Consider the following 55,997-nt stretch of genomic DNA (forward strand, 5'->3'; position numbering starts at 1 on the left):
TCTGCGGAATCGATCGCGACCAGCGCTGAAGCCGATCCGCATCCGCAAGAGCAAGTACCTCAACAATCGGATCGAGCAGGACCATCGGCGCACCAAGCGCCGCAATCGGTCGATGCTCGGCTTCAAGTCGATGGCGAGTGCCGATGCCGTCCTTTCCGGCATCGAGATGGTTCACATGATGCGTAACGGCAGGCGAGGTTCGCCATAATCCACGTCCCTCGATCGCCGAGCGGTTCGAAATCCTTGCAGCATGATCATCGGCGCGAAAGCGTCCCGTTGTGACCAAAAGCACGATTTGCGACAGAACCGCATAGACCCGATGGCATGAACAGGTTGTGGCAGGCCATCGACCAGGACGGCTATGTGCTCGACGAGATCGTCCAGAACCGCCGTAATACCAAGGCGGCCAAGCGCTTGCTGACACGGCTGTTGAAGAAGCAAGGCATCGCGCCGAAGCGCATGATCACCGATAAGCTGCGCTCCTATGGAGCAGCCAGGCGACAGGTGATGCCGCACGTCGAGCACCGGTCGCACAAGGGATTGAACAACCGGGCGGAGAATGCACATGTGCCGCTGCGAAAACGGGAGCGGACCACGCAAGGCTTCCGATCACCAGGAGCACTGCAACGCTTCGTTTCGATCTTCTCGGCTCTGCGCAATCTCTTCGTCCCGCCCTACTCAAAACGCTCCGCTCTCGCCACACATGTTGACCGGCTGCAGGCCATGGCGGAATGGAAAGCCGTGACCGTGGTCAGCTGACATCAGCGGCCGCAGGTCTCAACGCGTTTATATGCAGACAACGTGACATCACCGCTTCAATGCGTCTCGATAAGCATGTCAGCATGACATCGCCCGCCGCATAGAGCAGGGTTACGCACCCGCCGGCGCTGCATTTCGACATTCTGTCATGTAGTCGACCTCGCCCGACTGGAAGCGGCGTGGCACCAGGCCAAGATAGGCGCCCAGATCGCGGGAGCGCCTAAAGCGTCCACCACCGCGGAGAACGCGAGCGCGGTCAGGTTGTCGACGCCTGGGACTATCATTAGCCGGCGGCATGCCGTGGAACGTTTCGCGACGTTCTTGATGTTGCCATCGATTGCCGACGGCCGAGTGCATCGCGGCACGCGCTGCAATGAGGTTCTGCACGGCGGCGGATAGCCCGGCTATTCCCTCGCCGGCCTGCAGCTCCTGTTTGATTAAGCGGGACTGAAACACCCACGACAACACCGCGGATCTGGTTTGCATGACGCCTTGCCCGACCAGCTTCTTGCGGGCGATGATCAGCGCGCGAACGGCAAACGCCAGAAGTCACTTCACATGCGCCGGCTTGAAGAAGCCGATGCGGGCAAATCCGTACGTCGGCAACGGCGCCGAAGGGCTCAGCGGCAGCCTCAAAAGACCAAATCAGAGCGGCGTCCTGTATCCACAGCGCCGATAAGATTCATACAAACAATCGATTTTATCAATCTTGCCCGATGCTGCATAAGGACAGCGCCTAACGGCGCATCGATCTTTCGATCGCGAGGTGGGACCAAGCGCGGTCTCTGGCGGTCATTGAGAAGTTCAATTGAGCGGCGGCGGCTCCGGTCAAGGACGCCGCGCGCCTCATCAGGCCAACTCGTTTGGAAGGTCGTCTGCACGAGAGTGCCGTCCCTCAGCCATTAAATTGGAGAAGCCGTTGAAACTTACAGGTAAAATCATCGTCATAACCGGTGTCTCCTCCGGAGTCGGCAGCGAAGTCGCCCGTCTTGCCCGGTGCGAAGGCGCGCGCGTCATCGGCTCGCTCGAGGTGATCCCACTGTCACGCTGGACGGCTTCATTCAGATCGACCAGAGTGCGCCCGAAGAGATTGATGCAGCGCTTACCAAATTCCCGGAACGCATCGACGGTCTTGTGAATGCCGCCGGCGTCCCCCGCATACTGGACCGCGATATTGTTGCACGCGTGAATTATCTCGGGACACGCCATCTCTCATATGAACTTCTTTGCCGTATGCCCAAGGGCGCTTCGATCGTGAATTTCGCCTCCCTCTCGGACACCGAATGGCCCAAGCGCGTTGATCTGCATAAGGAGCTCGCCGACACTCAGAGCTTTGCGGATGGACTCACTTGGCTCGCCGCCCATCCAGTGCCACAGGAAACCTGCTACCAGTATTTCCAGGCGCTGATTGTTTGGTCGGCCAGTGCGAGCTTCGACCTATACATGCGGCGGGGCGTCCGCATGAACACGGTGGCGCCTGAACCTGACTGGACCATTCTCGGGGATTTCTTCGCTATGCGCGGCCGTGGCTACGAACGGCGAGTTGAGGGGCGTCCGGTTGAGACCCACGCTAGAGCGCCGCGCGTCCAATTGGACGCGCAAAGGACGCTCTAGCATTTCTAGACTGCGCATGATGCTTTCCGGAAACCGATTTCCGGTTTCCGGGGTCATACGCTAAGGACGGCCCATGCTGGAAAACAGGACTACAGTTACAGATGATGCGGCGATCGTCGACGAGGCGATCACGTCGCGCCGTTCGGTGCGGGCCTTCCTGCCCGACATGGTCGATGACGAGACGATCCGCGCCATTCTCTCTGTTGCCGCGCGTGCACCTTCGGGCACCAACATGCAGCCCTGGCGAGTCTACGTCACCAAGGGCGAGGTCAAGCAGCAGATCACCGACGCCATCCTCAACTCCGGCGTCCGCGCCGAAAAGGCCGAGTGGGACGAGTATCGCTACTATCCCGACCAGTTCTTCGAACCGTATCTCAGCCGGCGGCGGGCCAACGGCTTCGGACTCTACAGTGCGCTCGGCATCGGCCGGCGTGAGGTGGATAGGATGCGCGCGCAGCACGACCGCAACTTCGTCTTCTTCGACGCTCCGGTCGGCATGATTTTCACCGTCGACCGGCGGCTCAACAAGGGCTCGTGGATCGACTACGGCATGTTCCTGCAGAACATCATGGTGGCGGCGCGGGGCATGGGCCTGCACACCTGTCCGCAGGCGGCGTTCGCGCCTTATCACCGGCAAATCAGGTCAGTGCTCAACATTCCCGACGAGGAGATCGTCGTCTGCGGCATGGCGCTCGGTTACGAGGATACGTCCAAGCCGGAAAACGAGTTCCGCACCGATCGCGCGCCGCTGGAAGAGTGGGTGACGTTCGCCAAGTGAGGAAGTGAGGTGACGACCGGCCGCCTCGGTCTACTGCACTTCGTAGCCGACTTCTTCGCTGGCGTGACAGAGCGCCTTCCAGAACGACCGCGCAAACGAGCGGAACACATAAATGGGGTCAGAACAAGAGCAGTGCGAAATCGTACGCTTAGATCGAACAGAACATGAACTGCATCGGATTTTGGATACGGGGGCTCCGATCTCTGTGGATTGGCACCGTCAGGCACCAGTTTTGGTTTCTTCGCCCGTCCGACTCAACAACGCTCCCGGCAGATTGGGCATGGGGAGCGGGCGATGGCAAAACGGAGACTTCTCAAAGCTCATGATCGACTCGCGCGGCCCGGGGTCGGCGATTGGCCAGATGCGGGAACAAATCCTTGACCGTTTCGGTCGACTCGTCGATAGCGATACGCGCTTGGGCAGGCGTTTTGCGATCGAGCGCGATGGCGTAGACGTCGAGCCGACCGGAAGCGACGATGCCGAGATATGGCGCGTCGCCTCGCATTGCCAGCAAGCGTCGCAGTTGGTGGATTTTTTCGTTGCCGTCGATCTGATCAGCGTCGACTAGGAAGACGAGCGGTGCATCCTGCCATTCATAGACGGCGCCGACGACACCCAGGATCGAATTCCTGTCACGTCGTGCGCTGGTCAGCGTGGCATAGGGCAGAAGCTCAGGCCCGTCGGCATCGAGCGAGTGCAGCGCCTGCGGTCGGCGCCGAAGGGCTCGAGCCGGGCCAGCCAGTCAGTCATGGTTATGGCCGTTTGCCAGTGGTGCGCTCACGAACGTAAATCCAGACTTGCCTGGCGATCGCCGCCGAAACGGCCGCGACGAGTAGCGCCGCGCGGCTTCTTCGTCGGCGCAACCTTGGCAATCGCGGTGCGATAGTCGACCCCGCTAGCGGCCATTTCCGCGACGAGCACGGCAACAAGGGCGATGTGCTGCGGCAGGGCTCTCCGTTTTGCATAGTTCGTGATCGAATTGGGGTTCATACCAATCAACTCGGCAAAGGTGCGCACACTGAGGCCGGCGCGCTCAAGTTCGGCAAGGAAGTCAGCGTAAGGCACCGCACCGCTTCGTCTCAGCACACTGTTTGATGTGTCATAGCACACAATACGATGGTACAATGGCACTCGCTCGACCTTCCATGCAACCGGTAAAAGCCGAAGAAGCAGAATGTTCGCATCTGCAGTCTTTGGGACGTGTGCTGTCAGTCCGGTTTTGGCTGACAAAGCGGAAAACCAGCCCTTCGTTCCTCATAGAACCATGATGCTTATCCTAGTGGCATGGCAGCTCTGGTGCGCGTCGACGGGACATTTTGAAGCTGCCCATCGCTTCCCGAAACAATCGTGTCAATCACGAGTGGGGGGATCGCTGCGCGTTCATCCCCCAGCTTCGGTATTCCACGCCTCGGGGAGGGCGTCCGCCGCAGTGTGCATCAGGCATGCCAGCACACGGACTGCCGCGCCAAAAAGAGCGGGACGAGGCATGAATTCGAGGTGGATGCCTGGAAACTCAACCCAGGGAACGCCAATCCGCCGCGCAATTTCGACGGATGGCCGGGCATAGAACAGCCCGCGGTCAGCTGAACCCGCGCCGAGAATTATAGGGAATTTGGCGCTGCGCAGTGCTGCCTCGTCGGGAACAAAGCGTCCCCAAGCCGCCCATTCATTCCCAAACAGGTGGTCGGCATTCCCAAGGAACCTCGCCTGGAGATCTTCCGGCCAGATATATGTGCTTTCGCTGCCCTCGCCCCGGACGGCCTGGAGGAACTCGAAGACAGTAGCTTGAGCGCCCGCTTCACGGTAGCGCGCGCCGATGCGGTCGAAAAAACCCCGCAACGGGTCCCCGTCAGCGAGCATCCCGATGACGGGCGGCTCATGCGCGATCACGCCGCGCAGGACATCGGGGTGACGGGCTGCAATATCAAGCGCGACGATCGCTCCGGCGCTGTTTCCAAAAACCAGGGCCTTGCCGCCGGCAAGCTGGTCGATCAGCGCGCGCGCATCATCCGACTGCTGCGCGACCGTGATCGGCGTCTCAGAGCGGCCCGTACTGCGTGAGTTGCCCCGCCTGTCGTAATTTATGACTGTGAAGGCGCTGGCAAGATCCTCAGCCAGACCTGAGAAATACCCGGCGTCACCGCCGGCGCCCGAAATCAGCAGAAGATGTGGACCGCTTCCACGGACTTCATAATATATCTGAGCGTCGCCACGGTCGGCCATTCCACTGAGCATCGTTTACTCCTCAAGATTACTTCTGAGAACGAGGGAAAAAGGAAAGGTTGACAACCGGGAAGTCGAGCCCATTTTTCCGTCTCGCCCTTGCCCGCATCACCCGGTGGGACAACGCACGTCGGCCCGCCGGCATCGTGACCGGCGGCCAGGTGATCTCCCAAGACCTCGGCATCAAGCTCGAGAATGTCGGCATCAACATGCTCGGCCGCGCCAGGAAGGTGTCGATCCGTCTTCTCCTTGGTCGGGCACGTGTTTTCGAATGACGGGCGAGGCTGGGCTGGACCCCTTGTAGCTCGCCAGGGCCTGCAGCAAATCCGTTAGAAGGTGCTGTTTCAGTCCGTCCTCTCAAAGACGGGCACACGGGTTCACGGAAGAGATCATGCTCGTCTTGCCGGTCCGCGTGCAGTCACCCTGATTCAGTGTCGCACTTCTATGTGCAAAGCCCGTGCCAGCGCGCTCAGCGCGCAGTAAGCGCATGGATATGTTTTGAAAAACCTCCACAGTGCCCAGATGGCGGGTTGTAAGAACCTGACATTTCGCCAATGTTTGTTTTGAACCTGGCATTTTGTGTGCCGCTGTCAGGTTGTGGACACGCATCACGCGCCTCGCGGCGCCAGAACAGCGTGGCCCGCCCGCGCGGTCGCGAAGCGCCAAGACCATGAGGGCGCGTGCGGCACGCAGCCTCTGCCCGTCTTCCCGAAGCCGTTCGTTGCGCGATACCGGGCTTGGGTCGCGTGGCTCAGGGGTTTCGCCGCCAATGTTGATCGCGGAAGGGCTGGCGCAGCAGGAACGGGATCGTATCGTCCATCGCGCCAACATGGTGGCCGCGCTGCGTAGCCGCGAACCTAACGGCACGAACAAGCCGCCGTGAAGTATGAGCCAGCGCAAAAGATTCTGGCTAAGCACGGCCTGTCTTTTCAGCCAGGTCGAAAGCCGGTTCCACCGCAGGCCTATCACGAGCTCGACCATGACCTCACAGGTGGTGACGAATAATGTTCGTCGATGCATGTGCGATCGTCTCGATAATGGCGGGGAGGACACGGCCGACGCCTATGAAGCGGCGCTGCTCGATGCGGCATCGCCGCTCACATCGACACTTGCTCCCTGGGAAGCCATCATCGTCCTTTCACGGCCGGATCAGTTGAATTGCGCCTACAAAGCGGCTGAGGCGGTTGTCGTCGAATGGCTCGAAGCACGAAAGATTCGGCTCCGCGAGCCCGGTTCGCCCCGACGCGTCCTGTCCTACGCGGTCGCCGTCGCCGAACAGCACGGCATAGGAAAGCGGCGCCTCAGCAATTTCGGTCGCTTCCACTACGCCTATGCCAAGGCGATGCGCTCGCCGCTGCTCACCCTGCACCAGCTTTTAGGTCGAACAGACGTGGCAACCTTGCCGAAAGGATCCGATGACTGAGCGTCGTCGAAAAGTTGACTGAACTGCCGGAATTGACCGGGGCTCGTTGCCGAGCAGGTAAGCGAGGACATGGCCTGCCGAACGGCCCGGGCAAGCTGTCGAGGTCCGACCGGGCTACATAGCCGAGCTCCGGCCATCCCATGCCAAGGTCGCAAACACCGACGGCGACTCCGGGTTCGCGGTCGAACTTGGTCAAGAGCCAAGTCGCGCGCCCGGTTGGCAGGAGAAGCTTCACGACGGGCTCGTGATCAAGCTCGGGCTGTTCGACCTCGCGGGCAACGCAATTCGCTTGGTGATGGCGCTCCAGGCGGGCGTCATTTCTGCAGGAAGGTGAAAGAGGATCTCGTTTCGTCTCGATGACGGGAGGGGCGTATTTCGCGCGCGACAGGGGGAAGTACGATCCGATGTCATTGAGATGGGCAACCAAGGCCGCGACCAGCCTGATCGAGAGCTGGCCACCGCGCCTCCATCGCTAGCCCGCTCGCAATCGTCCGGTTGGCGGCGTGGTGCTTACCTCAACGTAACGAATTCGGACCGGCCCGGCATCTGGCGAGTCATGCTTTGTGCGCGATGTTGCAACCAAGTTCGAATGTCGCGGCGCCAGCAAAGTAGAATGTCGCATGGCGGTGGGGACGGCCACAACGGGAGCGCGCGACTCGCGGCCGACCTGCATCTCGGCAACCATCTCCAGGGCGGCGTCCAGCCGCTTGTTCTCGACGATCGCCGAACGGTGAACCGAGCGCAGCTCATCGAAGGCTCTGTAGGGCAGGGCGACACCCTCATGCATGATCTCGAGACGGCCATCAGCATAGTCGCAGACGACCACCTTCTTGCAGGCAAGCTTCTTCGCCAATTCGGTCGGGTGGAGAATGAACATCACCTTATCGTAACGCAGCGTCAGAGCCTGCGTCAGCGTGCGGACCTCCTTGCGGCACAGGGCCATCAAGAATGCGGTTCTTGGAGGGACGGCCACGCGCCTTGTGGCGAAGAGCCGGCGCGCCTTCAGATTGAAACGTCTTCATTAGCCGCTGGACTTGCCTGGCCGAGACGCCGAGCAAAGGCGCTCGCGCAATGCGGCGAGCGTGGCGATCTCATAGAGCCGGCGATCAGGCTTCTGCTACCTAAAGATCAGTTTCCGATCGGTTGGACTGAGATGGGTGGTCGGAACACGCTCGGGCGGTGCACGCCGTCCCTCCGAATGAAGCCTTCGGAGCATCGCAATGGCTGTGAGCAAGGAGTCGTGGCGGCGCGCTGAACGGAACGTAAAGGTCGCTAGGAACGCCGTCGCGTATTTGATGACGCCACTATGCTGCTCGGCCGCCAGGACCAGCGGGGATGCCTCATTTTCCTCGACCATTGCTGCAAGCTCCGGCTTCATCCGAAGCAGCCGGTGCCAACCGAGCTTCTGGTCGACCACCTCAAGTGCGTCCTGACCCCTATCGTTGGCCGATTGCAGCGCCGATATCGTATCGAGGAAAAGACGCAGGGCCTTGGAGGTATCTGTCCGATGGTCCATGTGCCGCCGTTTCTTGCGGCTGTGCGCCTGGGAGAACAGCCGTCCGATCAGCTTGATGAACATCGTCACGGCGTCATCGGTTAGCTTCTCGCCGAGCTTGATCACCTGCGCGACGATCAGGGCGTGACGACGGCTCGCGTTGAAGTCGTTGGCCAGCCACGCTGGCGTGGAATTGCCCTCACGGACCATCTGGTCCCACCGCCCGGGAGCCACGCGCGCCCGTAAACCGGGATCGATTCCAAGCGTGCGCAGGAATGCAATCCGCTCGGTCAGTCCTATCAGATTTGAAGCCGCGGGCGCTTCCGGCGCCGACCGCAACCAATGGAAGCGGGTCTGACTGATCGCCGCATCAACCTCGAGCAGCTTGTCGAGCGCCTGCAGCTTCTCAGGGGCCAGACCTTCGATAAGCGCTTCCTCCGCGCGGCGGCGAGCTATGGCACGAGCCGCAAGCCCCATTCGCTCGATGATCTCTGCCGCGGGCAACAGTGCTCCGCGTTCTCGAAGCGTGGCAACGACGGCATTCACAATCGAAGCGCCGCTGTCGGACGTTGCGGCCGCCTCCATTGCCGACAACAGCGCGGCGCGACGATCCTGAGCTGTCGCGCTTCTGACGCCGAGACAGATCATCAGACGCGCAATGTGATCGCGACGCGTCTCTTCGCGGCGGGCATAGGTTGTGAACACACTGGGATCGGCGCCGATCTGGTCGGCGACATATTTCAGCATCTCGCGGGACGGAATTTCGCCTGCCGCCAACACCCGACCTGGATGTCGCATCACGCAAAGCTGAACAGCGAAGCCGAGCTTATTGTGCTCGCGCCTGCGCAGGTCAATCTCGAGGCGATCAGCCGCGGACAATGAATAATGTCGGATCAGGCTGTCCTCATCAGCCGGAATATCGAAAAGCTCCCGTCGATCCTGAGCCCCGAGAATCTTGCGCCTGGCCACTGCTCAAACTCCGCACACAACACCAACTGCCGCTGAATGTTGCCGAGCAGACTGGATGTGGAAACAGCAGCTATCCTGCTTCCACGGTTTTCCACTGGGATCAGACGGCGCGCCCCGGAAATCGCGAGACATAAGCAAACCCGCTTCACGCTTCGTTCGTTCTTAGCGTACGATTCTGCACGGCTCTTGTTCTGACCCCAACTTCAAATCACGTAACTCGGTGCAGTCGCACCCGATGCGCCTGAACATCGCACTTTCATCTTTTGGTTGCGTGTTTCGCAAACTCTGGACAGGGATTCCGCTAAATTGCGGACGGCTGTTTCGCTAAGTCCACGCACAGCTTGCCGGCGTCTGTCCTCGGGAGAGCTGGCTTCGATTTGTCTCGACGCTGCGACACATCGCCGGCGTGCCCGTCTCGCGCATAGGCAGTCTCGCCAGGAGATATTCGAGATGCTCCACGCCTTACGCCAGGAGGCTCTATCCTACAGCGAGATCGCCCGACGGACCGGCTATGAGCGTCGCAGCGTAGCGAAGTGGCTGAAGTTCAAGGCTCCGCCAGATAGGCGGCGAGCAGCATTGAACCCCACATCACCATGGTGCTTTGAAACGTTCCTTGCCCAATGCTGGAAGGAAGGGAACCGCTGCGGACGGCATCTTTTTCATGATGTCAAGCAGCGCGGCTACACCTGCAGCTTCTCCAATCTGGAGCGACTGCTGGGAGCTTGGCGGCGGGCCGAAAGAGTGCGCGCCGATGATGTTCCTTCGATGGCGATCAGCTTGGGACCCGTTCGAGATCCGGATACCGGCCACGCGATTTCGCCAGTTGTTGCCGCGGCGCTGTGCATAAGGCCAAGAGGTCTGCTGACGCCTCGACAAGCAAGGAAAGTCGATGCCCTGAAGCAGGGATCTGACGCATTCGCCGAGATGCGACGCCTGGCAATGCGCTTCAACGGTATCCTTCGGAGCAGGAGGTCGGAAACACTGGACCCCTGGATCGACGATGCAATCGACTCCGACATCATTCCGATCATGCGATTCGCCCGTGTTTTGCGCAGAGACATCGATGCGGTCAACAACGCCATCGAGCTGCCCTGGAGCAACGGACAGGCCGAAGGTCAGATCAACCGCCTCAAGACCCTCAAGCGCGCAATATACGGCAGGGCAGGCCCCGAACTGCTGAGAGCACGAATGCTGCCACCGCGCCACAGCAGGCGGTGAATATGTGTAGCGAGAGCGGAGCGTTTTGAGCGGGGCAGGTACGAAGAGATTGCGCAGAGCCGAGAAGATCGAAACGAAGCGTTGCAGTGCGAACTGGCGGTTGACCTGATCGAGCGGACAGGGAGCGGCCTTGTCGCTGATCGTGGTCTTCACCGGCTTGCCGCGGATCGCCCCTTCGAGACCCATTTGGCGCATCAGCCGCGAGACGGCGCAGCGGGCGACGTCGAAGCCTTCCCGCCTCAGCTGCCGCCAGACCTTGCGCACCCCATAGACCCGGAAGTTCTCCTCGAACACGCGCCGCACTTCGACCTTGAGTTCCTCATCGCGCTTCGCCCGCGCCGACAGCCGGGAGGGATCGCGCCGCTTGGCGACTTGGTCGTGGTAGGTCGACGGGGCGATCGGCAGCACCTTGCAGATCGGCTCGACCCCATGCGCCTCCCGGTGATCGTCGATGAACGCGATCATGGCTTGAACGGGCGGCCGAGCTCCGCCTGGGCAAAATATGCCGACGCCTTGCGCAGGATCTCGTTGGCCTGCCGAAGCTCCCGGTTCTCCCGCTCCAGAGCCTTCAGCTTCTCGGCAACCTCGGTGGGAAGGCCGGCGCGCACGCCGCTGTCCACCTCAGCCTTCTTCACCCACTCATTGAGCGACTGCGCCGTGCAGCCGATCTTTGCCGCGATCGAGGACACCGTCGCCCAGCGCGAACCATGCTCGCTTTCGTGATCCAAAACCATGCGCACCGCGCGGGCGCGCACCTCGGGAGAAAACCTGTTAGTCGTCTTGCTCATGATGGCTCCACCTTCTCAAGGTTTGGAGCCTCCGGCAAACCCGGCGCGGTTCAAGTATTTGATTGCAAATCTCCTCGAGTGTGGACGTTGCAAACATTTAAGAAGCCTTTTCTAAAGAACGCTAAATTTACCGGTTCTCAATATCGATAAGCGGAATTCATCGAATCAATAGGGTTACCGCTCAAGAGCTGGCCGCCACTGCTGCGGATAACAGCACATGCGGCATTCAAGCCCGTTTGTACCGCGCCCTCGACCCACCCGCCGGTAAAGGAGCATCCACATCCTGCGAGATACAAGCCCGTGTCTTCTTCCGGTCTTTTTGCGGTAGCGAATTGGAAAAATAACCGTTCTGAATAGATGTCTTCACCAGGATAATTGAGCTTGAAGGCACCTACTGAATATGGATCCATCAGCCAATCGTGCTGCAGGACATGACGTTCATAGTCACCGTTAGCCGGGACTAGATGACGGGCGAAATCAGGGGAAATGGTGGCCAGATCATCGACCAGACGCTGGCACCGTTCCTTTTTGTCCAGAATGGAAAGCATTTTGTTAGCATCATCTTCCCATGTATAACTTAACAGCACCACGCCCTTACCATCCGGATCATCTGGCTGATAGTCTAGGCAGTAAACCCCTCTGGCAAGGCCATCTGACAAGATGGTTGTCGGCGAGCCCTTTTTTAACCAGAACTTGTTTTCCGTCAGCATAAACAGCTTGGAAGAGCCGGTAAGGTGAGTTTCTCTGATCGCTCGCAAAACTTCGTTAGTAAGAAAGGTTCCATCCGCCGTGAGACGATGGGCCAGCTCCATAGCTCGATTGCTGGTAGTGACGATGACGCGGTCAAAAGGCACGACCTGCCCTCCTGCACATGTCACGAGAATCTGACCGCCCTGTTTGTAAATACGGCTTACATGACCGTAGCGGACACGCTGCCGCAAACTCACACCGTTAAGCTCCTGTTCAGCCAACCGTTTCACCAACAGGGAGATCCCTCCCATAATCAGGCGCTGATCGTCCTCGTACCCGTTAATTACTAGACGCAGCATCTCAGTAAACGCGGCTTGGTACACAGGTAAAAAGCCTCCAGATCCAATCCCCAGCGATCCGAAAAGCTCAAAATCTTCCGGCCTTTTCCAAGGTACGCGCCCTGGTGGCTGCGGTCCGGTAAAGATGGTGACGAGGGCCGAATAGAAGGAGATGTCGCGAAACGAATCTAGCCAGGCCTGCCATGCGTCACGAGCTTGGTCAAAGCGATGCGACCGAAGCAAAGTTGTGATCTTCGCCGGTGCGGGCAGTTGAATCCCTTCGTGCACGTAACCGTCGCTTATCAAAGCCTGCCATCCTTGATGAACGCGTCTGAACAGTGGCGGCGGAGACTCGCCGGCCTGCCATAAATGACGCGCACCTCGATAGTGCACCTCGGTATCCACGATGCCCGGATCGGGGAAGGAAGCTGCGGTATCTATCCTCAATTTGTCCAGATAATGGAACAGGCAGGTTGCGCTGGAAGGAAAGCGCATAGCGCCCATCTCGGCAATGAGATGCGGTTCGCGCGGGTCGAAGATTTGTGACCAAGCCCGCCCACCCATACGATCCCGCGCCTCAAATAGCACGATGTCCGTTATTCCGGCGCGCAAAAGTTCAGTCGCCGCCACCAAGCCACTGATGCCGGCGCCCACAATGCCAACCCGCGGGCGCCGGCTGTTTTGAGCAAAGCTCCCAATACCACCTTCAGACTCGCTCAATCGCAAGAACGGTCCATAATCATACAGAAGATCGATACTCGGCAATGAATTTCTTGCGATGGTATTGTTCAGCATACCGCTCTCCGATGATAGCTATATTTCTTGAGATCTAGTGTGGCCGCCCTCAGAATGCCTCCCCCGTTAAATTGGAACGCTGGCCACAGCATAACAATTGCTGCTCACCGGAGGCGAAATTGACGGTGTGTATTAGAAGAGAGCTTGCCAGCTTCTGTACTTAGTAATAATAATTACTGCAAACGCATCTCGCTAATCGACGATTGACGCAATATTTATTTGGATGAGAATGGATTTATCAGCCGAAATACATCGCGCTCCTCTCATATATGGGGAAGTCGCTCTCCTGCCACCGAGCATGTTCCAAATACTCGCGCGCGATATCTTCTATTAGTGCTTGCTAACGATCAATATTATCTATTTCTTTCTATCACTCAATTCCAACTCATTGAATTAATATTACGTTTCATATGTAATATAATACGCTTCCTTACTGATCAGAACCCATTTGTCCATTCTCTTCGGCCGATGGACATGATGCGCCAAGGCTGGTTTTCGAGCTTGCGCCAAGCATCGCAGCAACGGGCGACGATATCGTCATAGGATTTGAAGATGCGGTTCGACAGCCAGTTTTCGCGCATGACGAGCCAGAGGTTTTCGACCGGGTTGAGCTCCGGTGATTTCGGCGGCAGTGGCAGGATGGTGATATTCGTGGGCACGACGCCTGGCGTCCTTTCCGGCAAGCAGCCTTTGGTTGCTTCCATCGACGGCTATATCACTTTGGGGGGCGAGGATGAGGCAGCTGACTACGTCGACGAAAACGGCCAGGCCTGGCAGGCCACGCCCGGTGCAGTCGCGTGGGTGGCGGAGGTTACCAGAAAGCTGAAACCACGACGACGGCGTAACTGACCGCCGGAACCGATGGGCGTGTTCTAATTTGGGTATACCCGGCCTGAACACCCGCCATGAACACGTCGCAACCGGAAAGCCTGTTTTGGGCTCAATCGTCGTTATGAACAGAGCATCGCGCCGGCACACCCAAAATGAACAGCTTGCATGACCCGCATTGGATACGCCCGCACCTCCACCACCGACCAGAACCTCGCCGGGCAGATCGCCGCGCTCAAGGCCGCCGGCTGCGAGGTCATTCGCGAGGAGCAGAAGAGCGGCTCTACCCTGGAAGGCCGTCCGCAACTCAACACCATTCTCGACTTCATTCATGCTGGCGAGACGCTTGTCGTCACCCGGATTGACCGCCTGGCCAGATCGCTGCGCGACCTGCAGATGATCGTGGACAAGCTCAAGACGAAGGGCGCGCATCTCTCCGCGACAGAACAACCTGTCGATACGTCGACCGCCGCTTAGCGCCCGGATTGTTCACGGTCGACTCATCAAGGACATCGGCCGCGCGCTAGCCGCCCTGGGTCAGCTCAAACCCTTCGGGTTCAAATTGCCATGGACGACTTCGGTTTCAAGGATGGCACGCAGGCGCTCGCCCTGCGCATCGTCGTCAATTCAGGCGAGATCGAACGCTTGCAGCACGGGGGTTTACGCCGGCGGCATACTCGGCCGGTCACGAGCGCTGGCGGTACGGCGCGCCCATTTCATGAAGCCTTCCGATCCCGTGATCTGAACAGCGAGAACGTCACACGGCCGTTCAAGCGCCTACCCAACCTGTTTCACCACGGGTTTGACGTTTTGACCGCTTGAGATGTTGAAGGATGGCAGAGAGCAGTCATAGGTCAAACCTCAAACCCACTGGTATAACGTAGATGGCGAAACTCAAATGGGGACGCGCCTTCGGGCATGCAGGAACCTCACAGGACATGGATTGATTGCTCCATCCGCGCTTCCCCTTCCGCAAGTCCGCTTACCGCAGGAAACGTTTTTCATCGGCCTTCGTCTTCTCCATGCCCTGAAGCCGGAAGACCTCCTCGACGGCAACGATGTCCTTATGCACGTTCTGCACGCCACCGTCGGCGACGATGCGGCGGAAGGTGTCCTGCATGGCGGTCGTGGCGGCGCGGATGCCGTAGTTGCCGTAGATCACCATGCGGATGTTGCCGAGTGCCTTGATGCAGGTAGCGTTGAACTCCGGATAGGCATTCGGCACGATGGTGAGCGGCACATCGCCTTCCCAGGCCCGCGCGAAGCTCTCGATTTCGGACGAGTCCTTTTTCTTGGAATGGATCATGACCATGTCGGCCCCGGCTTCAGTATAGGCCTTGGCACGCTTCAGTGCCTCTTCCTCGCCGAGACCGGCGATCAGCGCTTCGGTGCGGGCGATCACCAGAAAGTCCGGATCGGTTCGGGCTTCGATGGCCGCCTCGATCTTGCCCTGGAACTCCTCGACCCGAAGCAGTTCCTGCCGGCCACCAGCGGCGAGGCTGGTGACTTTCGGGAAGGTCTTGTCCTCGATAACGACCGCCGAGGCGCCGGCACGCTCATATTCGGCAATCGCATGGATGACATTGATTGCATTGCCATAACCGGTGTCGATATCGGCGACGATTGGCAGCCAAGACCGCCCGGCGATCGCCCGCAGCATGTCGAGATGCTGCGTCATCGAGATCAGGCTCATGTCCGGCAGGCCGTAAAGGGCAGAGAGCTCGAAGCCTGAGGCCCAGAGTCCGTCAAAGCCGGCTTCCTCGGCCAGCACAGCCGAAAGCGGGCTGTGGACGGCCATGATATGGACGAGGCCGCGCTCAGTCATGCGGTCACGCAGTTGCTTCGCTTTGCTCAAGGGTCTTCTCGCTTTCGGAAAGGGCTGCGCAGGCAGCAAGGATGCGGCCGCAGGCGCGTTTCAGCTCGCCCGCTGATGCAGCATAGGAAATGCGGATATAGGGCGAGGCCATGAAGCCGCTGCCCGGCACGACGGCGACGCCGAATTCCTCCAGCAGATACATGGCGAAATCTATGTCGCTCTCGATCACCTTGCCCTTGCCAGTCGTCTTGCCGATGACACCAGCGCAGGAGACGAAGATGTAGAAGGCGCCGTCAGGCACGCGGCAGCGCAGGCCCTCGGCCTGGTTGATCTGCTCGACGACGAGATCGCGTCGCTTGCGGAAGGCGGACACGAACTCGGCGATGTAGTCCTGGTTGCCGCCGATGGCCTCGATCGCCGCATATTGGGAGATCGAGCTGGTATGCGACGAGGTCTGGCCCTCAATCGTGTTCATCGCCTTGATGAGGTCTTTGGGGCCGGCGCCATAACCGAGGCGCCAGCCGGTCATGGCGCTGGACTTGGATACGCCGTTAACCGTCAGCACCCGGTCGATGAGGTCCGGCGCGGCCTCTGCCATCGTCGCGAAGGGCATTTCATAGACGAGTTTTTCGTAGATGTCGTCGGACAGGACGTGGACTTCGGGATGCCGGCGCAGGACTTCGGCAAGGCCGGCCAGATCGGTCTTGGAATAGACAGTGCCCGTTGGATTGTTAGGCGAATTCAGCATCAGCCATTTGGTGCGCGGCGTGATTGCCGCCTCCACGTCTTCGGGCTTCAGCTTGAAACCCAACCGCTCGAGGCAGGGGACCAGGACCGGCTGGCCGCCGGCGAGCCGCACTATATCAGGGTAGGAGACCCAGCAGGGCGTGGGGATGATGACTTCGTCCCCCGCGTCCAGGCTGGCGAAGAGCGCGTTGAAGACCACCTGCTTGGCGCCACAGCCGACGGTGATCTGGTCGATGTCGTAATCGAGGCCGTTGTCGCGCGAGAGTTTCTCCCGGATTGCCTCGCGTAGCGGCTTGACACCGGCGACCGGAGTATAGCGCGTCTTTCCCTCGAGGATGGCGGCGACGCCGGCTTTCTGGACAGCCTCGGGCGTGTCGAAATCCGGTTCACCCTGGCTTAGCGTGACGATATCGACACCTTGTTCGCGCAAGGCGGTCGCCTTGGCAGTCATCGCTTTTGTCTGGGAGGGACGGACGGCCTGCAGTCTTTTGGCGAGCAAGGGCAATGGACTTTCCTCAACGCAAGGGAGTTTATGCCCAGACCTAGATGAGGCGTCCTTCGCTCGCCAGTTTTGGCATCGCGGAAAGCCGCCGAAATGATCGCGTTTTGCGATGCACCATTGCGGCCAGCACCTATTTCCCGGTGTTCTCCTCCTCGGTCTTTTTCCGGCAGAGCCGGGTAAGCCAACGGCAGAAGGCTCGGGCGAGATCCGGATTGCCGCTGCGGTCGACCGCATAGGCCCGGTATTGCATGCCGCTCGGCGCACGCGAGCTGGGAAACACTTCCAGGAGGCCTTGCCTGATCAGATCCGCAACGACGATATGGGGCGTCACCAGCAAGGTCTGGCCGGTCGTGACCGCCGGCAAGGCCAGATAATGGTGGTCGTAGCGTGCCCCCGAGATGATGTCCGACGTCTTCAGATCCATGCCGCGAAGCCAAGTCGGCAGGATGTCCGGCCGCGAGGTGACGGCAATCACCGGTGTGGTGCGCAGCGCCTCTAAGCCGCGACCGGCGACACAGTCCGGCGCGCCGACGCAAACGAGTTGCTCGTCGTAGAAATCCCAGCGATCTCCAGGTTCGGTCAGCGTCAGGTCCCGGGTCAGAAGCACGTCGAAGCTGTCGGTTGAGGCGGGGGCCGACAGGGTGCTGATGACGTCGACCGTGACGCCGCCCATTTCCTTCGAGAAGTCGCGCAGATTGGGGATAAGCAGCGTATAGGCGAAGGTCGAGAGCGACGTCCTCACGACAAGCCGGTTGGCATCTTTCCCGTCACCGCGGCGCATTCGCTTTGCCGTAAAGAAGATCGTGTCGAGCGGCTCGGCAACGGCATCGGCGAATAGCCGCCCGAAATCCGTCAATTGACTCTGGCGTCCGTACCGTTCGAGCAGCTTGGCGCCGAGATACTTTTCCAATACCGCGAGGTGGCGGCTCACCGAGCTCTGGGTGATGCCAAGGGTTTTGGAGGCCCGGGTAACGCTGTTGTCTCGTGCGACCTGCACGAAAGCCCGAACAGCGTTGAGCGAAAGGTCCTTTTCCTCGGTCAAGTCTCACCCCTTGCGCACGCGCGGCAACCATCCGGATTGGCCGGTTTCCCATCGCAATATTCGATATATGTCACGCACCTGTAACAAAAGGCTTTGATCATCCGCCGCGATAACAGTTCAGTAAGGTGGTGGTTTTCCGCCGCGCTCGGCTGAAAGAGGTAAAGCACCATGGCGTCCATCACCATCGAAAAGATAGAAAAATTATTCGGCGTCACGCCTGTGCTGTGTGACGTGTCGCTCGAGATCGCTGACGGCGAGTTCCTGACGCTTCTTGGTCCCTCGGGCTGCGGGAAATCGACGCTGCTGCGAATCCTCGCCGGGCTCGAGGTGCAGACTGGCGGCTCGATCGCAATCGGTGAGCGCGTGGTCGACGGCGTTCAGCCGAAGCGGCGCGACGTGGCGATGGTGTTCCAGTCCTATGCGCTCTACCCGCATATGACGGTGCAAGAGAACATGGCCGTACCGCTCCGGATGCGCCGGCTGTCGGCTTGGCAGCGCCTGCCGGTGGTCGGGCGTATCCTGCCGGGAACCAAGGCGGTGGTCGCGGAAATCGAAAAGGACGTGATGCGCACCGCCAAGGCGCTCGGCATCGGGCACCTTCTGGCGCGCAAGCCGGGCCAGCTTTCCGGTGGCCAGCGGCAGCGGGTCGCCGTCGGCCGCGCCATGGTACGCCAGCCAGCCGTCTTCCTAATGGATGAGCCGCTCTCCAATCTCGACGCCAAGCTTCGAGTGCAGATGCGCGCCGAGATCAAGGAATTGCACGACCGCCTAGGCGTCACGTTCGTCTATGTGACCCATGATCAGTCCGAGGCCATGACCATGTCTGACCGGGTCGCGGTCATGCTCGACGGCGAGCTTCTGCAGGTCGCCCCGCCGCAGGAGATCTATGCCAATCCCGATGATCGGCGTGTCGCCGAGTTCATCGGCTCGCCGAAGATCAACATACTCGAGGCACGGGTGCGCGATGGCGGGCTGGCCGAAACGGCAGCCACGAGCTTCTCCGTTACTGGCGATATCGCGCCGGGGACCAGCCTCGCGCTCGGGATCCGGCCCGAAGCCTTCCACCTCGTCGAGGCGGGCGGACATAACGTCCTGACCGGTGCCGTCCGGATGGTTGAGCACATGGGCTCCGACCTTTATGTGCATCTCGACGTTCCGGGGACGGACTATCCCGTAATCGCACGCCTGCTTGCCGAGCGTGCGCCGCAGATCAGTTCCGGCCAGACGCTGCATCTTGGCGTGAAACCGGAACGGCTGCTGCTCTTTGGTGCCCACGGACAGCGCCTGCGTCCTCTTGGCCAGACGAGCGCGACCGTGCTGCGGATGAAGGAGCGCGCTTAATGAGCATTGCCTCTTCATGTACAGGGGATGCGGTCACATCCTCAGCTGATCGCCGCGCTTCCCAAAAGGCGCTGCGCCGTCACCGGACCACTGAGATGTTCGCCGCTTGGTCGCTCGCCGGCCCGGCGCTCTTTCTGCTCATCGTTTTGTTTTTCCTGCCGGTCTTCGCGGTCTTTACCATCGCGCTCACCGACTGGCAGTTCGGGGCGAGCTCGCTTTCCTTTGTCGGCCTTGGAAACTTCGAGGAAGTCTTCGCTGACCAGGGGTTCCGTACCTCGCTGGTCAACACGATCGTCTACGTCGCGATCGTCGTGCCCGGAACGATCGTCCTCGGTCTTGCGATCGCGCTCCTGATCGAAAGCGGCAAGTCGTACCGGGCCTTCTACCGTGCTATCCATTTCCTGCCCTACATGGCGACGCTGACCGCCATGGCGATTGCCTGGGAGGCGCTGCTTCACCCGACCATCGGCCTCGTCAACCAGACGCTCGCTGGCCTCGGGCTGCCGACGGCCAACTGGCTGCGCGATGACAACACGGTACTGCCAGTGCTTGCGGTCATCGGCATCTGGCAGAACCTCGGCTTCGCCATGGTGCTCTTCATGGCGGGGTTGAAATCGATCCCACAGGACCTCTATGACGCGGCCGACATTGACGGCGCCGACCTCTGGCTCGACCGGCTGCGCACCGTTACCCTGCCGATGCTCGGGCCGGTCTTCATGTTCGTCTTCATCGTCGTGGTGCTCAAGGCGTTCGAGACCTTCGACACTGTGCAGATCCTGACCCAGGGCGGGCCGGGGCACGCCTCCGAGATGCTGCTCTTCACTCTCTACCGCGAGAGCTTCGAATATCTGCGCGCCGGCTATGGCGCCTCGGTGGCCGTCGTCTTCCTCTTCATCGTTGTCGCGCTGACGCTGATCCAGGCCCGCGTCATGGACAAAAGGGTTCACTACCAATGAGCGCCCATCGCCTTGCACGCCCGTCAGCCATTTTGCGCCATGCTGCGCTGCTGGTCACCGGCGCGCTGATCCTCATTCCCTTTGTCTGGATGGTCTCGCTCTCGATCAAGCCCCCGGGCGAGATCTTCTTCAGCTTTTGGCCGGAGCAGTTCTACGGGATCGAGAACTACACCAAGGCGCTGACGAACTCGCCGCTGCCGCGCTACATGCTCAACGGCGTTATCGTCTGTGCGCTGATCCTGGCGCTGCAGATAATCGTCTGCGCTCCGGCCGCCTATGCACTGGCCAAGCTCGACTTCCTGGGCCGCAAGCTGCTGTTCGCAATGGTCCTGATCGCGCTGATCCTGCCGCATGAGGTTCTGTCCCTGCCCCTGTTCGTCTTGGGCTATCAGGTCGGCATTCTCAACAGCTATACGGCGCTGATCTTTCCGTACGTCGTCTCGCCCTTCGGCATCTTCCTGTTCCGGCAGTTCTTCAAGACTATTCCCGACGACGTCATCCACGCCGCTCGCCTCGACGGTCTGTCGGAACTGGCGATCGTCTGGCGGATCATGGTGCCGATGGCGCTGCCTGCAATCATCGCCTTCGGCATCTTTTCCATCGTTTCGCATTGGAACAGCCTGTTCTGGCCGCTGATCGCGGTGCGCGACGAGTCTCTCATGCCGCCGCCGCTCGGCATCATGGTCTTCAAGAACGAGGAGGCCGGCAACGACTACGGCCCGCTCATGGCCGCCTCTACCCTCGTGGTCGCCCCCCTCATCATCGCGTTCCTCTCCGCCCAGCGCTGGTTCGTCGAAGGGCTGACCGGAGGGGCCGTCAAGTGAGACGCGCAAAGCGCTCTCAATACATGTTCAACCTCCACGAAGGGCTGTCAAACTGTGAACACTCTTACTCGTCGTTCCGACAGGCATTGACGCTCAAGGCGCAGCCGGATTCAACCTAAAAGTGATCAGCAAAGATGTTCGGTTGCTCCCTCCCAAGGCTTAATCGTCGTAGGTGCAGAATTAGCCCGCGGCGCAGAACGAGCCACGGAACAAACATCACATCATCGCAAGTTTCGTGGTCGGCTGCTCGTCGATCGCCAACGAGAATTGGAGCATTCAAATGGAAATACAGCGTCTTGCTGGTAAGGCCCTCGGCCGAACTGCCGGCTCGGCTTTCGGATCTCTTGTCTTCATCGCAACAGTTGCTCATGATCGAAACGCTGATCTGGTTCTTCAAAGCTCGGATTTGCTTTCTCGCCTCGAGGAACAGCTTGGCGCGCTTGGCAGCGACAAGAGCTGCATACTTTCGGCGACCGTCTACCTCGCCGATATGTCGCGCAAAAGCGAATTCGATCAGATTTGGATTGAATGGGTAGGCGAGGATCAGCGCCATTGGCCGCAACGCGCCTGCGTCGGTGCAGTCCTGGCAGAGCAGACGGCGGTGGAGATCTCCGTCATAGCGGTGCGTCGCGACGAGATCTCATCCTGAAAGCGATAATGAGGTAATCCGTGTCTGATGTATTTGCCAGAGGCGGGCCTTCGACCGAAAAATTGCGGAACACCCAATGCGGGGCACAGGCTTTTCGACGAACCGGTTTGTCGGAAAGCCATGACATCTGCCAGCGCTGCCTAGAGATTAGAAAATGCCTCATGTAGCGGTAATCGGTGCCGGCGTAATCGGCGTTATGTCTGCGTATTCGCTCCTTCAATCAGGGTACACCGTCACCGTCATTGATCCTGCTGAACCGGGAAGTACCAGAGCATCGAGCTTCGGGAACGGCGGATGGCTCAGTTCAAGTCTGGTTTTGCCGGGCGCCATGCCTGGGCTTTGGAAACAGGTCCCGAAGTTCCTTCTCGATCCAAAGGGCCCTTTGACAATCGACAAGTGGCGGCTTCCGAAGCTCGCGCCATGGCTGTTACGCTTTCTTTGGAATGGCGCGACCGAAAGCCGTGTACGACCCACAGCTGTTGCGCTAAGCTCCATGGTTGGGACCTGCCCGAACCTTCATCAAGAAGTTGCCCGGCAGATCGGCGCACCGCATCTTGTTGAGGCGAGTGGGCTCCTGTACCTCTACCGCGGTCGAGAAGCATATACGCGCGAGATACTCCCCTGGGCGCTTCGTCGAGAGATGGGAGCAACATGGACAGAGCTTGACGAGCAGGAGCTGCGGCTCAGGGAACCGAATGCGCCGGACGAATATCGGTTTGGCGTGCTGGTTGACGGAGGTCATGCGCTTGATCCTGGCCTGTTCGTCGCGGAAGTGGCAAAATTCCTGTTCGCCAACGGCGTTCGCTACCTGAAAGCCAATGCACTCGATTTCGTCTTCGATGGCGGCCGGTTTGCGGCCGTGAAGACTGACCATGATCGCGTTGAATGCGATAAGGTCGTGATTTCGGCGGGTGCATGGTCCTCCAATCTGGCGGGTTTAGTTGGTGACAGGATTCCGCTGGAAGCGGAGCGCGGTCATCACATCATCATTTCTGGCAAAGGCCCAGACCTTCGACACCCGCTCCTGCTTACGGATCGGAAGATCACCGTGAGGAAGGTTGCTTCCGGCACCAAGAGCACAGGACAAGTGGATTTTTCCGGCTTGGATGCGCCAGCAAACCCCTTGCGCTTTAAGGTCCTTCACGAGTTGGTGACCGAGGCGTTTCCGCTGTTGTGTGAAGGACCGGGACGGCATGTATCAACATGGATGGGGCAACGCCCGTCTTTGCCTGACGGGAAACCCGCTATTGGGCGAAGCAGACGTTCGGCGGATGTTATTCATGCATTCGGCCACGGCCACATGGGGTTTGCCTCTGCTCCCGAGACGGCTCGTCTCGTGACGCGCCTGATACGCGAACCTTCCGAAGAGGAAAACACAGCATTCTCGCCACAGCGCTTCGCCCGATAGGGATTGTTGCCGATGGAGTTCCAGCCGCGTGGAGGCAAGAGCGTGCCGGCCTACGGCCAGGAACAAGCCATTCCATACTGCGTTGAGCCGTTCAGCCAGGCAGCCAGGCGACATTGCGGATAACTTCAGGCGTCCGTCCAGATCGTCGCCGAGACCAGTCTGGACTTATCTGTTCCGACCTGGGCAAGCCGGCGCTTGAATTCCGTCAAATAAGTCTTTGTCTGTTCGGCCACGGAAGCGCTAGAAGACGCAATATACACTACGGCTTCCGAGCAGGGGAGAAACTTGCCGCTATCGAGATTGACCCGGTTCTTGACCTTGAGTTTGCGGGCTCCTTCTTTCAAGATAATAGGCATCCTGGCTAGGGACTGATGCCCCTTCCCGGATCGTCATCCGCAAGCTTTCTAAATCCGTTGGCGCACGAGATTGGTTCCAGTGACCAGGGCGCTGATCTTTCCAAATGCAACCTGGCGCGGCAAGTACCACATGCCGCAATCCGAACATGGATGAAGGCGCTCGGGAGGAACGATCGAGAGCACATCTTGCAGTCTCGCTGCAACATGCTCTGGGGTCTCGATCTCCCGGTTAGCCAGATCTAGCAATCCGAGTACGATGTGCTTTGACCCACAACAGCGCAGGATGTCGGGATTGTGTTTCGGTTGCTCATATTCGAGGCTGATGCCCTGGATCGGGCAGTCGGCCAGAATTTCCAGCGCTTCCGGATAGGTCGGGCTGGTGCTCTTCACCTTGTGAGCAAGGGCATAGCCATAGCAGACGTGGAGGATCACCGGGATCTCGATGCCCTCGACTAGAATTTCAATCGCCTCTTTTCCGAACTGCCGCGCAGCGCTTAAGCGTGTATGGAAATAGGGCTCATCGATCTGAAGAACGTCGGCACCGGCCCGCTGGAGCGCGAGCAGCTCCTGATTGAGCGCCCTTGCAATTGCGACCACCAGCGCTTTCTCACCGCCATAGGCATGATCGCTGACCTGCCCGGCAAGCGTTATCGGGCCGATAAGGTTCGCCTTTACCGGGCGACTTGCGTGGGCTTTTGTAAATTTGAGCTCGTCCACCGTCAAAGGGCCGGCCCAGGAAATTTCCGAGACAACACGGGCCTTGGTTGCGCTGTGGTTGAAATATTCGTCTAGGCCGGTCGAGTCAGTCTTATTGCTCCTCACTTCGGAGGTCGTGTTAATTTTGTCTGGATGGTCATAGTCGATGCCGGTCAGGCATTTGAGAAAGTGTCGGTCGTAAGAGGCGCGTTGCGCCTCTCCGTCGTTGACTAGATCGAGACCAGCTCGTTCCTGTTCGTATAAGGCTAGCAGCGCGGCATCGTGCTTCGCATCCGCCAAAACTTCAGGGTCGGGGCGCCACCAGCTTCCATCGAGCGCCCGCATTTTCAAGTGACGCGCAAGCCAATGCGGCTTGGTATAGCTTCCGACGATCTGGGTGGTGAGCGGTTGAATAGGCATAGTGAGAACCCATAAAAAAAGTGGTGACTGGCGGCGCAACTTCTCAGGGAAGAAGCTTCTTCACGTCCGCAGACATTGCCGATAGCTCCTCGTTCACGTCGCCCCGATTGATTGCGACGTTCCGAAGGTGATCGCGGATGACATCTACAATTCTGGCGGCATTATCTCCCGGAAAGGTATACCAGCCGGTGACGAACGGAAGCGCCTCGATTAATGCGCGCTGGTTCGGGTTGTTCGCGTAGAGCGAGCCCAAGAACTCCGGCTTCTCCACCGCGATGGTGTTGACTGGTGACGTGCCCGTTATCTCTACCAGACGGGTCTGCACCGCAGGGCTGACCATCAGTTTCATGAAATCCCATGCAAGCTTCTGCTTCTTCGGGTCTTTCGTCAGCATCATAATGCTGCGGCCACCGATAGGAATGCGAGAATCCTCCGAGGAAAGAGGCCAGCGCATGGCCTTGATTTCGAAATGCCCTGCAGACTTTTTCTCAAAAGTTGCGAGATAGCTGTTTGCCTGGGTGAGGATGCCGATCTGACCGGCTCCAAACGCCTGAAAGGCCTGATCCTGAGACATGTCCACCATTCCAGTTTCGCCGAGCCGACGAATAATGGTGAAGGCTTTCCGTCCCTCGGAACCATCAAACGCGATGGTGCGATCGTCTTCGCTCATCAAGCGGCCGCCCTGGCCTGTCATCAGTGCCTGAAACGTCCAGTTGCCGGCCGTGTTGTAGTCGAAGAACGCGCCGGTAATGGTGTCTCCGAGTCCATGAATTTTGTTGGCAAGCGCGATGATGTCTTCCCAGTCCCGAGGCAAATTATTCGGGTCGCCACCGGCGCGGCGTACCAGATCGAGATTGAAGAACAACGTTGGCGTGCCGCTTTCAAACGGCAAAGCGTAAGTCTTGCCGCCCACTTTCCCTGCATTCATCGAAGCCGAGGTCAGTCCATTAGACTTCCAGTCGTCTTCTGCAGCAATGAACTCGTCGAGCGAGGTGGCAATGCCTTTTCGAGCCAATGTGGCAATCTGATCGTATGCTTGGAAAGATACATCCTGAAGGCCCCCGGTAACCGCCAGGCGCAACGTACGGGCAAGATGCTCGCCGTGGCTGGCCACGGGCGTCATGAACGAAATCTTCACGCTCGGGTGATCCTTTTCAAACTGACGACCGGCTTCCTCGAGAATGGGCTGATACGCCGGGTTGGAAAAGGACACGCTGAGCGTTTGGTCATCGGCGCTATATGCGGATCCGACGGCCATAAACCCAGGTACGAGAATACCCGCGAGCGCGAGCAACGGAACTGCAAGTTTCATGTAAAATGTCCTAAGTTAGGGTTGTCGAGATTCCATCGGCCGTGTCGCGTGGCCTCGATGTCCAGATTGGATGCAACAGCAAGCTCAGTCCTCACGGCAGCATTCACCGTCTGGCTCTCCCAAGGAGATGTAACACCTGAATGACAAACATCGCAAAAAACGATCATATTGATGTCATTGTGCGATGTTTATCGGGTGATCTTGGGCTTTGGGAGTGCCTTAAGGGCTCTAGAGGCAAAATCATCCCGTCGCAAAGAGTCGAAGTTAAGTGTTTTCCATCGCAAAATTCGATGTCCTTCGTATATTTGCAATACTTTGTTGGCCGAATGGTCTATCTATGACGAAGTAGGATTCGTGAGTTCCCGTGACTCAGTGGCATTTTCTAGGACCTGCTTAATAACGCGATCAGGAGACTACCAAGAATGAGGCTCGTCGCCATTTTCAAAGACGCCACCGGGGCTGAGTGGATCCGAGAGCGCCACTGCGATGATCACCTTGCGTTTCTCGAAACGAACAAGGACAAGATTGCGATAGGCGGTTCGCTGCGGCAGTATCCAGGCGCGACACCCTATGGCGGACTGTGGGTTTTCAACGTAAGTGCAAAAGACGAAGCCGTCGCCCTTATCGAAGCCGATCCATACTATCGCCTCGGACTACGCGCCGGATACGAACTGTTACTGTGGGGAAAGCCAGAATTCTTTGGCGTTGTGGAGCTCTAGGTCCATGTTGATAAGGTGTGGGATAGCCCCTTACTGTCGGGACAGTTGCGAAGGCTACACATGATCTCTTTGTCTTGTCGCTGCGTGCGCAATTTAGCAAAACTGTAGAACCCCGTTGAGCATGCGCTCGAGGTGACTACGATCTTTGTAGGCGCGGTAATCGCGGGTCGGTAGGTTTTTTTGATTCAGCGCGGCCAGACAGCCGTGCACTTCCATGGAACGGAAGCTCGTTGTCTCGACTGGAACGCCTATCAAAGGCTACGCTAGGGAGATACCAGTTGCCCAAACTGCTCTTCTAGATACCGCGAAATTCTTCATAAAGCTGGCGGTCAAACACTAAACTTGGATCTTTCGACTTGAGCGTCAACTGTCTCGAGACAATGTCCGTGTGGCATGTCGCAGGCCATTCGTAAGCTATGTTAAGGATAACAGCCCATGAGCACGTGCGATTCGCTGACTAAGGGGCTCATCGTCAGCTTCGATGGCCTTCGCCCTGACCTTATCTCTCCGGAATTGACGCCGAACCTCTGCCGCCTGCAGTCGCTCGGCGTGACGCTGTCAAATCATCGAACGGTCTATCCTAGCGAAACTCGTTCGGCCTTCCCGAGTTTTGTGACTGGCGCGACAACCGGTCGGCACGGCATGGTCGGCAACAAATATGTCGACCGATCGGTCTCGCCATCGCGTTATATCGATACGGCAGACGCCGTGCTCCTGCGCAGGCTCGACCTGGAAAGCGGTGGCCGCTTGATGTCGGCGCCGACACTTGGCGAAATCCTCGCTTCGGCCGGACGCAGTCTTGCCGTGCTGGCGACCAACACGCCGGGCACAACGCGCTTCTTTCATCACAAGGCGGAGGATTTCGGGCACGTCCGCCTCTCGGGCCATTTTCGCGAAGCCTGCACACCGGATGAAGTGCTGGCGGAAGCCGAAGCCCGCGTCGGTGCCCTGCCACCGGAGCCGCCGAAGGTTGAACCTGATACGGCCGGGCAGGACTGGATCACCTCCGCGTTCCTCGAGGTGGTCTGGCCGAAATATCGGCCGGATGTCACGATCCTCTCCTACGGCGAGCCGGACGTCACCTCGCATTTTCATGGCACGGGCGCCTTGCCGACCCGCGGCATCATCGCCCATTGCGACCGGCAGTTTGGTCGCTTGCTCGATTGGTGGGAAGTAGAGGGCCACGCCGCGGGCGTGCAGATCGTTGCCATCTCTGATCACGGTCATATTACCGGCCACACCCGCGTCTACGTGGCTGACAACCTGCGGGACGCCGGCTTCCGGCCAGGCACTACGCCTGCATCCGATGTTGATGTCGTGGTGGTCCCCGGACAAGTCGGCGCGCTTTATCTCGCCGATCGGAGTGAGAAGCAGATCGCCCGGCTCGTGGCGGCGATCACGCGCGCGCCATGGTGCGGGCCGGTCTTTACACGCGCAAAGAACGAGACCGAGGGCGTCGCCCCGGGAAGTCTCGGCAATCATCTCGTGTTCGCCGATCATGTCCGCGCGCCGGATGTCTCCTTTTGCTTCCGAGCGGACGACCGTGTCGATCCTTCCGGCCTTGTCGGTGGCACTTTTTACGACAACAACCGCCGTACAGGCCTCGGCGTCCATGGCGGTCTGCACCCGAAAGAACTTGCCGCCCTCGGTATCATTGCCGGCTCGGCCGTTTCCGCGCAGGGATCCGTGTCCGCGATCCCCTCCGGTATTTGCGACTTTGCTCCGACTATTCTGCACCTTCTCGGGATTGCGCAGCCGGAAACTATGACTGGGCGCATCCTGCACGAAGTTCTGAAAACTGGAAACAAGGGCGTCATCGATATTTGCAGCGAAGCTTTCGCTGCGAGGCTCGGCAGTTTCAAGCAGGTTTTGCACCGTGTTCACGTTGGAGCCGTAACCTATGTCGGGGGCGGAACGGCGGAGGGATAGTGTGGTAATCTTGCACCGAGGGCGGAAGGCAACCAGCGACTGGGGTTAGCTACAATAATCGTCGTACGTGCTCGACCAGATCGTGGACCGCACTGGTAAGAGCCTCCTTCGGAGCACCTCCGGCGTGCAACTCCGAAGCTAAAACGGAGTATAGTCGAATAGGAAGGTTCGAGTGTTGAATGCTTGGTTCCAGAAGCTGTCCAGGCGATGTTGAAGGACGGGCTCGCCGATGCCGGCCATGAGCTGGGCTTCGATTGCTACGCCTACCTGCACGTCCAGCCAGTGCGGACCTACGCGGTATCGAACTATCCGCCTGAGCGGCAGGACCGTTATCTGGTACGATGTATCCAGGTATGGCGGAGGCCCAGTGACGCCATCGAAGATTTCGATGATGATCATCTTGCCCTTGATGACAGGCCGCGTGCATCGTCATACCATTCGTCGTGCGATCGGTCTTCTTCGCAACAAAGAGCTTGTGCGCGTGACGCGAAAGGAGATCTATGTGCGTGAACCGCAAATATCGTATCGAGTTGGCCGAGAGATCGTGTAACCGATGCTACGCAACAGAACCAAATCTTTGGCTCCCATGAGCTGAAATATGCGCTGCCGTTTTGGCGACGACAGCATAAGTCGATATACTGATGGACCATTATTTGCGGCGCGCGGTAATGACTTCGGCCTCATACGGCATACGAACCATCCCGTTGGAGTTGCGGTGCAGTTCGAATGCATTGAGAAGTTCAGAAAGGACCTCCGCTTCGCCCTTGATATGAATTGCTTTCTGGATAATAGTGAAAGACAGCGCCCGGTTTTTGAATGTCTCCCAATCGATCGGTTCGCTAAAGATGAAACTAACGCGGCCGACGTTTTCAAAAGCGGGGAGTTCGGTCAGCTCGCCCATGATGTTCAGGTCGAAGTACCCACCCTCAGGCCTTGAGCTTCGCCGTCGCTGATAACTTGGCAGGGCCCGTTCAATCACTGAAAGAAAATTGTCCACAAATGGACTTGTTTTGTCATCGGGTTCATAGTGAACGAATGCCAGCAACCCGTCCCGCGTAAGCATTCGCTCGGCCTCTTTATAAAATAAAGGTCTGTCGAAACGGTGAACGGCGCTTGCCGCTGCAATCAGACGCGCGGACGAGTCCTCCGCTGGCAGTTGCTCAGCGACGCCGTCCAAATATACAATCGGTGCCCCAATTGGGGTCTGGAGCTGAGCATGCTGTCGCATATCTTCGTTGGGTTCGAGCGCTAAAATCGTGAACCTGGGACCAAAAACCTTCGCAAGACTTTTGGTAAAGAGCCCTGTTCCGGCTCCCACCTCGACTATGCGTCCGCCCTCGGCGCTGGAAAGCATAGCTCGAAGTTGTTGGGCTATGCGGGGCGGATATTCCGGTCGGAATCGATAATAATGTCCCAGGCCATCAAAGTCGTCCCAGGGACTGTTTTGTTGAGCTGAGCCTACCTCGTTCATTTGTTCTTCCCTTTTGCGAACCATGCCTTAGAAATGCGACCGGCATTGGTTCGCCTATGGTGCAGCGTGCAGCAACGTTTCGGGTTCGTACGAAAGTGATCGCATCCTGGTATTTGGTCGGCCCCCGCCACTAGCATCCAAGACGGACGCCGTTCCATGAGCCTTTTCCGAATTGGCTGCACAAGTCTGAACCGATGTGTTCCTCCATCGCTGCGCCAGTTGTAACCACTCCTTTGACCGCCCCCTCCGATAGAGCACCACTGAATTCGAAAAATAGCTGGAGGGGGCCGCAGGAAATCTGGGAATGGAGTGTTATCGCGTTCCCAATTACAGCCCCAGCAACAGTCCCGCTCCCGAAGCGGCCGTGATGAACGCCTGCAACAAGCCCGTCGCATTGTTGCTTGAGCTTAAGCTCATGGAATGACCGCCGGTGCAAATAATCGACAACCAAGCGCCACTCTCCCGTCGCGTCCCATCGCGGTGCGGCCTTCTCTGGTGTCGATTGTGATGCATTCAATTCCGCGTCGAACGCTTCAGCTAGCGCATAGCCGACAGTTTCAGCCTCTGCAGGAGACTGGATGCTAAGAGGATCAATAATTATGGAAGTGCCGGCCACCCAGAAATCCTGCAATTTTACGCGGTGGCGCTCGAGAATAGATTTACAGAGTGCGGCGCCAGAGACGATGGACTCGCTGGGCCAAGACAGGCGAAGGCGAGGTGCGATCTGGCCAAAGCTTTGATTGGCGGGAAGCACCTCTCTGACGATCGAAAATTTGCTCAAAGGTTTAGCAATTGTATCGAGGAGGGAGAGCCAATAATCTCCGTCAACCCTCGTCCTGCCGGACAGCCAGTCTTCCAGCGCCGTCACAGCACCAACGATCTCCTCCTTCCCGACTTTCATCCCGCGGCCGATGCTGTAGTGCGGCGGTCCATTTAGCCAAGCCGCCTGGCATAAGTCTTTACGCCCGATCAGGAAGCCACTCGATTGTGGGCCTCGAAGGCATTTTCCGCCGGAATAGATAACCAAATCGGCGCCGCGTGCGATCCATGGATCGGGAGATTTCGGCGCACAACTCGCTGCATCGACTACGATCGGAATCCCGCTCGCTTGTTCTTTGAGATTTTCAAGCTGAACGAAGCCCTCATTCTCAGCGCGGGCTAACAGACAAATCATGACGGGTTCGCGGGAAAGTGCGTCGTTGAGCTCACGTTGATTAGATACCTCAATCAACTTTGCGCCGACCTGCCGCATTACCATGTCATATGCGAATCGATGCGTTTTAAACACGATAATGCCATTTGGGAGATCGGTCGTGTCGGGTAGCCTCAGCATGATTTCGGGATCACCACCTGCGATGCACGCTGCGGCCGCAAGCGCGAGTGCTGCCGTACTCCCCGCAGTAACGATACCCCATTGTGCATTGGCAAGCCTTCCGATCTGCGCTCCCACTGCCTCTGCGAGCTCGTCGAGATCGACAAATGCACGCGCGGCGGCCGACATTGCATCCAACACGTTTTGCGTAGGATTGCTGCCGCCAAAACTAGTTCGTGTAGCGGTACAGTTGATAATTGGACGCACTCCGAGGTTCTGATAAACCGCATCCGTGGTGCTTCCCGGGAATTTATCGATACTCGGATTTGTTAGAGGATCGGACGAAGGCACCGGCAATCTCCAAGAGTTTTGGTCTGATAGATCTCTGACCCGCGATCGCACAGAACCGGGCATTGTTTATTTGCGGGCGGACCGGCGCTAAACGGAATGGTCAATTGCTAATCATCAGATGCCTCCGCCAGGCCGGGCACGCCGAGAGCGAACAAACAATCTCCGATCCTCGCTCGAGCGGGAGCTCGTTTTGCTAAAATTACCCCTCCTGTCGGGAAGAACATCGTCTCGGGAGCTCGCCAGGGTATTTCGGGAAAGTGGATCTGCCCCGCCAAATCCCCTTCGTTGACTGCGTCCCCGAGCTTCACGTACGCTTCGAAGACGCCACTGTCGGTCGCGAAGATCAATTCTCGCGCCGGTTGCCGAAGATAAAATCTTGTCGAGGGTGCGGGTTCTGTATGGTCGTTCGGAGCTAAAACGCCAACGTGACGCAACAGCCGAGGGAGCCCTCGTTCAGCTGCTCGAAATGCGTCGACAGAGAAGGCCGCTGCGCCGCCCAATTCCGTCGACATATGCCCAACGCCCCGCCGACGACACGAGCCGAGAAGAAGTTGATCGTCATTCGCCAAACCTTCAATGAGGATGCTGTTCGGCATGCCGAACGCGTTGAGGAATCCGAGTGCCTCTTTCCTGAGGGATAGTTCCGACGGCGCTACCAGGTGGGCAGATGGGATGTATTCCAAAGAATAGCCACCCGAGTGGAAATCGAAGCAATAACGAACGAGCGGAAGCAAGACGCTGTCTATATAGTGCGCGATCATTTGGGTAGGTGTGCCATCTGCATCGCCCGGGAAGAGGCGGTTCAGGTTTCCGCCATCAATAGGAGAGACTCTCTGGCCCGCTGCCACGGCGGGAGAGTTGACGCCCGGTAGAATAATAAGGCGTCCTGTAACTTGGTCAGCAGAAAGGCCGCGTAAAAGTTTCATGAGCAAAATTTGGCCTTCATATTCGTCGCCGTGATTACCGGCCATCAGCAGGACGCTGGGACCATAGCCGTTCTTGATAACGGTGACGGGGACCGGGATCCAGCCATAGGCAGAGTCGGTCGTCGAATGGGGAACCTGTAGGTAACCATGCGAGATACCGTCAGCGTCGAAGTTGATGTTTGTACTAACCCGGCTCTTTTCGTTCATTGGGACCCTCCTGAGCACCACGACGCTCTATCCTGCTACCAGCGTTGGCAGGGTGCTTGCCTTCGGGGTTTACTAGGTACGAAGGGGCAAACGCTTCGCCATCGTCACTTCCGTCACGTACGGGACGTCAAGGTGCCCTTCCGTGCCCGAAAAGAGATCGAGGAGATCGTCCAAGGCCTTCATCACCACGCTCTCACCGTTGCCGGCCAATGCTCGTCTTGTGTGACTTGTGGAAAGGCTCAGCGTCTTGAAATCAGCCTTCGACAAGCTCCTGTTCCAATCCCATGATGATTGGCGAACGCCACGAAACTGATCGTGCTTCGTGAGATCATTTACGAAGGTCTCCGCGGCAAACCCGCCGAACCGATCCGGGAACGTGCCTCTGCGATAGCCAGGGACAAACCGCTCGTGGAACTGTTCGTAAGCGTCGAGGAATGGGCTGTCCCACCAGCGCCGTTTGTTTTGGACAATGGCGACGGCGCCGTCGGAGCGGAGGACTCTCGCAGCCTCACTATAAAACTTCGGCAGATCGAACCAATGGGCTGCCGACGCGGCAGTCACTAGAATCGCCGACTTTGCATCGACCGGCAATGCTTCGGATGAACCTGGTATATATGTGATATTTGAGGGTGTTTCTGATGCGAGCATCGCTTGAGCGCGCATATCATCATTCGGCTCGATCCCTAAGATCCTATCGGCTTTGTCGAAGGCGTCAGCGATACGCCGGGTGAAGATGCCGGTGCCGCAGCCAACATCAACGGCGAGCCTTGTTTCGGCTGAAGGAGGGAGTTCCTCCAAAATCCACTCAGGGCATGCAGTAGGATAATCCGGTCTCGTGGCTTGATAGTGGCCAGCCGCACCCGTGTAGATCGACCAGTTCGGGGCTGCCGCAGTCGGTTTCAATGAAAGTTGGTTCATCTATCAATTTCCTATAATTCTTGTCTTCACCAGCGGTTTGACGGACCAGGCTCGCCGCCGTGTTAAATCATGTGCTTCGAGGTTGGCGGCTGTACTTGCCGCTGAAGCTGATTGGCTCGATGTGTCGAACAAGCAGGGAATGGAGACCGGCATCGGGTATGTCGAAGACATCGCCAAACGGTTGAAAGCCATGCCTCCGGTAGAATCGTCCGGCGGTTGTTCTGCCGTAACACCAAACGATTGAACCGTTCCGCCTGCTGACTTCCAAGACTCCCTCTTCGAGCAGAATTCCACCGATCCCGTGGCTTTGCATACCGGGTTCGGTCGCCATGCCCCGAAGCCGCCAATTGGGGCCGGAGTGGCTGAAGGGATCAGGCGACGGTTCAATCAGGAAAGAGACGACCGAAGCCAGGTGGTGCTCTATGAATGCACCCATATGGAAGAAGTCGGACGAGGGAGAGAAAGGAAAGCGCCATGCGTTGTTTCCCGGGCGGAGTACGCGACGCCTTAAAGCTTCGCCATCGTCGAAAGTGATCAGTCTAGCGTCTATCGTCAGGCCTGCCGGACTATGCTTGGCATATGCTGCCGGTTCTGTGATCATTTGTTTCTTCCCCCATTCGTTCACGACGCCGGCGAGCATGAGGAAAGTGCCTGGCGAATTCTCGAAATCGCGTCTTCCAGCACAGGCCGGCTCTCGGGATTCCCGATGCCAATCCTTATTGCTTCAGGGGGGATCCAATCATTTCGGGCGTAGGATATGCTCGTAGCCACCTGAACGCCGCGTTCAAGGGCTGCCGCCGCGATGTCTCCACCGGACGCATCCTTCAGCGGGATCCAAACATGAAGACAACCCGGATCACTGGCAAGCGAATAGCCTCGTAGACCTTTTGCGACCATCTGCTGACGAATACTGAGTTCAGCCTTCACGGCAGCTAAGATCTCCAGGTCTTTGCCAGTCGAGATCAGTTCAGCCATGAGAGCTGCGCTCATAGGAGACGCCATCCAGTACGTTGCCCTGACGCCCGGCCAAAATGCCCGTTCAGCCTCCGCCTTGGTCGGCGCCATGACGAAGGCCAGCTTTAGCCCCGCGGAAAGGCTCTTTGCCGTGCCAAGCAAGTACCAGGAGAGTTCCGGCACGAAAGCAGAGATGGGCGGCAGTGGGGATGACGCTAATAGGCTATACACATCATCTTCAATGAGCTGGACGTTGTATTGACGAGCAATGTTGGCAATATCTTTCCGCCGATCCATCGGAATGGTTACGGTTGTCGGATTTTGAAAAGTAGAGAGCAAATAGAGTGCGGCAGGTCTATTGTGCCGACAAATCTGCTTGAATGAATCTGGATCGAGACCGTTCTCATCGGTTCCGACGTCTACGACCGGAATTCCGTAGCGGGCTGCAAATGACCGGATTGGTGGATAGGTCATCTGCTCGACCGCGAGAGGTCGGCCATTGCCAACGATCGCTGGAAGAAGCATGTGAACCGCTGCCTGAGTGCTGTGGGTCACAACAATTCGTTCAGGGCTCGGAGATGCACCCAGGCGCCGCCCTACGAACGCTGCGCCTTGCCGCCTGTCTTCTTCGGTACCCATCCAGCGATGGGTGGCCATCAGTTCTGCTGGCGGCGTCTTTCTAAGCAAGTCGCCCACTGCTTGGGAGACGAGCGGGTTGAAGACACCAGGAACCGGCGGCGGATGATTGAGAGCGAGGCGGATCACTCCGTCAGACGAAACTGCTCGATCAGGAGCCTTTTCCGGGCCAAAGTCTGCAAACGGGATGTTGTCCATGACGGGTTACTCCAAAAACCGTGCATCGGGTCAGCTTCAGGGGCTGTCGGTGAGTGGGGAGAGGGGAGCGGTAAGAAAAGCCAATGCGATTGAAGTGATCACCGCAAATCCAGTCGCGATCGGTATGGCTGCCCCGCGAATGGCTGGCACTTTGATTGTGGTCGTCACGTGTGCCGCTGCGAGCACGATGAAAGCGACTGCTGCGACTGTCGGAAACGCCTCGCCAGAAAAGAGAGGTCGCGAAAGCAGCAGAACTGCCAACAGGGGAGTGTCGTAAGAGACTGGGATGCCCGTGAAGCGGGCGTCTGCCGTCAATCCGACGTTTTCGAAATAGCTTAACCTAATGGCACCCGCCAGAATCAGAGTGAGACTGGCGATAAGAGACAGCATGGAGCCCTTGCCAAGGAGGATTACGACCGCCGCGGGGAACACCACGCCATGAATGAAGTCGGCGAACCCGTCGAAGCTCTTTCCGAAGTCCGCCACGCCCGGGCGGCGAAGGTGGCTCGTCTTGCGCGCAACGTGCCCGTCCCAATGGTCCAGAAACCAGGTCCAAAGCATGGCTGCGACACCGAGCTCGATCCTTCCGTTGAGGGCGAGGTACAGCCCCACGACCGCGAACAAGTATGCGAGCGCAGTGATGGCATTCGCGTAATCACGCAGGTAGGCGATCATCTCCTTGCTCCTGCCGCGAGTGAGACTGAAGATGCACCGGGTGATGCAAGTGCCGGCGGCAACCGGAAAATCTCCTCCGCTAACCGGAGATCGGCCTCACTATCGATCTCGAACCAGCGGGTATCGCTGCAGTCAGCCGCCGAAAGCTGAAGCTCGCGGCTTTCCACCAGAAGCGACAGAATTTGTTCAACATAGGCGATGTGGTACCCGCTCTCGACGGCGCGATGGAGAGCCGGCACTAGCCGATCGTGCAGTGCCGCCGCAGAGAAACGGGTCAGGTTGATCGTCTTGAAGAGACTCCTTGCCTGCGCCTGGGCCGGCGTCTGGTTCATCACGAACGTGGAGACAGAGTGATCTTCGGCCAATTCGACCGCCGACCCGCTCATTGCTTCGGTGAAGGCGGCGACGGCCGCCACATTCTTTTTCGTCGCCGAGACAGTCCGAAGCGTCCGTTCCAGCACCTCGCGCTCAAAGAACACATCGCCTTCGAGGAAGACAGTGTCGCCGGCAAGCATTGTGTTCCGCGCCAGCCAGAGCGAATAGGCGCTGCCGGTCCGGTCAAATATCGGATTGTGGACATACTCGATTTCCACCTCCTCGAACCGCCGGCCGCACGACTGCTCGATCGATTCCTTGCGGTAACCTACGACAATGGTCGCTTCGCAAATCCCGAGCTCGGAGAGCTGATGCAGCGCGTTGTGCAGTATAGGGGTGCCGTTTACCTCCACCAGAGGCTTCGGAACGGAATCCGTATACGGGCGCAGTCTCGATCCCGTGCCTGCGGCGAGGATGACGGCAGTCCGAGTACGGTTGCTCATATCAAATGTCCTTCTGATGAGGCTCAGGCAGCCACTTGTCTGGTCTTGAGGCTGTTCAACGTTTCGACGACCTTCTGCAGTCCCTGCTCCAGCTGGCCTGGGGGCGCCCCGAATGACAGTCGCAGACCATTCGGATCACCGAATGTGCCGCCGGCGACGGAGCCCACGCCGGTTTCATCGAGAAGCAACCGGGCAACGTCGTCTGTGGTCCGCACGGGCCCCCCCTGCGGCAGCGAAGCGATCAACGTGCTCAAGTCGAGATAGAAGAAAAACGAACCCTCGGCGCGCGGTGCATCGACATCGCGCAGGCCGGACAGAATGTGCAGCCCCACGGTACGAGCATCAGTCAATCGCCGGTGCATCTCCCGTTCGAAACGGCCATCACCAACCTGTAGGTGATGCAGAATGGCGTGTTGCGCAATCACGTTAGGGTTAGAGGTCGTGTGACTCTGCAGTTTCTTGGCCGCGGAAACGATCTCCGGCGGTGCCGCAAAATAGCCCAGGCGCCATCCAGTGATCGCCAGCTCCTTCGAGAAGGCATTTACCAGGATTGTCCGCGACCGAACCCCGGGATGGGCCATGACGATGGACTCATGGCGTCCACCAGTGAAGACAAAGCTGGAATAGCATTCGTCGGAAACGATCCAGAGCTGGTAGTTGATTGCGATGTCGCCAATGGCCTGAAGCGTTGTTCGATCGTAGGTAGCGCCAGTGGGATTGTTAGGCGAGTTGATGATGATGGCTTTCGTGCGCGGTGTGACGGCGGCGCGGATTGCGCCAATGTCGGGAACATAGGTTGGCGGCCGGACATCGACGAATACGGGCTTTGCGCCGGCAAGAAGAACTTGGGACGGGAATGTCGGCCAGCACGGGCGAAAGATGATGACCTCATCGCCTGGGTCGAGCACAGCCAGAGCAGCATCGAGCAATCCTTGTTTTGCGCCCGCGGTGATGACGATATCGTCGGTGTTCCAGCCAATGCCTGTTTCGCTCGTCAGTTTTTTCGCGACGGCTTCCCGGAGCGGTGCCAGACCGATTGAGTCCGTATAGCGGTTCGTGCCGGCATTGATTGCGGCGATCGCTCCATTGCGAACTGACGCAGGCGGCTCGATGACCACCTCGCCGGCCGCCAGATCGATGATCTGACGGCCGGCCGCGGCAGCAACCTTGGCTGCCTCACGGGCGGCGGCAGTGCCCGGACCTGAAAGCAAAGACATCCGTTGCGCAAGCATGTGCGCCTCTCCTGAGCTGATTGTCGAATTTTGGAATTGGTCCGAGTCGCTCGGACGTTGCCCAGCTGTCCGCTTCGGCAGATACTGATCTTCCGCCTGAGCCAGTTCGTCGTAGCCGATCAGGCTGAACAGCTCGTCGAGGCCAGCAACCTGGTCCTCGATCCCGGCGATGCTTTCTTCCGACCAGATGCGGCCGCAGATATCGCGCATGCCGGCAATCGCCGCCCGCATCGAATGGTTGGCCCAGATGACGGTCGAAATGCCGGCTTCCCGATAGACCGAGACTGGTGTCTTGTAATATTTGGTCGGCACTATGACGATCGGCAGCTTGTTGTTCCTTGTCTTCAAGGCACATGCCGCTGGCCCCGCGTTGCTCAAGCTTCCGTGCGACCAAGCGAGCATTGTTGAAATTTCCGAAGCCGCTGTCACCATCGACAAGAACAGGGATGTCCGTCGCATCGACTATGCGCTCGACGACGTCGACGACTTGGGTCCAACTCGCTTCGTTGGCGTCGCGATAGCCGAGCGCCGAGGCTATGGAAAGACCAGAGGCCCAGAGCCCGTGAAAGCCGGCACGCTCGGCAATCGTTGCCGAAAGCCCATCATGCGCTTCCATCAAAAATGTGAGGTCGTTGGAAAAAATGAGCTCGCGAAGGGCCGTCGATGACGCCGTCGCCGGCAAGACTTCCGCCCCGAACGAAATCGCCTTGCTCATTGTATGACCTCCTCCATAACTCAGGTCCAATGAACTCGGTGAACGGGACGATTACTCATCGTCGCCTGACCTCGCTGAAGAAAAGTCCTTTGGCCTACATATGCGCAATGGTCCTGAGATCCGCTGGAAGCGGCTCTGTGCCGGAGCGCACGTTACAGCTCAAGCAGCAAGAGCCATGCCAGCTACAAGGATTGTTATTTCAAGAGGTTGGCTTTGCGCGGCTGGTTCCGTTTGTTAGCGACGATACCATTCTGTCGGGATTGCGACAGTGGACAAGCTATATCACGGTGCGAGGTTGGCAGGTCGCCCCGTAATCATGATGTCCTTGGCCACACTAGAGCACGTCCTGTTTAATCCGGTTCATATCTTGCGGCTTTGTATGTCCTTTGCGCCTTTGATTGCCCCGGAGATCTACGCGCGCACTCGGGTTTTCATCTGCTGGGTATCGTCGCGCACAACGCTGAAGTTGGCGCGCAGCAGGCACAGCAGCATTGACATAATCGCTTTGCTACAAACTCTGCGAGGCGCAGGACTTCTTCGACGAGTTGGCGCTGTGCGCGATGGAAATAACTGTCGGCTGAATGAGGCCAATCATGAGTCGTGTGATCTCGCGCTCTTTGATCTTTCGCCAAGCCAGTGTGCCGATATTCCTTCCGTCGCGTAGGACCGTCACCCTGCCGGCAATCGTCAGCACTTCCTTTCCACTCTTGTGTGAAATTTACACGATGCCCACGCCATCGTTTTCTTCAGGCGCGCGATCGTTACGAAAAGCGCCTCGGCCTCTTGATTCGTTAGTGCCCCGTCGGTTTGTCAAAACTTACGAGGGAGCAGTTAAACGCTGTAGCTCTTGCCATCTCGACCGTCTGCTGGCGTGCAAGCGACAGTCTCCCCCGATAGCACGCGGATCGAGTTGGTAGCCACAATCTTCGAAGCACACGCCCAGCATCGCGGTAGAGCGATGCCTAACCGTCGACCCCCTTTTCAAACAGCCCCATTTTCCCATCGACGTGAAAACATCAGAACATAATTCCTTATCTCTACAGATTTTATAGAATATCGTTTGGCCTGGTTTGGTGCTGGCCTAGCGAGCATGCAAAGTGTGGGAGATTGATGACTTGGCACGATTATCGGTTCTCGGAATATCGGGCGGCGTAAGCACGCCCTCCCGCACTACGGCGGTGGTCAATGCGCTGGTCAAGGCGGTCGCGTTGCGCGTGCCTGCAGACACAGGCCTGATTGAGATCACGGAGGCAGCACCCTCGCTTTTCGCCGGATTATCGCGCGGCGCACTTGGCGCATCCGGCGAAGCGATCATCCAGCGCGTCGAGAAGGCCGATTTGCTCGTGGTCGGAACGCCTGTTTATAGGGCTTCCTACACCGGTGCCCTCAAACACCTGTTCGATCTCGTCGATTATCGTGCGCTGACGGGCAAGACCGTGCTTCTCGCGGCGACCGGCGGCAGCCCATATCATGGCCTGGTGCTCGAACATCAGCTCCGGCCGTTGTTCGGCTTTTTCGGTGCCGTCACCGTCCCGACCGGCGTCTACGGCGCGCCAGATGATTTCATCGATGGCGAAATCGTCGGCGCAGCCATGATCGAGCGCATTGCAAGGGCCGCTACTGACGCGGTCTCCTTGCTCAACTCCAGTCACGCAAATGCTGCCGTCGCCACCCGCGTCGGCTGAGCAATGAAAGGGGAAACGACGAGATGAGTTCGCATTCCGACGCCATCAAATTTGCCTACTGGGTCCCGAATGTCTCCGGCGGCCTGGTCATTTCCAACATCGAGCAGCGGACGGGTTGGGACATCGACTACAACCGCAAGCTTGCCCAAATCGCCGAGGCCAATGGCTTCGACTATGCGCTGAGCCAGATCCGCTTCACGGCCGGCTATGGGGCCGACAACCAGCACGAATCCGTCTCGTTCAGCCACGCCTTGCTCGCTGCGACCACAACGCTGAAGGTCATAGCAGCGATCCTGCCCGGCCCGTGGAACCCTGCGCTGGCGGCCAAGCAGATCGCTACCATCAACCACCTGACCAATGGCCGCGTCTCCGTCAATGTCGTGAGCGGCTGGTTCCGTGGCGAGTTCGCCGCCATTGGCGAACTCTGGCTCGACCATGACGAGCGCTATCGCCGCTCGGAGGAATTTATCCGTGCGCTGCGTGGCATCTGGACCGAGGACAGTTTCACGCTGAAGGGGGATTTCTACCGCTTCACCAACTATTCGATGAAGCCGAAGCCAATTGATCCCCAGCCCGAAATCTTTCAGGGCGGCTCATCAAGGGCGGCGCGCGACATGGCTTCGCGAGTCTCCGATTGGTATTTCACCAACGGCAATACCCCGGAGGAGATCCGGAAGCAGGTCGACGACATCCGCGCCAAGGCGAATGCCAACGGCCACAAGGTTAGGGTCGGCGTCAATGCCTTCGCCATCGCGAGAGACAGCGAACAAGAAGCACGCGCCGTGCTCGACGAGATCGTCGTCAAGGCCAATCCCGAGGCAGTCCAGGGTTTTGCCGACCAGGTCAAGAATGCCGGCAGGGCCTCGCCGGAAGGCGAAGGCAATTGGGCTAAATCCTCTTTCGAGGATCTGGTGCAATACAATGACGGCTTCCGCAGCAACCTCATCGGCACGCCGGAACAGATCGCCGAACGCATCCTCACGTTGAAGGATGCCGGCGCCGACCTGATCCTGCTCGGCTTCCTGCATTTCCAGGAAGAGGTCGAGTTCTTCGGCAAGCGCGTCATCCCATTGGTGCGCGAACTGGAAGCAGCTCGCGACAGGGAGCTTGTCGCCGCGGAATAGGTCAGGCGCGGCCTTCGGGCCGCCGCCAGCTTTGCTTCAAAAAACAGGGACGTTTCATGATTGGTGCTTCGCTGGGAGCCGCCGCATACGAGCGCGCGCCCGAAATTTCCCGCATTCTTGCTGGTGCTGGCCCCGTGGAGGACACGCGCCCGGCGCGCCGGTCGGCAAAGGCGGATGCCATCCTGGCCCTGAGCGGGATCGGGATTTCGTTTGGCGGCGTCAAGGCGCTGAGCGACATTGATCTCGAGGTCAAAGGCGGTGAGATCCGCGCGGTGATCGGCCCCAACGGCGCTGGCAAGTCCTCGCTGATCAACATCATCAGCGGCCTCTATCATGCCGACCACGGCAGAATCGCGATCGACGGCCAGTCCTTCTCCCGGGTGCCGGCGAGCCGTCTGGCGCGACTGGGCGTTGCACGAACCTTCCAGAACCTGGCGCTGTTCGGCGGGCTATCGGTGCGCGACAACATCGCGTCGGGCCGCTCCCACACCAGGCGCGCCAACTTCGTCGAACACATTGCAGGCCTGCCACGCGCCCGGCGCGAGGATGCGATGATCGCCGAAAAGACCGATCAGATAGTCGCCTTCCTGCATCTCGAGGCCGTCGCCGACCGGCTGGTCGCGACGCTGCCCTATGGCCTGCAGAAGCGGGTCGAACTCGCCCGCGCGCTGGTCGCCGAGCCGAAGATCCTGCTGCTCGACGAGCCGATGGCCGGCATGACGGCGACCGAGAAAGCCGAGATGGTCGGGTTTGTGCGCGCCGCGCGCGACCGACTCGGCGTCACCATTATTCTGATCGAGCACGATATCGGCGTGGTCATGGGACTCTCCGACCGGGTCGCCGTGCTCGACTACGGCCGCAAGATCGCAGACGGGACGCCGGCCGAGGTCAGGACCGATCCGGCAGTGATCCGGGCCTATATCGGCACCGCCGATGGCGAGGACATCTGATGAGCTACTATGATTTCCTCTTCGTCATCGAAGTGCTGGTCGGCGGCCTGCTCTCTGGGGTCATGTATTCGCTTGTCGCCATCGGTTTCGTGCTGATCTACAAGACGTCGGGCGTGCTGAACTTCGCGCAAGGGTCGATGGTGCTGTTCGCAGCGCTCACCTTTGTCAGCCTCGTCGAACGCGGCATCCCCTTCGCGCTTTCGCTACTCATCACCTTCGCGGTCATGGTCGCGCTGGGCTTCACCATCGAGCGGACTGTGCTCAGGCCGCTGGTCAATCGCTCGCCGATGACGCTGTTCATGGCTACGCTTGGGCTGTCCTACATCATCGAGGGCGCTGCCCAGTTGATGTGGGGCACGCAGGTGCACGGGCTCGATCTCGGCATAGACGACACGCCCTTCGAGGTCGGCGGCATCCTGATCTCGTCGTTCGACCTTCTCGCCGCAGGCATTGCCGCGGCGATCGTGGCGGGCTTGAGCGCATTTTTCTCCTGGACCCGGATCGGGCTGGCGTTTCGCGCCGTCGCCGACGACCAGTTCGCGGCACTTGCCGTCGGGCTGCGGCTGCCCCGGATATGGGGAACGGTGTGGACGGCCGCGGGGTTCGTGGCCCTCGTCGCGGGGCTGCTGTGGGGTGCGCGTCTCGGTGTCCAGTTCTCTCTGTCGCTGATCGTTTTGAAGGCGCTGCCGGTGCTGGTGCTTGGCGGCTTCGATTCCATCCTCGGCGCCATTGTCGGCGGCCTCATCATCGGCGCCAGCGAAAAACTGGCCGAGGTCTATCTCGGCGCCTTCGTCGGCGGCGGCATCGAAGGCTGGTTCGCGTATGCGCTGGCGCTGGTCGTCCTGCTGGTGCGCCCCTCCGGCCTGTTTGGCCAGAAAACCGTCGAAAGGGTCTGACCGATGGCCGTGCGAGCGCTCGATGCCGCAAGGCTTCCAATCGACTGGCAGAAGTTGGCTCTGCCGGCCGTGCTGGTCGTCGTCGCCTACGGCCTGATCCCCGCCCTTGCGTCGAGCTATCTCGTCGAGGCAATCCTGCTGCCTTTTCTGGCGCTCAGCCTGGCAGCGGTCGGTCTTAACTTGCTCACCGGCTATTGCGGCCAGCTTTCGCTTGGCTCCTCCGCCTTCATGGCTGTCGGCGCTTTCGCCGCCTACAATTTCAACCTGCGGGTCGAAGGACTGCCGCTGGCGGCAACTATGATCCTGGCCGGGATTTCGGCCGCCGGCATCGGGGTCGTGTTCGGCTTGCCGAGCCTGCGATTGCGCGGCTTCTATCTCGCTGTGTCGACACTCGCCGCCCAGTTCTTCGTGCAATGGGCGCTGACCAAGTTCGGCTGGTTCTCCAATGACAACCCATCCGGCGTGATTTCGGCGCCGCATCTCATCGTCGCTGGGTTCCCGCTCGACGGCGCCACCGGCCGCTACCTGCTTTCGGTCACTACGGTCATCGTGCTGGCCGCCGTCGTCTGGCGTCTCGTCAACAGCGCGACCGGCCGCAACATTGTTGCCGTGCGCGATAACGAAACGGCAGCGCGCGTCATCGGCGTGCCGGTGCTGCGAACCAAGCTGCTGGCCTTCGCCATCTCGTCCTTCATCATCGGTATCGCCGGTGTGCTGTGGGCCTTCACCTATCTGCGCACCGTAGAGCCGGCCGGCTTCAACCTCGATCGCTCCTTCCAGATCCTGTTCATCATCATCATCGGCGGGCTGGCTTCGATGCGCGGCGCGTTTCTGGGTGCGGCCTTCATCGTCGTCTTCCCGCTTTTTCTGTCCCGGATCGGCGCCTTCCTGTTCGGCGGCCTGTTCGATTCGGGCGTGCTCGACATGAGCCAGCGCATCGTGCTCGGCGCCCTCATCATCATCTTCCTCATCGCGGAACCGAGCGGGCTGTCGGCCCTCCTGGACCGCCTGAAACGACGGATCGGCTCAAGGTCCAGCTGAGCGCCGCTCGACATCCTCTCACGGACCCACACCTCAGGAGACGCAACTCATGACCTTCTTCAGTCATCTCAAGAAAGCGGCGATCGCCACCGCCTTCGTGCTCGGCGCGACGGCGGTCCACGCCGACGAACAGTATTTCCCCCTGCAGAGCTACCGCGTCGGCCCCTATGCCGCCGGCGGCACCGGCTTCTTCGGCGGCTTCATCGACTACCTCAACCTGATCAACATCCGCGACGGCGGCGTCAACGGCGTCAAGCTGACCTGGAGCGAAGGCGAGACCCAGTATGAGGTCGAGAAGGGCGTCGAGGTCTACGAACGATTGAAGAGCAATCCGGGTATCGCCGCCTGGAACCCGCTTTCGGTCGGCATCGCCTACGCCATGATCGACCGCATCACTGACGACAAGGTGCCGCTGATCACCATCAACCACGGCCGCACCGACACCACGGACGGGCGCGTGTTCCCTTACGTCTTCCCGCTGCTGCTCAATCCCTACAGCGAAACGTCGGGCATCGTGAACTACATCGCCTCCAGGGAAGGCAGCCTGGACAAGCTCAAAGGAAAGAAGATCGTGGTGCTCTATCACGGCTCGCCCTACGGCAAGGAGACGATCCCGATCTACGAGCTTTTGGCGCAGAAATACGGCTTCGAACTGTCGCAGATCGAGGTTCCGCATCCGGGCAACGAGCAGCAGGCACAATGGCTGACGATCCGTCGCGAGCGTCCCGACTATGTGGTGCTGCGCGGCTGGGGCGTGATGAACCCCGTAGCGTTGAAGACTGCGCAGAAGACCGGGTTCCCAGCCGATCACATTGTCGGCAATGTCTGGTCGAATTCGGAAGAGGACGTCATCCCCGCGGGCGATGCCGCCAAGGGCTATACCGCCATCACCACCCAGGCCTCGGGCGAGCAGTATCCGGTGGTCCAGGAGATCGTGAAAACGGTCTACGGCGACGGCAAGGGCAATCTCGAGGACAAGAGCCGCATCGGCTCGGTCTACCACAATCTCGGCATCGTCAATGGCATCCTCAATGTCGAGGCGGTCCGCATCGCACAGGCCAAGTTCGGCAACCGCACGCTGACCGGCGACGAAGTGCGCTGGGGCTTCGAGCATCTCAAGCTCGATCCGGCGCGCGTCGAGGCGCTCGGCGCCAAGGACCTGTTCCACTCGATCAATGTCTCTTGGGACAATCACGAGGGTGACGGCTACGTGACCTTCCAGCAGTGGGACGGCAAGAAGTGGAACGTCGTGTCCGACTGGATCGCGCCCGACTGGAAGCTGCTGCGCCCGATCATCGAGAAGTCGTCCGAGGCTTATGCCACCGAGAAGGGCATCAAGATCCGCACGGCCGAGGACGCCGACGCAGTGGTCAGCAACTGAGTTTGCCATGGCGCGGCCGACAAACTGGCCGGCCGCGCCATCCAGCTTCCCAGCGGAGTCATCGATGTCCAGCCAATACCCGATACTGTCAGTCAGCAGCGTGGAAGCTGTCTACAACGGCGCCATTGCCGCCCTGCACGGCGTCGAACTTTCGGTCGGCAAAGGCGAGATCGTCGCCTTGCTCGGCTCCAACGGCGCCGGCAAAACGACGCTGCTGCGCGGCGTATCCAATCTCCTCCCGGCCGAGCGCGGCACTATTACCGCTGGTCGGATCACCTTCGATGGCGAGGATGTTTCAAGGGCAAGCCCGTCGCAGCTCGTCCGCAGCGGCCTCGTCCAGGTCCTCGAGGGCCGGCATTGCTTCCGCTCGCTGAGGGTCGAAGAGAACCTCTTCACCGGCGCGCTCGGGCGCTTGTCCTCTCGCACCGGCGTCAAGGCCGACCTCGACCGTGTCTATTCACTTTTCCCAAGGCTCGCCGAAAAGCGGCGAACCCGGTCCGGCCTCACGTCCGGGGGCGAGCAGCAGATGACGGCAATCGGCCGGGGCCTGATGTCGCGGCCGAAGCTCTTTGTTCTGGACGAGCCGTCGATGGGGCTCGCGCCGCTGATCGTCGACGAGATCTTCAGCGCACTGAAACGACTAAACCGCGACGAAGGCCTTTCGATCCTGGTTGCCGAACAGAATTCGGCGGTCGCGCTGAAATACGCCGACCGCGCCACCGTGCTCGAGAACGGCGTCAGCGTCCTCGAAGGATCGGCTGTCGACCTGCGCCAGCGCGCCGACATCAAGACCTACTACCTCGGAGGCGCGCCGCTTCCACCGCAACATTTTCCCAAGGAGACAGCAGCATGACCATCCAATCGAAGCAGCCGTCGGATAGCCGCAGCGCCGTGCCACCGGTCGAACGACCCCCTGCCAAGGCGCATGTTATCAAGACCGATGCCGAGGCAATCGCTGTCGCCGAAAAACTCGCCGCCGAATTCGCCAAGGGTGCCTCCAAGCGGGACCGTGAACGCATCTGGCCGACGGAAGAGCTCGATGCGTTTTCGCAGAGCGGCCTGTGGTCGATCAACGTGCCGAAAGCCTATGGCGGGCCGGAGCTCTCCTATGTGACGCTGTCGAAAGTGATCACCATCATCTCGGCGGCCGATCCGTCGCTGGGCCAGATTCCGCAGAACCATCTCGGCGTCGTCGCCGCCATCCGCACAGTCTCGGACGACGCTCAGAAGAAGCTGCTCTTCGCCGAGGTGCTGTCAGGCACGCGCTTCGGCAACGCGTTCTCCGAGTTCGGCTCCAAGCGCGCGGCCGACTTCGAGACCAAGTTCGTCGACGCCGGCGACCATGTCGTCGTTAACGGCCAGAAATTCTATTCGAGCGGTGCTCTGCTTGCCCATCTGGTGCCGATCGTGGCGCTCGATGACGAGGGGCGCGCCTGGTATGCCATCGCCGATCGCGGCGCGCGCGGACTGACGGTCATCGACGACTGGTCGAGCTTCGGCCAGAAGACGACGTTGTCCGGCACGGTCTTGCTCGACAATGTGAAGGTGCCGAAGACGCATCTGGTTCCCGGCTATAAGGGTTACGATCGGCCGACGGCCGACGGAGCCATCTTCCAGATCATCCAGGCCGCCGTCGATCTCGGCATCGCCAAGGCGGCGATCGACGAGACGGTCGATTTCGTGCGCACCAAGTCGCGCGCCTGGATAGACAGCGGCGTTGATCATGCCTGGCAGGATCCTTATACGATCCAGGCGATCGGCGACCTTCGTCTGCGGGCCAATGCGGCAGAGGCGGTTCTGGAAAAGGCCGGGCTTGCGGTCGATCGCGCCGTCGCCGACCCGAACGAGAAGACCGTCGCGGAAGCGCAGATCGCTGTGGCGGAATCCAAGATCCTCACCACCGAGATCGCCATCAATGCCACCAACAAGCTATTTGAGCTCGCCGGCACGCGCTCGACGCTGGCCGAGCACAATCTCGACCGGCATTGGCGCAACGCCCGCACCCACACGCTGCACGATCCGGTGCGCTGGAAATACGCGATCCTCGGCAACTACTACCTCAACGATGTCAATCCGCCGCTCCATGCCTGGAGCTGAGCGAGGTGCGTCAAGTCACAGAGGACCACTCATGAGCGTTGCCACACCCGACAGGATCAAGGTCCTGTGGTTTCTTCCGACCCATGGCGACAGCCGCTATCTCGGCACCTCCGAGGGGGGCAGGGCGGTCGACTTGCCCTACCTCACACAGGTCGCCAAGGCTGCCGATGCGATCGGCTACTATGGCGCGCTGCTGCCGACTGGACGCAGTTGCGAGGACAGCTGGGTCGTCGCGTCGGCGCTGGCGCCGCTGACGCAGCGGCTTCGCTTTCTTGTCGCCGTCCGGCCGGGCCTGCAATCGCCGACGCTCGCCGCGCGTATGACCTCGACGCTAGACCGCATTTCGGGCGGACGCCTGCTAATCAATGTTGTCACCGGCGGCGACCCGGTCGAGAACAAGGGCGACGGCATCTTCCTCAGCCATGACGAGCGCTATGAGGTGACGCGGGAATTCCTCGACATTTACAAGGCCGTGCTGCGTGGCGAGACCGTTGCCTTCGCAGGCAAGCACTTCCGTATCGAGGACGGCCGGCTGCTGTTTCCGCCCGTGCAGACGCCACATCCGCCGCTCTATTTCGGCGGCTCGTCAGAGGCGGCCAACGCGGTCGCTGCCGAGCAGATCGACAAATATCTGACCTGGGGCGAACCGCCGGCCGACGTTGCAGCCAAGCTCGATCATGTGCGCGGTCTTGCTGAAAAAGGCGGGCGCCAGGTGGCCTTCGGCATCCGGCTGCATGTCATCGTTCGTGAAACCAATGACGAAGCCTGGGCCGATGCCGACCGGCTGATCAGCCGCCTCGACGGCAACACGATCGCCGAGGCGCAGAAGGTATTCGCACGCATGGATTCTGTTGGCCAGTCGCGCATGAGCCGTCTGCACGGCGGCCATCGCGACAAGCTCGAAATCAGTCCCAACCTGTGGGCCGGCGTCGGCCTGGTGCGCGGCGGCGCCGGCACCGCCCTGGTCGGCGATGCGGCCACGGTGGCGGAACGGATCGACGAATACCGGCGTATCGGCATCGATACCTTCATCCTCTCCGGTTATCCGCATCTGGAGGAAGCCTATCGTTTTGGCGAACTGGTGCTACCGCTATTGCCGCTCGATCATGAAATCTCGACACGGGCAGCGGTCGTGAACATGGGGCCTTTTGGCGAAACGGTGGCCGGCGACCATCGACCGTCGGCACTGCGCGCGAGTCAATCTTGAGCACCAGAGAATCGGGCAGAGGGCCGGTCGTAGTCATCATCGGCGGCGGCTTCTCCGGAGCGGCGACTGCGTTTCATCTTGCGCGGCTTCTGCCCGCCGGAGCCGCCGATATCGTGGTCGTCGAGCCCCGAGAGGGGCTCGGCTATGGCCTGGCCTATTCGACGCCCGATCCTTCACACCGCATCAATGTGCCGGCGTCGAGGATGACGCTGATCTCCGGCCAGGACAGCCACTTTGCCGACTGGCTGGAGCAGACCGGCGCCATTGCGGACGATGCCGAGGCCATTGCCGCCAATGGAGCGCTCTACCCGCAGCGTCGCGCTTTCGGGCGCTACGTGCAATCCCATCTTCAGCCCTTTCTGTTCGGCAAAACGATCCGCCATGTCAGATCCGCAGTCGCGTCAGCCGAACTCAGTGGCGAGGGCTACCACCTGATCCTCGCTGATGGAGGAACGCTCGCAGCGGACGCCCTGGTGATTGCGACAACGCATCCGCCACCGACTTTGCCATTGTCCCTGCAGTCCGTGGCTGGTGCAGCCGGGCTGGTAGCCAATCCCTATGATCTGGAAAGGCTGGAAGCGATCGGACGCTACGACCAAGTGCTCGTCGTCGGCACTGGACTGACGTCGGCGGATGTCATCGCAACGCTCGACCGCAATGGCCATCGCGGTCGCATCACAGCACTTTCGCGCCATGGCTACCGGTCGCGAGGCCATGCGGCTACGCATGCCGATCCGATCGGCGACTTCACCGGCCTGCCGTCACGCAGCGCCACCGTGCTGCTCAGGCGTATCCGGTCGACCATCGCAACCGCCGCGCAGCAGGGCGAAGGCTGGCACCCCGTGCTCGACGCAGTCCGGCGGCAAGGGCAAATCATCTGGCAGGCCCTGCCGTTCGCTGAGCAACGCCGCGTCGTGCGCCATTTGCGCGCGCTGTGGGATGTGCATCGCTTCCGCATAGCGCCACAGGTCGCGTCCGTGCTTGATCGCCGGGTTGCCGAGGGCATGCTCGACTACCACGCTGCATCGATTGTCGATGCCGAGCAGGTCGACGGCCGCATCCGCGTCACGCTCCGGCCAAGGCGCCAACGCACCCAGACCACCGAGACGTTCAATAAAGTGGTCGTCACGACAGGGCCGGCGCATGCCGATATTTTCCGGACCAACGCGGCGATTGCGGCGCTCGCACGGATGGGATTGGTGCGGCTCGACCCGATTGGCCTTGGCCTGGAAACTGACAGCCAAGGCCGTGCAATCGGGACATCCGGGCGGCCGACTGGCAGCATTTTCGTCAGCGGGCCATTGGCGCGCGGCAGCGTTGGCGAACTGATGGGAATTCCCGAAGTCACCGCGCATGCCGAGCGCATCGCCGCCGAAATTCACCATTGGCTTGGATACGAGACGGCGTTGCGTCGCAAGGCGTCGTGAGCTGCAAGCGGTGAGGCTATCCAGATGACACTGACGGAACGCATTACGAAGGTGGAAGCGCATTCGAGTTGACAAATAGGCCACTGGTCGCGTGCCGCTCCTGGCGCTTTCTGCATTGTCGCCTGGTACGACGAGCTTTACGTTTGTGACGAAAAGAATCTGCCGCCGCAGCCCGGTGCGGGTCGTCGGACGTCGGATAATCTGAGAGCACCCTTAGGCGGCGAGCTTGGCTGCGCGTGCCTTCACTACTGTCGGCGTTTATCAACTCCAATCTGATCTCAGGGTGAGTGACGCGCTTGAAAAAATTTGCCCAATAAGCCTGCGTCCGGAATTTTGGCGATGATCCTCACCAATGCGATGAGCTGCAATTTCTAGCTAGCAACGGCCGCCCTAGGGGCGGGCTTCCAGCACCAAGTTGAACGGCGTCTCCGCGACGCGACGGAATCGCTTGAAGCCGCCGGCGGTCACCACCTTGCGCAACCTCGCCTCGCCGGCCTGGGCGCCAAGCCCAAGTCCGACTTCCTGCGACAGCGAAGCGGGCGTGCACACGAATGTGGAAGCGGCATAATAGACGCGTCCGACGGGATTGAGATTCGCCGCTAGATGGTCATGCGCCAACGGCTCGACGATCATCCCCTGCCATCCGGCTTGAGCGACCCGCGGACATGGGCGGCGGCGCCCTCTGGATCGCCCATGTCGTGAAGGCAATCAAAGAAAGCGACGAGGTCATACGTGCCGGGATAGGTCTTGGCGGGCGCGACCTCGAAGCGCGTGTTGGCGCCAACGCCGGCTTCGTCGGCGGCCTTTCGGGCACGCTCGATCGAAGCGGAGTGATAATCGAAGCCGACGAAGCGCGAATTGGGGAAAGCACGCGCCATGAGCACGGTCGATGCGCCGTGACCGCATCCGACATCCCCGACCTCCGCGCCGCGTTCGAGCTTCTCGACTACGCCCTCCAGCGCCGGTAGCCAGGAGTCGATCAGATTGGCATTGTAGCCTGGACGGAAGAACCGCTCCGTGCCGCGAAACAGACACGCGCTATGATCGTGCCACGCGACGCCCTTGCCGGACTGGAATGCCTGCCTCACTTTTTCTTCATCGAGCCACAGCGCGGACAGGAACTCGAATGCGCCAGCCATGAAGGCCGGGCTATCTTCATCGGCGAACACCGACTCCTGCTCGGCGTTTAGATAAAACTCGTCGTTGGATTCATCGTAGTTGACGTAGCCCGCCGCCGCTTGCCCGGAAAGCCATTCCCTTACAAGGCGTTCCTGGGTGCCGGTGCGTGTCCAAAGTTCGGCCGCCGTCGTCTTGCCGCCTTCACGCAATGCCTTGAACAGGCCGAGTCTGTCGCCCAGCAAGACCCCCGCGCCCGTAGCGATCGCACCGAGGTCGCCGACCATTTTCCTCAAGAATGCGTCCAACTTTTCCTGACTGGCTTCAGACATCGGAATCTCCTTGTGGGCGCGATGTTGCCGACCTTGCACCCCACCCTATGGGCGACGATCGGCGCAGGTGATGGGGGATGACGACCACCTCCTTGCCGTCGTCAGCAGGAAATCCGTTACTTTTCCTCGTCGGTAACGGGCGGAGCCGGAGCGGTCGTAGGGCAAGCGCGGTCGCAGCAGGTATCCTGGGCAGCCCGTAAGACATCGATGGCTCGGGTTGTGGTGACGGGCGACAAGCAAGTTCGCGGCGAAGTGATTTGTTCCGCGGCGGCTGTATGTTTTGGTGAGGTGATCATGCGATTTCTTGTTGGTCGGTCGTGCTTGCGGATGACGTGCATGTACTGTGCCGAATGAGAAAACGATTTAAACGCAATCCAGTAGATCTGACTTTGTATCCGACATTGTCGGAAATTGGACACCGCCGAACGCGAAGCGCTCGGGGCTTGTTACGATACTCGCGCGTGCTGCTTCGGAGGAGGATATAATGCGCCTCGAACCGGCCGCGAGGCCTTCCTGCCATTTAAGGCGCCAGATCAATTGAACGCCCATACCAGTCAGCCGTCCCGTCGCTTAGTCCAACACGTTTTTAGCTTAGCGTCGCGGTCCACCTCACCGCGCTGCTGCCATTCACCTTCTGCGCGCCCCAAGCTAAACACGCTCTGCGATGATTAGGATACCGAATACACCTGGTCCCGGCCGGTCTTGCTGCCCGCGAAACTTGAGGCGTTCGTCGATCGGATAGAGGCTTCGATTCAGGAGACCTGCTTCGTAATGCGGCCATGATAGGCCGGTCCCTCACCGACTGCCGCGCGCTCGGAAGAGATCGTCAGCATCGCCGGCTGGTTGGTGGCGTATGATCGGAGGGCGACCGGTGTCCCTACCTTTCGGCGCGGCTCCAGCTTGCGAGCAGTCGCTCGAGATTCGAGAAACTACCCGTGTAGCCGCGCCGTTTGATACCGTGGAACAGCTTGCTCTAGCACTGGCTGAGAAACCCCTCGAAATGTAAGGTGACGTCGTGTTCAACGCCGTCCTGCGTCGGTCGGGTGGCGTGTCCGAAAATCAGCCATTTAGGATGCTTCGCCAACCATAGCCGGTATGACCGGCGTCGGCACAGGACAAGCCCATCCTTCCGCAGGGCATGAACATTTCGAACACCATCTACCGCGATTGTCGATAGCGAGGCGCACAGTGCCTTACCTCAATATACGGACCATCCTGAAAACAGATTGACTTGCGACGAATGTTACCAAACGACTTGGCGGGGAAGAGCTGGCGTCATCCAGTCGCCAGGACCGACTTCTGCCGCCAGGCTATTACCGCCATCTGCACCGTCCGCAGGCTTTTGTTCGTGAACCGTGTCTGATCGACCGCGCATGAAAACGTGCGAACTTTCATGGTGGCGCACCACGAAACGCTATTGCAGAGCCAACAGAGCCCAGCCGGCGCCGTCAGCAAGGGGCTCTCCTATAAGACAAGCCGGGGTCCGGATTTCTCCCAGATCATTTACGATTTAAATCAAATTGGTCTGTGGATATTGACGATTGCGCGACCCTCACCTCGTAGATGGCCAGCGCGGGCGGCAACTGAGAGGGTCATATGACAAGCGATTTTTCCGCCGCGCGAGTGCATCTAGATCGAGCGTATCATTACCTCCGAGGCGATGACCCGATGAGCCGGAGGGGGCGCGAAGCCTTGGATTTGCTGATCGAGGCGGTTGCTGTCGAAGAGTTCAAGCAGCCGCGCCAAAACGCGGAGGTGCTAACGTTTCCGATTGAGCGCCGCTTCTGAGGCGATCTCCATTGTGGCAACCATGAACATGGTGTGCAAACACCCTCAGAACACTGCCCGTCCGGCTGGAGCCGAGCCTGTCCTCACAACCATCCGAATTGAGCTGCCGTTAGTGTAGGTTCCATCATCGATGTCGGCGGCAGCTATTCCGGAATGGCCGCCGCCCTGCAGTTCCGCCGCGCCCGCGCCAGGTTCTAGTGATCGACGCCGGGCTGCGGCGGACGCTTTTTGACAGTCATTCGCCTGCTTTCCTGCCCCAGGACGACGTCGATCCGGCCAAAATCGCGAAGGGTCGCCTGAGCAGCTTTCGCGCTGCGAGACGCTCGCCTGGTATGACGGAACGGCCGAACGGGTGAGCGGAGCCGCGACTCTTTCGGCTCCCGACTCGCCGAGGGGCCCTCGGCTAAGGGCCGTTGTAATGGACGCCCATGTTTGCAAGCTGCAAAGGCTGCAGAGAACTCTGCCCTGGAGCAGGCGGACCCTTCGCGGACTGTCCCGGCGCGGCGCTGCATTCCATAAGCTTTGTTCGTTGGTGGCGACACGCTGGTTGGCCTTGAGCCGCTCCAGTCGATATAAGCCGGATGCAGGTCGGCATGACTAACCGCCACTCGGCCATATTAATCACTTTGATCTCCGAGACGCCGCCGCCCGGCCGGGGCCGACCACGCGTTCGACCGTAGAAGAAGGCGCCGCCATATCTCGGCTATGCAGGACCTGGAGGGCCGTGCTGTTGCGGCGCCCACATGGTTCGCTGCGGTTCCTGCGCAGTCGTCGCGGGAACAGGATGCCGTTGTCGAGTGTCACCTGCCGCTGACGAGCCTCTCGCCGCTCGGTGTCACCCAGCACTCCCAGCGATAGCGCATCACCCCGGCCGACAAAACCAGATCGCGCACCGGGATCGTCTTGTATCCCTTGAAGCGTGAGCCCGCAGGAGCGCTCTCCGCAACCGTCACCTCGCGGCTCACGCGACCGCCGTCGCGCTTGGCGCCGCGACGGCGTCACTTTCCCTCCGGCTGCGTTGCCCATTCCGACGGCTTGGTCGGCTTGTCCGGAGGGCGATCCTTGAGGGTCTGGATCTCGGCGCGCAGCGCCTGGTTCTCGATCTCAAGGCTCTCGACCCGGCCTTGAAGACCGCGCACTAAGCGCGCTCGCCGCAAACCCCCTCCGCCGGAAAATCGGATCCGGTTACGGCTCTCGACGTGACCCAGAGAGCCTCTGCGAGACTACAAGTGTAACACCATATTGGTTTAGCAGATCAAGCTTCGCTGGTAACCTACATGGGGTAGAGAAACGACTTTGGAAGCTGAGCAATGGATCGCGATAGCAAACAGACACGTGCAGCTGGAAGTTTACCCTGCGACGGGTGGGAGGGCTGGCCGAGGAACGCCGTAACCACCTTGACCTTCCAGACGGGCCATAGACCAATGTTACAGAACGGTTATTAACCGCTAACCCGCGCGATACAGCACGCGATCTTGAGAGCTTCAAACCCGCGGAGAGGACTGCTTGGCGCGAGCCCCCGAAAAAGCCTTTGTCGAAGGAACCATAATGTCCGCTTGCATTGCCCCGCAACCATTTAATCAGCGGAAGAGACTTGTGGTCGTCCGGGCCTTGAGCATAGCGGCGATAGGCTCGCTGCTATTCTCTCGCCCCGGTTGGGATGAAGCATCTAGTCTTCACGAGGTCGTCGAGATGATCGGTTTTGTTCTGATCCTCGTCTGCATATTCGGGAGGTTGTGGAGCATCCTCTATATCGGGGGGCGGAAGAACAGCGAGTTGGCAGTCAGCGGGCCGTACTCGATCACTCGCAATCCCCTATATCTGTTTTCGACGATCGGAGCATTCGGCATCGGCCTCATGTTCGGATCGCTCATCGTTGCATCCTCTCTGGGGGTGAGCACTTAT

51 protein-coding genes, 12 pseudogenes and 1 other annotated feature (1 of these 64 running past the window's edge) are annotated in these 55,997 nt (G+C 59.6%); of the genes and pseudogenes, 30 read left to right on the forward strand and 33 right to left on the reverse strand.

Annotation, left to right across the window (positions count from 1 at the left end):
* A pseudogene (locus AC0L2Z_RS25275) lies at nt 1–254 on the forward strand (DDE-type integrase/transposase/recombinase); the annotation flags it as partial.
* Nucleotides 255–333: 79 nt separating this feature from the next.
* Nucleotides 334–759 (forward strand): annotated as a pseudogene (locus AC0L2Z_RS25280) (IS6 family transposase); the annotation flags it as partial.
* 76 nt (nt 760–835) lie between these two features.
* Here AC0L2Z_RS25280 and AC0L2Z_RS25285 read toward each other — a convergent pair.
* Nucleotides 836–1,347 (reverse strand): annotated as a pseudogene (locus AC0L2Z_RS25285) (transposase); the annotation flags it as partial.
* A gap of 408 nt (nt 1,348–1,755) precedes the next feature.
* Here AC0L2Z_RS25285 and AC0L2Z_RS25290 point away from each other — a divergent pair.
* Nucleotides 1,756–2,373 carry a Rossmann-fold NAD(P)-binding domain-containing protein gene (locus AC0L2Z_RS25290; RefSeq protein ID WP_473488847.1) on the forward strand — a complete coding sequence of 206 codons (618 nt, stop codon included), beginning with the start codon at nt 1,756–1,758 and terminating at the stop codon, nt 2,371–2,373.
* Nucleotides 2,374–2,446: 73 nt separating this feature from the next.
* On the forward strand, nt 2,447–3,151 hold the full coding sequence (locus tag AC0L2Z_RS25295; RefSeq protein WP_473488846.1) for a nitroreductase: 705 nt from the start codon (nt 2,447–2,449) through the stop codon (nt 3,149–3,151).
* Nucleotides 3,152–3,181: 30 nt separating this feature from the next.
* Here AC0L2Z_RS25295 and AC0L2Z_RS25300 read toward each other — a convergent pair.
* Nucleotides 3,182–3,265, reverse strand: a pseudogene (locus AC0L2Z_RS25300) (sarcosine oxidase subunit gamma); the annotation flags it as partial.
* Between AC0L2Z_RS25300 and AC0L2Z_RS25305 the strand changes: the two are divergent.
* Entirely contained in the window at nt 3,264–3,719 is a 456-nt protein-coding gene (locus AC0L2Z_RS25305; protein ID WP_473629609.1) for a hypothetical protein, read from the forward strand. The pseudogene AC0L2Z_RS25300 and the gene AC0L2Z_RS25305 overlap by 2 nt on opposite strands.
* Nucleotides 3,720–3,928: 209 nt before the next feature.
* Here AC0L2Z_RS25305 and AC0L2Z_RS25310 read toward each other — a convergent pair whose 3' ends face one another.
* Together AC0L2Z_RS25310 and AC0L2Z_RS25315 are read right to left on the reverse strand one after the other, a co-directional pair.
* Nucleotides 3,929–4,216: an XRE family transcriptional regulator gene (locus AC0L2Z_RS25310; RefSeq protein ID WP_473488843.1), complete on the reverse strand. Its 288-nt coding sequence runs from the start codon at nt 4,214–4,216 to the stop codon at nt 3,929–3,931.
* A gap of 315 nt (nt 4,217–4,531) precedes the next feature.
* Complete coding sequence (locus tag AC0L2Z_RS25315) at nt 4,532–5,386, reverse strand: alpha/beta fold hydrolase (RefSeq protein ID WP_473629610.1); 855 nt, start codon at nt 5,384–5,386, stop codon at nt 4,532–4,534.
* Nucleotides 5,387–5,433: 47 nt separating this feature from the next.
* On the opposite strand from AC0L2Z_RS25315, the gene AC0L2Z_RS25320 reads away from it, so the two are divergent.
* A complete protein-coding gene (locus AC0L2Z_RS25320) occupies nt 5,434–5,649 on the forward strand; it encodes a hypothetical protein (protein WP_473482482.1) in 216 nt (71 codons plus the stop codon).
* Between the two features lie 704 nt (nt 5,650–6,353).
* Nucleotides 6,354–6,797 (forward strand): type II toxin-antitoxin system VapC family toxin, encoded by a 444-nt coding sequence (locus AC0L2Z_RS25325; protein ID WP_473488842.1) that lies wholly within the window; start codon nt 6,354–6,356, stop codon nt 6,795–6,797.
* Here the strand turns inward: AC0L2Z_RS25325 and AC0L2Z_RS25330 are convergent.
* The 4 genes and pseudogenes from AC0L2Z_RS25330 to AC0L2Z_RS25345 form a co-directional block, all read right to left on the reverse strand.
* Nucleotides 6,733–7,224, reverse strand: coding sequence for a DUF2958 domain-containing protein (locus AC0L2Z_RS25330; RefSeq protein WP_473629611.1), 492 nt, complete (start codon nt 7,222–7,224; stop codon nt 6,733–6,735). The two genes, AC0L2Z_RS25325 and AC0L2Z_RS25330, sit on opposite strands and share 65 nt — an antisense overlap.
* Nucleotides 7,225–7,446: 222 nt before the next feature.
* A pseudogene (locus AC0L2Z_RS25335) lies at nt 7,447–7,737 on the reverse strand (ISNCY family transposase); the annotation flags it as partial.
* Nucleotides 7,679–7,819, reverse strand: coding sequence for a hypothetical protein (locus AC0L2Z_RS25340; RefSeq protein ID WP_473482450.1), 141 nt, complete (start codon nt 7,817–7,819; stop codon nt 7,679–7,681). The pseudogene AC0L2Z_RS25335 and the gene AC0L2Z_RS25340, both read right to left, overlap by 59 nt.
* A gap of 26 nt (nt 7,820–7,845) precedes the next feature.
* Nucleotides 7,846–9,261: pseudogene (locus AC0L2Z_RS25345) on the reverse strand (DUF4158 domain-containing protein); the annotation flags it as partial.
* Nucleotides 9,262–9,582: 321 nt separating this feature from the next.
* Between AC0L2Z_RS25345 and AC0L2Z_RS25350 the strand changes: the two are divergent.
* A pseudogene (locus AC0L2Z_RS25350) lies at nt 9,583–10,479 on the forward strand (transposase); the annotation flags it as partial.
* Here AC0L2Z_RS25350 and AC0L2Z_RS25355 read toward each other — a convergent pair.
* From AC0L2Z_RS25355 to AC0L2Z_RS25370, 4 genes and pseudogenes are all read right to left on the reverse strand, one after another.
* A pseudogene (locus AC0L2Z_RS25355) lies at nt 10,453–11,267 on the reverse strand (IS3 family transposase); the annotation flags it as partial. The pseudogenes AC0L2Z_RS25350 and AC0L2Z_RS25355 overlap by 27 nt on opposite strands.
* Nucleotides 10,870–10,986 (reverse strand) — a sequence feature (AL1L pseudoknot). (Overlaps the previous pseudogene by 117 nt.)
* A gap of 137 nt (nt 11,268–11,404) precedes the next feature.
* Entirely contained in the window at nt 11,405–13,090 is a 1,686-nt protein-coding gene (locus AC0L2Z_RS25360) for an NAD(P)/FAD-dependent oxidoreductase (protein ID WP_473629612.1), read from the reverse strand.
* A gap of 238 nt (nt 13,091–13,328) precedes the next feature.
* Complete coding sequence (locus AC0L2Z_RS25365; protein ID WP_473629641.1) at nt 13,329–13,421, reverse strand: isopentenyl transferase family protein; 93 nt, start codon at nt 13,419–13,421, stop codon at nt 13,329–13,331.
* A gap of 106 nt (nt 13,422–13,527) precedes the next feature.
* A pseudogene (locus AC0L2Z_RS25370) lies at nt 13,528–13,749 on the reverse strand (transposase); the annotation flags it as partial.
* Between AC0L2Z_RS25370 and AC0L2Z_RS25375 the strand changes: the two are divergent.
* From AC0L2Z_RS25375 to AC0L2Z_RS25385, 3 genes and pseudogenes are all read left to right on the forward strand, one after another.
* Entirely contained in the window at nt 13,643–13,939 is a 297-nt protein-coding gene (locus tag AC0L2Z_RS25375) for a hypothetical protein (protein WP_473506322.1), read from the forward strand. The pseudogene AC0L2Z_RS25370 and the gene AC0L2Z_RS25375 overlap by 107 nt on opposite strands.
* Nucleotides 13,940–14,086: 147 nt before the next feature.
* A pseudogene (locus AC0L2Z_RS25380) lies at nt 14,087–14,392 on the forward strand (recombinase family protein); the annotation flags it as partial.
* A 93-nt stretch (nt 14,393–14,485) separates the two neighbouring features.
* Nucleotides 14,486–14,740 carry a hypothetical protein gene (locus AC0L2Z_RS25385; RefSeq protein WP_473533203.1) on the forward strand — a complete coding sequence of 85 codons (255 nt, stop codon included), beginning with the start codon at nt 14,486–14,488 and terminating at the stop codon, nt 14,738–14,740.
* A 160-nt stretch (nt 14,741–14,900) separates the two neighbouring features.
* Here AC0L2Z_RS25385 and AC0L2Z_RS25390 read toward each other — a convergent pair whose 3' ends face one another.
* The 3 genes from AC0L2Z_RS25390 to AC0L2Z_RS25400 form a co-directional block, all read right to left on the reverse strand.
* A complete protein-coding gene (locus AC0L2Z_RS25390; protein WP_473629613.1) occupies nt 14,901–15,773 on the reverse strand; it encodes an isocitrate lyase/phosphoenolpyruvate mutase family protein in 873 nt (290 codons plus the stop codon).
* Nucleotides 15,748–16,932, reverse strand: coding sequence for a pyridoxal phosphate-dependent aminotransferase (locus tag AC0L2Z_RS25395; protein WP_473629614.1), 1,185 nt, complete (start codon nt 16,930–16,932; stop codon nt 15,748–15,750). Before AC0L2Z_RS25395 ends, AC0L2Z_RS25390 begins: the two co-directional genes overlap by 26 nt.
* Before the next feature lie 181 nt (nt 16,933–17,113).
* Nucleotides 17,114–18,025 carry a LysR family transcriptional regulator gene (locus tag AC0L2Z_RS25400; protein ID WP_008872090.1) on the reverse strand — a complete coding sequence of 304 codons (912 nt, stop codon included), beginning with the start codon at nt 18,023–18,025 and terminating at the stop codon, nt 17,114–17,116.
* A 168-nt stretch (nt 18,026–18,193) separates the two neighbouring features.
* Here AC0L2Z_RS25400 and AC0L2Z_RS25405 point away from each other — a divergent pair, with 168 nt between their 5' ends.
* The 5 genes from AC0L2Z_RS25405 (at nt 18,194) to AC0L2Z_RS25425 (ending at nt 23,203) form a co-directional block, all read left to right on the forward strand.
* A complete protein-coding gene (locus AC0L2Z_RS25405) occupies nt 18,194–19,366 on the forward strand; it encodes an ABC transporter ATP-binding protein (protein ID WP_473629615.1) in 1,173 nt (390 codons plus the stop codon).
* Nucleotides 19,367–19,461: 95 nt separating this feature from the next.
* On the forward strand, nt 19,462–20,322 hold the full coding sequence (locus AC0L2Z_RS25410) for a carbohydrate ABC transporter permease (protein WP_473533199.1): 861 nt from the start codon (nt 19,462–19,464) through the stop codon (nt 20,320–20,322).
* Nucleotides 20,319–21,146, forward strand: a complete 828-nt coding sequence (locus AC0L2Z_RS25415) for a carbohydrate ABC transporter permease (protein ID WP_473533198.1) — start codon at nt 20,319–20,321, stop codon at nt 21,144–21,146. Before AC0L2Z_RS25410 ends, AC0L2Z_RS25415 begins: the two co-directional genes overlap by 4 nt.
* 280 nt (nt 21,147–21,426) lie before the next feature.
* A complete protein-coding gene (locus tag AC0L2Z_RS25420; RefSeq protein WP_473629642.1) occupies nt 21,427–21,795 on the forward strand; it encodes a Rid family hydrolase in 369 nt (122 codons plus the stop codon).
* Between the two features lie 154 nt (nt 21,796–21,949).
* A complete protein-coding gene (locus tag AC0L2Z_RS25425; RefSeq protein ID WP_473533196.1) occupies nt 21,950–23,203 on the forward strand; it encodes an NAD(P)/FAD-dependent oxidoreductase in 1,254 nt (417 codons plus the stop codon).
* Between the two features lie 125 nt (nt 23,204–23,328).
* Here AC0L2Z_RS25425 and AC0L2Z_RS25430 read toward each other — a convergent pair whose 3' ends face one another.
* The 3 genes from AC0L2Z_RS25430 to AC0L2Z_RS25440 are packed head-to-tail and all read right to left on the reverse strand — an operon-like array spanning nt 23,329 to nt 25,987.
* Nucleotides 23,329–23,547 (reverse strand): RidA family protein, encoded by a 219-nt coding sequence (locus AC0L2Z_RS25430; protein ID WP_473533195.1) that lies wholly within the window; start codon nt 23,545–23,547, stop codon nt 23,329–23,331.
* Between the two features lie 60 nt (nt 23,548–23,607).
* Entirely contained in the window at nt 23,608–24,675 is a 1,068-nt protein-coding gene (locus AC0L2Z_RS25435; protein WP_473629616.1) for a uroporphyrinogen decarboxylase/cobalamine-independent methonine synthase family protein, read from the reverse strand.
* Between the two features lie 43 nt (nt 24,676–24,718).
* Nucleotides 24,719–25,987 (reverse strand): extracellular solute-binding protein, encoded by a 1,269-nt coding sequence (locus AC0L2Z_RS25440; RefSeq protein ID WP_473629617.1) that lies wholly within the window; start codon nt 25,985–25,987, stop codon nt 24,719–24,721.
* Between the two features lie 422 nt (nt 25,988–26,409).
* On the opposite strand from AC0L2Z_RS25440, the gene AC0L2Z_RS25445 reads away from it, so the two are divergent.
* Nucleotides 26,410–26,706, forward strand: a complete 297-nt coding sequence (locus tag AC0L2Z_RS25445) for a YciI family protein (protein WP_473533192.1) — start codon at nt 26,410–26,412, stop codon at nt 26,704–26,706.
* A 435-nt stretch (nt 26,707–27,141) separates the two neighbouring features.
* Entirely contained in the window at nt 27,142–28,635 is a 1,494-nt protein-coding gene (locus AC0L2Z_RS25450; RefSeq protein ID WP_473629618.1) for an alkaline phosphatase family protein, read from the forward strand.
* A 138-nt stretch (nt 28,636–28,773) separates the two neighbouring features.
* Here the strand turns inward: AC0L2Z_RS25450 and AC0L2Z_RS25455 are convergent, their stop codons facing one another.
* From AC0L2Z_RS25455 to AC0L2Z_RS25510, 12 genes and pseudogenes are all read right to left on the reverse strand, one after another.
* Nucleotides 28,774–29,034: a hypothetical protein gene (locus AC0L2Z_RS25455; protein ID WP_473629644.1), complete on the reverse strand. Its 261-nt coding sequence runs from the start codon at nt 29,032–29,034 to the stop codon at nt 28,774–28,776.
* 250 nt (nt 29,035–29,284) lie between these two features.
* A complete protein-coding gene (locus AC0L2Z_RS25460) occupies nt 29,285–30,106 on the reverse strand; it encodes a class I SAM-dependent methyltransferase (RefSeq protein WP_473629619.1) in 822 nt (273 codons plus the stop codon).
* A gap of 130 nt (nt 30,107–30,236) precedes the next feature.
* Complete coding sequence (locus AC0L2Z_RS25465) at nt 30,237–31,769, reverse strand: hypothetical protein (RefSeq protein WP_473629620.1); 1,533 nt, start codon at nt 31,767–31,769, stop codon at nt 30,237–30,239.
* Nucleotides 31,770–31,876: 107 nt separating this feature from the next.
* The gene (locus AC0L2Z_RS25470) at nt 31,877–32,902 is read right to left on the reverse strand and encodes a succinylglutamate desuccinylase/aspartoacylase family protein (protein ID WP_473533188.1); all 1,026 of its coding nucleotides are present in this window, start codon (nt 32,900–32,902) and stop codon (nt 31,877–31,879) included.
* 72 nt (nt 32,903–32,974) lie between these two features.
* A complete protein-coding gene (locus tag AC0L2Z_RS25475) occupies nt 32,975–33,820 on the reverse strand; it encodes a class I SAM-dependent methyltransferase (RefSeq protein WP_473533187.1) in 846 nt (281 codons plus the stop codon).
* 67 nt (nt 33,821–33,887) lie between these two features.
* Entirely contained in the window at nt 33,888–34,460 is a 573-nt protein-coding gene (locus tag AC0L2Z_RS25480; protein WP_473533186.1) for a GNAT family N-acetyltransferase, read from the reverse strand.
* Entirely contained in the window at nt 34,442–35,608 is a 1,167-nt protein-coding gene (locus tag AC0L2Z_RS25485; RefSeq protein ID WP_473629621.1) for an aminotransferase-like domain-containing protein, read from the reverse strand. Before AC0L2Z_RS25485 ends, AC0L2Z_RS25480 begins: the two co-directional genes overlap by 19 nt.
* A gap of 36 nt (nt 35,609–35,644) precedes the next feature.
* Nucleotides 35,645–36,283, reverse strand: a complete 639-nt coding sequence (locus AC0L2Z_RS25490) for a CDP-alcohol phosphatidyltransferase family protein (RefSeq protein ID WP_473533184.1) — start codon at nt 36,281–36,283, stop codon at nt 35,645–35,647.
* The gene (locus AC0L2Z_RS25495) at nt 36,280–37,101 is read right to left on the reverse strand and encodes a phosphocholine cytidylyltransferase family protein (RefSeq protein WP_473629622.1); all 822 of its coding nucleotides are present in this window, start codon (nt 37,099–37,101) and stop codon (nt 36,280–36,282) included. Before AC0L2Z_RS25495 ends, AC0L2Z_RS25490 begins: the two co-directional genes overlap by 4 nt.
* A gap of 23 nt (nt 37,102–37,124) precedes the next feature.
* Nucleotides 37,125–38,333 carry a pyridoxal phosphate-dependent aminotransferase gene (locus tag AC0L2Z_RS25500; RefSeq protein ID WP_473629643.1) on the reverse strand — a complete coding sequence of 403 codons (1,209 nt, stop codon included), beginning with the start codon at nt 38,331–38,333 and terminating at the stop codon, nt 37,125–37,127.
* A 54-nt stretch (nt 38,334–38,387) separates the two neighbouring features.
* Nucleotides 38,388–39,048 (reverse strand): annotated as a pseudogene (locus AC0L2Z_RS25505) (isocitrate lyase/phosphoenolpyruvate mutase family protein); the annotation flags it as partial.
* A 508-nt stretch (nt 39,049–39,556) separates the two neighbouring features.
* Nucleotides 39,557–39,742 carry a hypothetical protein gene (locus AC0L2Z_RS25510; RefSeq protein WP_473629623.1) on the reverse strand — a complete coding sequence of 62 codons (186 nt, stop codon included), beginning with the start codon at nt 39,740–39,742 and terminating at the stop codon, nt 39,557–39,559.
* A gap of 421 nt (nt 39,743–40,163) precedes the next feature.
* On the opposite strand from AC0L2Z_RS25510, the gene msuE reads away from it, so the two are divergent.
* The 10 genes from msuE to AC0L2Z_RS25560 all read left to right on the forward strand — a co-directional run bounded on the left by msuE (nt 40,164) and on the right by AC0L2Z_RS25560 (nt 50,856).
* Nucleotides 40,164–40,733: an FMN reductase gene (gene msuE / locus AC0L2Z_RS25515; protein WP_473629624.1), complete on the forward strand. Its 570-nt coding sequence runs from the start codon at nt 40,164–40,166 to the stop codon at nt 40,731–40,733.
* Between the two features lie 23 nt (nt 40,734–40,756).
* Nucleotides 40,757–41,857 carry a dimethylsulfone monooxygenase SfnG gene (sfnG, locus tag AC0L2Z_RS25520; protein ID WP_473482574.1) on the forward strand — a complete coding sequence of 367 codons (1,101 nt, stop codon included), beginning with the start codon at nt 40,757–40,759 and terminating at the stop codon, nt 41,855–41,857.
* Between the two features lie 56 nt (nt 41,858–41,913).
* On the forward strand, nt 41,914–42,807 hold the full coding sequence (locus AC0L2Z_RS25525; RefSeq protein ID WP_473629625.1) for an ABC transporter ATP-binding protein: 894 nt from the start codon (nt 41,914–41,916) through the stop codon (nt 42,805–42,807).
* Nucleotides 42,807–43,703, forward strand: coding sequence for a branched-chain amino acid ABC transporter permease (locus AC0L2Z_RS25530; RefSeq protein WP_473629626.1), 897 nt, complete (start codon nt 42,807–42,809; stop codon nt 43,701–43,703). The genes AC0L2Z_RS25525 and AC0L2Z_RS25530 overlap by 1 nt, the downstream gene beginning before the upstream one ends.
* Nucleotides 43,704–43,706: 3 nt before the next feature.
* Nucleotides 43,707–44,744, forward strand: a complete 1,038-nt coding sequence (locus AC0L2Z_RS25535) for a branched-chain amino acid ABC transporter permease (protein ID WP_473629627.1) — start codon at nt 43,707–43,709, stop codon at nt 44,742–44,744.
* 49 nt (nt 44,745–44,793) lie between these two features.
* A complete protein-coding gene (locus AC0L2Z_RS25540; RefSeq protein ID WP_473518747.1) occupies nt 44,794–46,125 on the forward strand; it encodes an ABC transporter substrate-binding protein in 1,332 nt (443 codons plus the stop codon).
* Between the two features lie 64 nt (nt 46,126–46,189).
* Nucleotides 46,190–46,978, forward strand: a complete 789-nt coding sequence (locus AC0L2Z_RS25545; RefSeq protein ID WP_473629628.1) for an ABC transporter ATP-binding protein — start codon at nt 46,190–46,192, stop codon at nt 46,976–46,978.
* Complete coding sequence (locus AC0L2Z_RS25550; protein ID WP_473629629.1) at nt 46,975–48,222, forward strand: SfnB family sulfur acquisition oxidoreductase; 1,248 nt, start codon at nt 46,975–46,977, stop codon at nt 48,220–48,222. The genes AC0L2Z_RS25545 and AC0L2Z_RS25550 overlap by 4 nt, the downstream gene beginning before the upstream one ends.
* A 31-nt stretch (nt 48,223–48,253) precedes the next feature.
* A complete protein-coding gene (gene ssuD / locus AC0L2Z_RS25555; RefSeq protein WP_473629630.1) occupies nt 48,254–49,429 on the forward strand; it encodes an FMNH2-dependent alkanesulfonate monooxygenase in 1,176 nt (391 codons plus the stop codon).
* A complete protein-coding gene (locus AC0L2Z_RS25560; protein WP_473629631.1) occupies nt 49,426–50,856 on the forward strand; it encodes an FAD/NAD(P)-binding protein in 1,431 nt (476 codons plus the stop codon). Before ssuD ends, AC0L2Z_RS25560 begins: the two co-directional genes overlap by 4 nt.
* Nucleotides 50,857–51,246: 390 nt before the next feature.
* On the opposite strand, the pseudogene AC0L2Z_RS25565 reads toward AC0L2Z_RS25560, so the two are convergent.
* Nucleotides 51,247–52,304, reverse strand: a pseudogene (locus AC0L2Z_RS25565) (class I SAM-dependent methyltransferase).
* Between the two features lie 1,596 nt (nt 52,305–53,900).
* Between AC0L2Z_RS25565 and AC0L2Z_RS25570 the strand changes: the two are divergent.
* Nucleotides 53,901–54,092, forward strand: a complete 192-nt coding sequence (locus tag AC0L2Z_RS25570; protein ID WP_473489902.1) for a hypothetical protein — start codon at nt 53,901–53,903, stop codon at nt 54,090–54,092.
* Nucleotides 54,093–54,892: 800 nt separating this feature from the next.
* Here AC0L2Z_RS25570 and AC0L2Z_RS25575 read toward each other — a convergent pair.
* Together AC0L2Z_RS25575 and AC0L2Z_RS25580 are read right to left on the reverse strand one after the other, a co-directional pair.
* Complete coding sequence (locus AC0L2Z_RS25575; RefSeq protein WP_473489901.1) at nt 54,893–55,045, reverse strand: hypothetical protein; 153 nt, start codon at nt 55,043–55,045, stop codon at nt 54,893–54,895.
* Nucleotides 55,046–55,090: 45 nt separating this feature from the next.
* Nucleotides 55,091–55,231: a hypothetical protein gene (locus tag AC0L2Z_RS25580; protein WP_473489900.1), complete on the reverse strand. Its 141-nt coding sequence runs from the start codon at nt 55,229–55,231 to the stop codon at nt 55,091–55,093.
* A 553-nt stretch (nt 55,232–55,784) separates the two neighbouring features.
* On the opposite strand from AC0L2Z_RS25580, the gene AC0L2Z_RS25585 reads away from it, so the two are divergent.
* A protein-coding gene (locus AC0L2Z_RS25585) for a methyltransferase family protein (RefSeq protein WP_473629632.1) crosses the window boundary here: on the forward strand, nt 55,785–55,997 show its 5' end (the start). Its footprint extends 267 nt past the window's final position; only the first 213 of its 480 coding nucleotides appear in the window; the start codon lies at nt 55,785–55,787; its stop codon lies beyond the right edge, outside the window.

The sequence above is a fragment of the Mesorhizobium sp. WSM4850 genome (assembly GCF_055811735.1).

Bases quoted from the DNA above. Each gene is read 5' to 3' on its own strand.
- AC0L2Z_RS25295 (WP_473488846.1), top strand. From the start codon at position 2,447: ATGCTGGAAAACAGGACTACAGTTACAGATGATGCGGCGATCGTCGAC.
- AC0L2Z_RS25305 (WP_473629609.1), top strand. From the start codon at position 3,264: ATGGGGTCAGAACAAGAGCAGTGCGAAATCGTACGCTTAGATCGAACA.
- AC0L2Z_RS25315 (WP_473629610.1), bottom strand. From the start codon at position 5,386: ATGCTCAGTGGAATGGCCGACCGTGGCGACGCTCAGATATATTATGAA.
- AC0L2Z_RS25325 (WP_473488842.1), top strand. From the start codon at position 6,354: ATGACCTCACAGGTGGTGACGAATAATGTTCGTCGATGCATGTGCGAT.
- AC0L2Z_RS25340 (WP_473482450.1), bottom strand. From the start codon at position 7,819: ATGAAGACGTTTCAATCTGAAGGCGCGCCGGCTCTTCGCCACAAGGCG.
- AC0L2Z_RS25360 (WP_473629612.1), bottom strand. From the start codon at position 13,090: ATGCTGAACAATACCATCGCAAGAAATTCATTGCCGAGTATCGATCTT.
- AC0L2Z_RS25375 (WP_473506322.1), top strand. From the start codon at position 13,643: ATGCGGTTCGACAGCCAGTTTTCGCGCATGACGAGCCAGAGGTTTTCG.
- AC0L2Z_RS25385 (WP_473533203.1), top strand. From the start codon at position 14,486: ATGGACGACTTCGGTTTCAAGGATGGCACGCAGGCGCTCGCCCTGCGC.
- AC0L2Z_RS25395 (WP_473629614.1), bottom strand. From the start codon at position 16,932: ATGACTGCCAAGGCGACCGCCTTGCGCGAACAAGGTGTCGATATCGTC.
- AC0L2Z_RS25405 (WP_473629615.1), top strand. From the start codon at position 18,194: ATGGCGTCCATCACCATCGAAAAGATAGAAAAATTATTCGGCGTCACG.
- AC0L2Z_RS25410 (WP_473533199.1), top strand. From the start codon at position 19,462: ATGTTCGCCGCTTGGTCGCTCGCCGGCCCGGCGCTCTTTCTGCTCATC.
- AC0L2Z_RS25415 (WP_473533198.1), top strand. From the start codon at position 20,319: ATGAGCGCCCATCGCCTTGCACGCCCGTCAGCCATTTTGCGCCATGCT.
- AC0L2Z_RS25420 (WP_473629642.1), top strand. From the start codon at position 21,427: ATGGAAATACAGCGTCTTGCTGGTAAGGCCCTCGGCCGAACTGCCGGC.
- AC0L2Z_RS25425 (WP_473533196.1), top strand. From the start codon at position 21,950: ATGCCTCATGTAGCGGTAATCGGTGCCGGCGTAATCGGCGTTATGTCT.
- AC0L2Z_RS25435 (WP_473629616.1), bottom strand. From the start codon at position 24,675: ATGCCTATTCAACCGCTCACCACCCAGATCGTCGGAAGCTATACCAAG.
- AC0L2Z_RS25440 (WP_473629617.1), bottom strand. From the start codon at position 25,987: ATGAAACTTGCAGTTCCGTTGCTCGCGCTCGCGGGTATTCTCGTACCT.
- AC0L2Z_RS25445 (WP_473533192.1), top strand. From the start codon at position 26,410: ATGAGGCTCGTCGCCATTTTCAAAGACGCCACCGGGGCTGAGTGGATC.
- AC0L2Z_RS25450 (WP_473629618.1), top strand. From the start codon at position 27,142: ATGAGCACGTGCGATTCGCTGACTAAGGGGCTCATCGTCAGCTTCGAT.
- AC0L2Z_RS25455 (WP_473629644.1), bottom strand. From the start codon at position 29,034: ATGATCATCATCGAAATCTTCGATGGCGTCACTGGGCCTCCGCCATAC.
- AC0L2Z_RS25460 (WP_473629619.1), bottom strand. From the start codon at position 30,106: ATGAACGAGGTAGGCTCAGCTCAACAAAACAGTCCCTGGGACGACTTT.
- AC0L2Z_RS25470 (WP_473533188.1), bottom strand. From the start codon at position 32,902: ATGAACGAAAAGAGCCGGGTTAGTACAAACATCAACTTCGACGCTGAC.
- AC0L2Z_RS25475 (WP_473533187.1), bottom strand. From the start codon at position 33,820: ATGAACCAACTTTCATTGAAACCGACTGCGGCAGCCCCGAACTGGTCG.
- AC0L2Z_RS25480 (WP_473533186.1), bottom strand. From the start codon at position 34,460: ATGCTCGCCGGCGTCGTGAACGAATGGGGGAAGAAACAAATGATCACA.
- AC0L2Z_RS25485 (WP_473629621.1), bottom strand. From the start codon at position 35,608: ATGGACAACATCCCGTTTGCAGACTTTGGCCCGGAAAAGGCTCCTGAT.
- AC0L2Z_RS25490 (WP_473533184.1), bottom strand. From the start codon at position 36,283: ATGATCGCCTACCTGCGTGATTACGCGAATGCCATCACTGCGCTCGCA.
- AC0L2Z_RS25495 (WP_473629622.1), bottom strand. From the start codon at position 37,101: ATGAGCAACCGTACTCGGACTGCCGTCATCCTCGCCGCAGGCACGGGA.
- AC0L2Z_RS25500 (WP_473629643.1), bottom strand. From the start codon at position 38,333: ATGCTTGCGCAACGGATGTCTTTGCTTTCAGGTCCGGGCACTGCCGCC.
- sfnG (WP_473482574.1), top strand. From the start codon at position 40,757: ATGAGTTCGCATTCCGACGCCATCAAATTTGCCTACTGGGTCCCGAAT.
- AC0L2Z_RS25525 (WP_473629625.1), top strand. From the start codon at position 41,914: ATGATTGGTGCTTCGCTGGGAGCCGCCGCATACGAGCGCGCGCCCGAA.
- AC0L2Z_RS25530 (WP_473629626.1), top strand. From the start codon at position 42,807: ATGAGCTACTATGATTTCCTCTTCGTCATCGAAGTGCTGGTCGGCGGC.
- AC0L2Z_RS25535 (WP_473629627.1), top strand. From the start codon at position 43,707: ATGGCCGTGCGAGCGCTCGATGCCGCAAGGCTTCCAATCGACTGGCAG.
- AC0L2Z_RS25540 (WP_473518747.1), top strand. From the start codon at position 44,794: ATGACCTTCTTCAGTCATCTCAAGAAAGCGGCGATCGCCACCGCCTTC.
- AC0L2Z_RS25545 (WP_473629628.1), top strand. From the start codon at position 46,190: ATGTCCAGCCAATACCCGATACTGTCAGTCAGCAGCGTGGAAGCTGTC.
- AC0L2Z_RS25550 (WP_473629629.1), top strand. From the start codon at position 46,975: ATGACCATCCAATCGAAGCAGCCGTCGGATAGCCGCAGCGCCGTGCCA.
- ssuD (WP_473629630.1), top strand. From the start codon at position 48,254: ATGAGCGTTGCCACACCCGACAGGATCAAGGTCCTGTGGTTTCTTCCG.
- AC0L2Z_RS25570 (WP_473489902.1), top strand. From the start codon at position 53,901: ATGACAAGCGATTTTTCCGCCGCGCGAGTGCATCTAGATCGAGCGTAT.